This is a genomic window from Pseudomonas antarctica (genome assembly GCF_900624995.1).
GTDB lineage: Bacteria > Pseudomonadota > Gammaproteobacteria > Pseudomonadales > Pseudomonadaceae > Aquipseudomonas > Aquipseudomonas antarctica.
Map to the genome: position 1 here is coordinate 1 of NZ_UYXQ01000011.1, position 57,204 is coordinate 57,204.

Consider the following 57,204-nt stretch of genomic DNA (forward strand, 5'->3'; position numbering starts at 1 on the left):
GTGGTGGCCCAGCTCGGCACCAAGGGCTCGCTCGATCAAGGCCTTTTTGAACGCCATCGACGCATCCTGAATGGCTTCGGCACTCATCGGGCCGCTGACGAACTGGTCGATCAGCTCTTTTGGAATGGCTGGAAGGTCACGCTGGGCCCTGCGGGCCGGTTTCTTTGTGGTTGGCATACATGCACCTCTTCAACATGTTATGCCCGAACACAAAATTTATGACAGTCCCCAAATGGCAGGTCAGCCTCGACGGCGACGCCTTTACCTTCCGCAGTGAGGCCGAGGCCCGTGCCTTTGCCGACACCCTGCAAGCGCGCATTCAAGCGCCCCACCGCATTCCCCTCAACCAGCAACGCTTCGCCGCTGGCTGATCAAACACCTCAACCCTGCGCTTGCACGGCCCGCGCCCGTTGCAAGCGCTGGGTCGACATCGCAATGGTCACTGCCAATACACCGCACAAGCTGATGACCATCGCCATCGGCATCGCTGTGCCGTCGTGCAACACGCCAACCAACGACGCCGCACCGGCCGCCACACCAAACTGAATGCAGCCCAGCAGTGCCGACGCGCTGCCTGCGCGCGCGCCCTGCCCGCTCATGGCGCACGCCGAGGTGTTGGGCAAAATGCAGCCTAAGCTCGCGATGCAAATAAACAGGGGCACCAGCAACGGCCACAAGGCCTCGGTGCGCATGGCCGCAATGCCCAGCAGCGACAACGCCGCCGCTACGTAGACCCACACGGTGCGCGACAGCAAAAACGCCGGGCCACGTTTGGCCAACAACCGTGCATTCAGTTGCGCAACCAGGATAAAACCGGCCGCGTTGGAGCCGAACAGCCAGCCGTAATGCTCGGCCGGCACCCCGTACAGTTTGATAAAGACGAACGGTGAACCGGCGATGTAGGCAAACATCCCCGCAATCGAAATACCGCCAGTCAGGGCGTAGCCGAGGTAAACCCGGTCGGACAACAGCGCGCCGTAGCGGCGCAGTGAGCCGGACAAAGGTTGGCGTGGTTGATGCGCCGGAAAGGTTTCCGGCAAGCCGACCGCTACGGCGATAGCGGCCATCACGCTGAATATCGACAGCGCCAGAAAAATCGACTGCCAGCCCCACACTCCAACCATCAACCCACCCGCCAGTGGCGCAAGGATCGGCGCCAGGCCGGTGACCAGCATCAGTTGCGAATACACCTTGGCCGACCCCACGGCGTCACATTTGTCGCTCACCACTGCACGGGAAATCACCATGCCCGCGCAGCCGCCAAGCGCTTGCACGAAACGTGCACCGATCAGCCAGTCCAGGGACGGCGCATAGGCGCAGGCAAAAGACGCCACGGTAAACAAGGTCACGCCACTGAGCAGCGGCACGCGCCGACCAAAACGGTCCGCCAGCGGGCCGTAGATCAATTGGCCGATGGCCAGGCCGCCGAAATACACCGCGAGGGTCAGCTGGATATGTTTTTCGTCGGTGGCGAAAGCCGTGGCCATGGCTGGGAAGCCCGGCAAGTAAAAGTCGATCGCCAAAGGCGCGAAGGCGCTCAAGGCGCCCAGGATAAGGATTATGCGCAGGTTCATCAGACACCCAAGTGAGTCGGCAGCCCGACAGTCTAGCCGCGCTTGGGTGCCATGAACATTACGTTAGCTCGCTAACTATCAGAAAACTTACGCGAGCTTGGCGCTGTAGCCTTCTTCGGTGATCAGGCTGATGACCTGCTCGGCAGACAGATTGCTTTCAACACCGACTTCTTTGGCCGCCAGGTTAACGTTGACGCTCGCCGCCGGGTCCTGGCTCTGCACCGCCTGGGTCACCGCTCGAACGCAATGGCCGCAGGTCATTCCTTCAACGCTGAATACTTGCATGACATGACTCCTTTGATGAGGTTAAGGCCAGTTTTGACCTTGCCACGATGGCAAGGTCAAGCGCTGAAAGTTTCGGCCGGGCTGGTATTCGGCCGCCGCCTCGGCCAAGCTTCATCCACCTTAGATATGAACCACGGAGCATTCGCCATGCGCTGGTCGTTTTTTGCCCTTGTCGGCCTGTTGAGCTTGTCTGCCGTTGCGCCCCAGGCCAGCGCAGATCAAGACTATGCGGTGCTGATCATTTCCCGCGAACGCCTGGAAGTGCCGACCAATTGCGAGATTGGCCTGTACATTCAGGACCAGTTGGCCGGGCGCCTGTTCCAGGAACAGGCCACCTCGTTCAACTTGCCGGCGGGCAATGTGTCGCTGCGGCTGAAGCTGTTGCCGGGCCAAGCCGCCGGCTGCCTGCCAGGCATGCTGGCGCCGCCGGCGCAGAACATCACGCTGAAGGCCGGCGACGTGCGCAAGTTGCGGATCGCCCAAGGGGCGGATGGCATGTACCTCAAACCCGCCGCACTGGAATACTGAAGGCGCTTGACCTTCCCCAAAGGTCAAGGTTGATCCTAGGGGCAACGTCTCTTGGAGGACTGCCCCATGAATGGATCCACTACGTTTGACCTGCCCATCAGCGGCATGACCTGTGCCAGCTGTGCCGGCCGTGTCGAACGCGCACTGGGCAAGGTGCCGGGGGTGCAACGTGTCAGCGTCAACCTGGCTAACGAACGCGCGCATGTCGAAGTACTGGGCCCGATGGACCCCAGCGTACTGATCGCCGCCGTCGACAGAGCCGGCTACACCGCCACCCTGCCGCACAGTGAAACCGTCACCGATGCCAACCAGGCCCAGCGCCTGCACCACGAGCGTTGGTCGCTGCTGCTGGCAATTGCGCTGGCGCTACCGTTAGTGCTGCCGATGCTGATGGAGCCCTTCGGCGTGCACTGGATGCTACCCGCCTGGGTGCAGTTCGCCCTGGCCACGCCGGTGCAATTCATTTTTGGCGCACGCTTCTATATAGCCGCATGGAAAGCCGTGCGCGTCGGCGCCGGCAACATGGACCTGCTGGTGGCCATCGGCACCAGTGCCGGTTACGGCCTGAGTATCTATGAATGGCTCACCGCGCCTGCAGGCACCATGGCGCACCTGTATTTCGAAGCCTCAGCCGTGGTAATCGCGTTGGTGCTGCTGGGTAAATACCTGGAAAGCCGCGCCAAGCGCCAGACTGCCAGTGCCATCCGCGCCCTCGAAGCCTTGCGCCCGGAGCGAGCGATTCGCGTGCTGGATGGCCGCGAAGAAGACGTCGCCATCAGTGCGTTAAAGCTTGATGACCTGGTGCTGGTCAAACCCGGCGAGCGCTTCCCGGTAGATGGCGAAGTAGTGGACGGCCAAAGCCATGCCGACGAAGCCTTGATCAGTGGCGAAAGCCTGCCAGTGCCGAAACAGCCGGGCGACAACGTCACCGGTGGCGCCATTAACGGTGAAGGCCGCTTGCTGGTGCGCACTCAGGCCTTGGGCGCCGAAAGCGTGTTGGCGCGCATCATCCGTCTGGTGGAAGACGCCCAGGCGGCCAAGGCGCCGATCCAGAAACTGGTGGATAAAGTCAGCCAGGTGTTCGTGCCTGCCGTGCTGGTCTTGGCGTTGATCACGCTGGTGGGCTGGTGGTTGTACGGCGCGTCGCTGGAAACCGCGATCATTAATGCCGTCGCGGTGTTGGTAATCGCCTGCCCGTGTGCCTTGGGCCTGGCCACGCCGACCGCGATCATGGCTGGCACCGGCGTCGCCGCGCGCTACGGCATCCTGATCAAAGACGCTGAAACCTTGGAACGTGCCCATGCCGTCAGCGCCGTGGTGTTCGACAAGACCGGCACCCTCACCTCCGGCGCACCGAAAATTGCGCACTTGGCGGCGGTGGATGGCAATGAGGCGTTGCTGTTGCAACAGGCTGGCGCACTGCAGCGCGGTAGCGAACACCCGTTGGCCAAGGCGGTGCTGGATGCCTGCAGCGAGCAAGGCCTGAACGTGGCGGATGTGACTGCCAGCCAATCCCTCACCGGGCGCGGCATCGCAGGCACGCTCGATGGTCGGCAACTGGCCCTGGGCAACCACCGCATGCTGGAAGAAAGCGGCTTGAGCGCGGGCGACCTGGCCGGTTCCGCCAAGACCTGGGAAGCCGAAGGCCGCACCTTGTCCTGGCTGATCGAACAGGGCCCGCAACCGCGTGTGCTGGGGCTGTTTGCCTTTGGTGACACGCTCAAGCCCGGTGCACTGGAGGCCGTGCAGCAACTCAAGGCCCGGCACATCAGCAGCCACTTGCTCACCGGCGACAACCGCGGCAGCGCCCGCGTGGTGGCCGAGGCGCTGGGCATCGACGATGTACACGCCGAAGTGCTGCCGGCCGACAAAGCCGCCACCGTCGCCGAACTGAAAAAAACCGGCGTGGTGGCGATGGTCGGCGACGGCATCAACGACGCCCCGGCCCTGGCGGCTGCCGATATCGGCATCGCCATGGGTGGCGGCACCGACGTGGCGATGCACGCGGCCGGTATCACCCTGATGCGCGGTGATCCGCGCCTGGTGCCGGCGGCACTGGAGATCAGCCGCAAGACCTACGCCAAAATCCGCCAGAACCTGTTCTGGGCCTTTGTGTATAACCTGGTCGGCATTCCCCTGGCGGCGTTCGGCCTGCTCAACCCGGTACTGGCAGGTGCGGCCATGGCGTTGTCCAGCGTCAGCGTGGTGAGTAATGCGTTACTGTTGAAGACTTGGAAACCCAAGGATTTGGAGGATCAACGCCCATGAACATCGGCCAAGCGGCCCGCCAGAGCGGGTTGAGCGCGAAGATGATTCGTTACTACGAATCCATCGGGCTGCTCAAAGCCGCCCACCGCACCGACAGCGGCTACCGTGTGTACGGCAGCGATGACTTGCATACGTTGGCGTTTATCAAGCGTTCACGGGATCTGGGGTTTTCTCTGGAGGAAGTCGGCAAGTTACTGACCTTGTGGCAAGACCGGCACCGGGCCAGCGCCGACGTAAAAGCCTTGGCACGCCAGCATATTGATGAGCTGAATCAGAAAATCCTTGAGCTCGGGCAACTGCGCGATACCTTGCAGGACCTGGTGGAGCACTGCCAGGGTGATCATCGGCCGGATTGCCCGATTCTCAAGGAGTTGGCGTCGGGCAGCTGTTGCGCCTGACGCTTTAACTGATTCAACCCCGCTGTGGGAGCTGGCTTACCTGCGATAGCATCAACGGGTTATGCCTGATACACCGAGGTGCCCGCATCGCAGGCCAGCCAGCTCCCATATTTTTAGCGCTTCATGGGCCTGAAGATCATTGCATCCAAGGCGGCGGCGGTGGTTCTTCCGACGCTTTGCTCGATGGCACATCATCCGCCGCGCGAATCGCTTGCTTACGCTCTTCATCCAGCCGCGCCGCTTCGATCTCGCGGATCACACCGCCCACGTCCGCCAACTCTTCCGGTTCGTCGAACTCGCCGGTCAATGCGCTGGCCGGGTGCAAGGTGCCGGCTTCGTACAACGCCCACATTTCCTTGGCGTACTTGGTCTTCTTCAACTCCGGGGCAAAGCGCCCAAAGTAGGAAGCCATGTTCCCCACATCCCGCTCCAGCATGTTGAACGCATGGTTGTTACCCGCCGCATCCACCGCCTGAGGCAAGTCGATGATCACCGGGCCCGTAGGCGTGAGCAGCACGTTGAACTCGGACAAGTCACCGTGCACCAGGCCAGTACACAGCATCAGCACGATCTGGGAAATCAGGAAGGCGTGGTATTCGCGCGCCTGGTCCGGGTCCAGCGTGACATCATTGAGACGTGGCGCCGCATCGCCGTACTCGTCGGCCACCAGTTCCATCAACAGCACGCCTTCAAGGAAGTCGTACGGCTTGGGCACGCGAACGCCCGCCCCGGCCAGGCGGAACAGCGCCGCTACTTCGGCGTTCTGCCAGGCATCTTCGGTTTCTTTCTTACCGAACTTGGAGCCCTTGGCCATGGCCCGGGCTTGACGGCTGTTACGGACCTTTCGGCCTTCCTGGTATTCGGACGCCTGACGAAAACTTCGTTTGTTCGCCTCCTTGTAAACCTTGGCGCAACGCAATTCATTGCCGCAGCGCACCACATAAACAGCTGCTTCTTTACCACTCATGAGTGGGCGCAGCACTTCGTCGACCAGACCGTCTTCGATCAGGGGTTCAATGCGTTTAGGAGTCTTCATCAGCTTTTATTGTGGGTCCTTTATTACCAAACACGCGTATGGCACTCGTTATACGGCAATCGGCCCGCCGCGGGGAGAGGCTACCGACCTTTGGCACTTAAGAATGCATTCAATATGCCATTTTTTTTGCCCAGCTCAGCGTTCGATAATCGCCGTCACACCCTGACCGCCGGCAGCACAGATCGAAATCAGCCCGCGGCCCTTACCCGCCGCGTCCAATAGCTTGGCCAGGTTGGCCACAATTCGCCCGCCAGTGGCAGCAAACGGATGCCCGGCGGCCAATGAACTGCCCTTGACGTTAAGCCGGCTAAGGTCGATGGAACCGAGCGGCGCGTCAAGCCCAAGGCGGGTCTTGCAGTATTCGGGGTCCTCCCAGGCCTTGAGCGTGCACAACACTTGGGCCGCGAAGGCTTCGTGAATCTCGTAGTAATCGAAGTCCTGTAGCGTCAGGCCATTCCTGGCCAATAGGCGTGGCACCGCGTACACCGGCGCCATCAACAGGCCCTCGGCGCCGTTGACGAAATCCACCGCCGCCGCCTCGCCATCACGCAAGTAGGCGAGGATCGGCAAACCGCGCTCGTTGGCCCAGGCCTCACTGCCCAGCAGCACCAGGGAGGCGCCGTCGGTCAGCGGCGTGGAGTTGCCGGCCGTGAGCGTGCCCTTTTCGCTACGCTCGAACACCGGCTTGAGGCTGGCGAGTTTTTCCAGGGTCAGGTCCGGGCGCAGGTTGTTGTCGCGGGTCAGGCCGAGAAACGGCGTGAGCAAATCGTTGTGCCAGCCTTCGGCGTAGGACGCGGCCATTTTCTGGTGGCTGTCCAGCGCTAGCTGATCCTGCTCCGCGCGGGGGATCTTCCAGGTCTGCGCCATCAACTCGCAGTGCTGGCCCATGGACAGGCCGGTACGCGGCTCGCCATTACGCGGCAGTTGCGGCTTGAGGTGATGCGGACGAAGTTGTAACAGGACTTTTAATTTGTCCGCCATGGACTTGCTGCGATTGGCTTGCAGCAAGAGCTTGCGCAGGCCTTCATTCACGCCGATGGGCGCGTCGGACGTGGTATCGACGCCACCGGCAATCCCACACTCGATCTGCCCCAGCGCAATTTTATTGGCCACCAGCAGCGCCGCTTCCAGCCCCGTACCGCATGCCTGTTGAATGTCGTAAGCCGGGGTTTGCGGCGAGAGGCGCGAGCCCAGCACGCATTCGCGGGTCAGGTTGAAGTCGCGGGAATGCTTGAGCACCGCACCGGCAGCTACCTCGCCAATGCGCAGGCCGTGCAGGTTGTAGCGTTCGATCAGGCCCTCCAAGGCCGCGGTCAACATCGCCTGGTTACTCGCCGTGGCATACGGGCCGTTGGAGCGGGCGAAGGGGATGCGGTTACCGCCAATGATCGCTACACGGCGCAATTGAGTCATGGAAAGCTCCCTGAAGGTTGTGAGGTGAGTCTCTGAGACTAGCCTAGGCTCAATCGAACGACTTTCACCTCTAGATGGTCCACCGTTTGAACCCCAGCACTCGGAGAGCGTTCCATGTCTGACCGTTATATCGACTTCGCCAACTCAAGCCTCGGCCATCGCCTGGTCGCCGCCCTTGGCCTGCCGTCACCGGTACGCCTGGAACGCTGGCAGGCTGGCCGCCTGCGCCCAGTAGAGGGTGCGCTGCTGCTGGGCGGCGGCGCACTGGCGGCCAAGGTGCTGCCATTTGCCAATAAACTCACCGACGCGATTTACAGCTATGGCGCCGAGCCGCTGGGTGCGCCCGCCTGGATACCCGGGCATGGCCCCAAGCTCAAGGCCGTAGTGTTTGATGCCAGTGATTTGCAACACACCGACCAACTCAAGCAACTGCGAGAATTTTTTCAGCCTCTGCTGAAGAATCTCGACCACAACGCGCATCTGGTGATTCTTGGTCGCGCGCCGGAAAGCCTCAGCGACCCGTTCGCCGCCAGTGCGCAACGTGCCCTGGAAGGTTTCAGCCGCTCCCTGGCCAAGGAGCTGCGCAGTGGCGGTGTATTGCAATTGTTGTATGTCGGTGAGGGCGCTGAAGACCAGTTGGAAGGCGCATTGCGGTTTTTCCTCTCGCCCAAAAGCGCCTACATCTCGGGCCAGGTGATTCGCCTGCAAGCCTGTGCCACGCCGGTTGAGGATTGGACTCGCCCGTTGGCCGGGCGCAAGGCATTGGTCACCGGTGCCGCCCGTGGCATAGGCGCCGCCATCGCCGAAACCCTGGCGCGCGACGGCGCCGATGTGATCGTGCTTGACGTGCCCCAAGCCAAGGCCGATCTCGAAGCCCTGGCTGCACGCCTGGGCGCGCGCAGCGTATTGCTGGATATCTGCGCCGAAGACGCCGCCACGCAGTTAATCGAACACCTGCCGGACGGCATCGACATCGTGGTGCACAACGCAGGCATTACCCGCGACAAGACCTTGGCCAATATGACCCCGGAGTACTGGGACGCGGTGCTAGCGGTCAACCTCAACGCACCGCAAGTGCTGACCAAGGCCCTGCTCGACAGCGGCACCCTGCGCGACAATGGCCGCGTGGTGTTGCTGGCCTCAATCAGCGGCATCGCGGGCAATCGCGGGCAAACCAACTATGCCGCGAGCAAGGCCGGGTTGATCGGCCTGGCCCAAGCCTGGGCGCCGTTGCTGGGCGAGCGCGGGATCAGCATTAATGCCGTGGCGCCTGGTTTTATTGAAACCCAGATGACTGCGCACATTCCTTTCGCCCTGCGCGAAGCCGGGCGGCGTATGAGTTCGCTGGGCCAGGGCGGCTTGCCGCAGGACGTCGCCGAAGCGGTGGCGTGGCTCGGTCAACCGGGTTCAGGCGCGATCAGCGGCCAAGCGTTGCGGGTTTGTGGGCAAAGCCTGCTGGGAGCATAAGCATGCAATGGCAGACCTTAGGCAGTGCCCCGTTTCTGCCGCCGCTGTATTGGCGCGCAGCACTCAAGCGCAAGATCACCGGCAGCACCTTGCCCGAGCAGGGGTTGCGTTGCCAGATGCGCATCAATCCGCAGGATGTGGCGGCCTATCGTAACGTCTGCGGCTTTGCCGACAGCCCCATCCTGCCGGCCACTTACCCGCATATCCTGGCGTTCGGCCTGCAGATGCAATTACTGACCACAAAAAACTTTCCGTTCCCGCTGCTGGGGCTGATTCACCTGCGCAACCGTATCCGTCTCCATCGGCCACTGGGCGCTGTCAGTGAGGTGACGGTTAGTGTGCACGTGCAGAACCTGAGGCCGCACGCCAAAGGTGCGACCTTTGAAGTGGTGACCACTCTTGAGGATTCGCTCGGCCTGCTGTGGGAAGCCGAAAGCCAAATGCTCTGCCGGGGCGTGAAGCTTGAAGGCGAGCCGGCGGGTGACACATTGCCCAGCCCCACACAGGTCAACGAACTGACCCGCTGGAAAGCCCCCGCCGATATCGGCCGCCGCTACGCCCGAGTGTCCGGCGATTACAACCCCATCCATTTGAGCGCACTGACCGCCAAGTTATTCGGCTTCCCCCAAGCCATTGCTCATGGGTTGTGGAACAAAGCGCATACCCTCGCAGCCTTGGGTGAACACTTACCGCCTGCCAACATTGAAATAGTCGTTGAGTTCAAGAAACCCGTGCGCTTACCCAGTGAAGTTACTTTACTGACCCGTGCGCCTGGCGCCAGCGGTGAGTGGCTATTAAAGGGGGCGGGTGACATTGAGCATATGGTCGGCATGTGGCAACCCATCGCCTAAAAACACTGATTAATTGTATATATACACCCTAAGTTATAGCGGACCTTACCAGGTCCGCTTTTTTATTTAAGCCACTGATATAGTTAATATATACATCTTGATACATCCTCTCTCTATGCCCTTCGCATTAGTCGCTAAGCGCTGCCGGACGCCCCGTATATAAATCGTTAATACCAAGTTGAGCATTGCGAGAAAAAGCACCTGGGTCTGTTATAGCCACACGGACAAACGTATCGCTACCCAAGAAGTAACGAGCGTTTGAAACAACCAAGGTTGTACAGGTGCAAGGGAACTCAATCATGAAAACTCAAACTCAAGTAGTGCTATGGAAAGCAAGTACCGCGCTGGCCCTGATCATGGCGATGAGCCTCGGTGGTTGCAGCAGCGGTGGCGGCGGACATCACAGCAGCGTGGCGGCCTCGTCCCCTGACGCGGGAGCCGGAAGCGGTGGCGGTACTGGCGGAGGCACCGGCGGCGGTACGGATGGTGGTACTGGCGGCGGAACCGGTGGCGGCACGGGCGGTGGTACTGGCGGTGGAACCGGTGGCGGCACGGGCGGTGGTACTGGCGGTGGAACCGGTGGCGGCACGGGCGGTGGTACGGATGGTGGTACTGGCGGCGGCACGGGCTCGACGACTCCGCTGGTCACTGGCCAGATTGTCGGCACCCTGGGCACCACCGTGGGTAATGTCGGCGCAGCCGTGGGCGACCTGGGCTCGACCCTGACCGCCGTGCCTATCGTCGGCGTAACCGCTGGTGGCCTGGTGACTGCGACCGGTAAAGCCGTGACCCGCATCGGTACCGGCGTCACTGCGGGCCTTGGCTCGCTGGGCACCGACAGCAATTCACTGGGCATTACCGTCGCAGGCGTAGGTGATGGCGTCTCCGATTTGGGCACCGGCGTATCGAACACCGGCAAATCCCTGGGCACTACATTAGGTGGCATTCCGGTTGTCGGCGGCTTGACCGGCGGCGTAGGCACCGCAGCAGGTGGCCTGGTGGATAAAGTCGGCGAGGCCGTGACCATGCTCGGCGACACGCTCAGCACCGCCAGTACTACCGGCCCGCTGGGCTCAGTGACCAACACGCTCGGCGGCAAAGTGCTGGTGCCTGTGGTGTCGCTGGTGGAAAACACCACCGGCAATCTCGGCAGAGCGAGTGGCTTGGGCAACCCGGTCGGTGGCGTGCTGGATAAAGTCGGCGCCACCGTCACAGGACTTGGCGGCCAAGTCGCCAGCGCCGGTGGTACAGGCAACCCTCTGGGCACACTCGTAGGCGGCGTCTTGACGGGTGTCGGCACCACGTTTGATAAGTCCAGCGGCTATGTGAATCCAGCGTCCAGCGCCCCAGCTTCCGGCCTGCCTGAACTTGTCGGCGGCTTGGTCGCCAACGTGGGTAACGGCCTGAATATCGGCAACACCAACGGCACCATCAGCGCAGCAGGTGTCACCGGTGGCGCACTGGGCAACACCGTCGCCTCCCTCGGCACTATCATCGGCGGTACCGGCGTCGCCAACACCGCCGCCACCTCGCCGGTAGCAGGCTTGGCCACCAACGTCGGCGCAGCCCTGAACCCTGTGACCTCCGGTGTCGCCAGCCTGACGCAAAACATCGGCACCACCACGGGCATCGGCGCTCCCGTCAACGGCCTGGTCACTCAAGTCGGCGGTGCAGTAAGCGGTATCGGCGCCAACCTGACTGCGGCCAACGCCAACCCGATCACTAACACCTTGGGCACCACCGTAACGGCGGTTGGCAACACGGTGGGCTCGGTGGGTGGTTTGGTCACCGGGGGCACCAGCAGCGGTGGCGGCTTGCTCGGCGGCTTGAGCGTAGGCGCCAGTGGCTCGGCCAGCGGCAGTGCAAGCACCGGCACCAGTGGCGGTCTGGGAGGTTTGTTGAACGGCCTGACCGGTAAAAAATAGATTTGCACCTGGCCGATTAGACGGCCTCCCCTACAGCGCCTACGCTTGGTTGAGACGAGAGACCTTATAAGTCTCTCGTCTTTTTTATGGCCAGGTTTTAACCGTAATGCCTTGCCCTCCCGAACCGTGTCCCAGAACCCGGCGGGCCCGAAACGCTGCTGCAGTTTGACCAAGGAGTGTCCTATGCGCGTGTTGACGCCGTTGTTAGTGCTAACCCTCAGCGCCTACGTCCAGGCCGAGACCCTTCCCAGCTTCCTCAACAGCAACGACACCATACGTAACCTGCCGGTGCCCAACCTTCCCGCCGACGCCTATCGATCGGTCACACCCCAGACCCAAGTACCCGAAGCGCCTGCCACCCAGGGCCAGCCCTTGTTGATGGGCACCAAGGTCACCATCCGCAAGCTGCAAATCGAGGGCGGCACAATCTACCCGCTCGACGAGACAGCCAAGGCCTACGCGCCGCTGATTGGCCATGAGACCAACCTTGCGCAACTGATCGAAGCCACCCGCAGCATCACGCGTCGCTACCAGGACGACGGCTACCTGCTGTCCTATGCATTCCTGCCGCAACAGACCTTCGAAAACGGCCTGGTGCGTGTGGTGCTGGTGGAGGGTTACATCAAGGATTATCAACAAAGCGGCGATATCGGCTCGGTGTCGGCATACGTCGACAAGCTGGCGAATAAACTGCTGGCCGAACGCCCTCTGACCCGCAAGACGTTTGAACGCTATACCACGCTCATGGGCCGTATTCCCGGCGTAACGTTGCAGGCGCAAGTGCCACCGCCAGGCACCACCGATGGCGGCACGCACATGGTCATCCAGGCCACCCGCAAGCCATTTACCACCAGCATGAGCCTGGTCGATAAAAACCGTGGTGGCACGCAAGCATTGCTCACCGCCACCAGCAACTCACAAACCGCTATGGGCGAGCAGCTTAACGTCAGCGGCCTGTTCCCGCCGGGCGATGACAAAGAGCACTACTACCGCGTGGGCTACAGCCAATTCATCAATGCCGAAGGCAGCCAACTGGCGCTTGGCGCCGAGCGTTATCGCGCCGACCCCAAAAGCAATATCCAACTGGACGGCGGCTTCGAGCTCAAGCCGCACCAGGCGATCGACCGCTACACCATCGGCCTCAGCCACCCGCTGATTGCTTCACCTAACGAATCGTTGACCCTGGGCACCCGCCTGTACGCGGTGGACCAAACCACCCGCTATCAACTGGTGGGCTACCCCAACCGTTTCGACATCGAAACCAACTTGCGTGCGCTGGCGTTCGAGGGCGACTGGCGCAAGTCCGACACTCGGCAATTGCGCATTCTCAGCGCCGGTGTGTACCAAGGCATCAACGGTTTGGGCGCCACTACCCGCAGTGATCTGGAAGGAACAAAACCTGACCTGGACTTCTTTCGCCTACGCCTGTCGGGCGTGCAAAGCGACAAATTTTTCGATAACTGGCAAGGCGTGCTATCGGGTGCGTTCTACTGGAGCGACAACACGTTGCCCGACAGTGAACGCGCTACGTTCGGCGGGCAGAACTTCGGCCGCGGCTACCCCGATGACCAGGGCTCGGGCGACAAGGGTTGGGGCGTGGCGTATGAGGTCAACTACAGCTTCAACCGTGCCGGCAATTGGGTGAAGGTCCTGCAACCCTATGTGGTGCTCGACCGCGCCAAGACCTGGTTCAACGCGCTGCCGGTCAAAAGCAATGACATGTCATCGGCGGCCGTGGGGCTGCGCTTTGGTGACAACAAGTACTACAACATTGCCCTTGAAGCGGCCAAGCCGATGTCGGACATCGCCCTAGACAGTTTCAACCGGCGGCCGCGGTACACCCTGAGTTTCAGCTATCAACTGTGAGTATTTGTGGCGGCTCGCGGGTTAGGGAGTGCAGTCTCCTGTGGCGAGCGGGCTTGCCACAGGAGGCCCACTGCCCACACGTAAGCCCGCTGACCACAAACAAGCCAGCGTCCAAAACCAGCCGGTTTGGTGCACAAAGCTCGCGCCTAAAATCTATGTTTGGCCAGCGGAAACAGGCTGTTGAGGGTGTCGATCAATCGCACCAGATAGATGGGTTTGCGAAACAGGTCCAGCACCTGCAGACGCAGCATGTCGCTGACGTCATCCATCTCCGCATGCCCCGACATGACGATCACCGGCAAGTGTTGGCGATCGGTGTGTTCGCGCAGACGCTTGATCAGGGAGATGCCGCTTTCCTCGGGCATGCGCAGGTCGGTGATGACCAGCGCTATGTCCGGGTTCAGGGTCAACTCCTGCAACGCGTAAGTGACGGAGGTGGCGGTAAAACAAACGAAGCCCTCGTTCTCCAGCGACTCCGCCAGTTCTACGAGGGCATCTTCTTCGTCGTCCACCAACAGGATTTGTTGGCGAAAAGGTGCAGCTGCAGCATTCATGGGTACTACCTGGCGTTGCTAATCAATAACAAAGGTACTCACAGAATGCCGTCTACACGATCACGTTGGCGTTATGGCTGTCGTGATTTTTGTAAACAACGCGCTGATCTGAGGAGACAGCGTAGTCCCTGCTGCCAGTATCACCAGCGCCACAATTGCCACGAGGATGAGGTACTCAATCGCCGTTGCACCGTCTTTGCGACGCAAGAACAACTGGAGTTGAATGCAACATCTCATCAACAGATCAAGGATCATGATACGACTCCTCTGGCGCCTCTGCGCCTGGTCAATAATAAGGTACTGCACAGTCGTCAGACACCTTGCGCTTTTACGGTGGCGTAACGGCGGTGGTGATCTTGTCGAAGAACGCAGTGATCTGTGGTTTTAGCGTAGTGCCAGCTGCCAGTATCACCAACGCTACAATCGCCACGAGAATGAGATATTCAATCGCCGTCGCGCCGTCTTTGCGCTGAAAAAGCAACTGCAGCTGGACGTGAATTCTAATCAACAGATCGAGGATCATAAGTACTGCTCCTTGGGCGGCCAAGCGCCCTAACTCGGTGCTGCACAGTCATTGCCATGTGCCATCTGAGCATTGTCAACAAACACCACTCTCACAACTGTAAGAACGGATTAATCACAAAGTAGTGGTGCTTTGCAGGTGCCTTAAAGCCGTGATTTCTCACTCTGCTCAGGGATGCACGAAGAAATTTTCCTGTCAGTAATGGCATTTCGTCCTAGCTGAACTACCTTCAAATAGCGAAATAGTTAGTCCACTGTTCATAGCCGCCGGGTTGCGTAATTGACCTGTTCGCAAGACAGGTCGTAGTGCGACAGGAAAAGGAGAGCCGTCATGAACACGCGTCTGAGCATGATTCTGGCTGGTGTGCTGTTGATCGGTGCGGTGTTTGCCGGTTATTGGGGCCTTGTCCTCAGCCGTGAACCGGCTCCGGCGCCGCCACCGCCGCCACAAGCCGCGCCTGTCGAAAAAGCCGTCGCCGTGGTGGAAGACCAGACCCGCCAACCGGTGGTAGTGCTGGCCCACGACGTGCCGCCCTTTGTGGCCCTGAATGCGGCTGACCTTAGCGTCGAAAAACTACGCACCGTGCCGGCCGGCAGCATGACCAGTGTCGACCAGGCCATCGGCCGCACACCGTGGCGTGCCCTGCAGGCTGGCACCTGGCTCAACGAAGAGAGCTTCACTCCCGGCGGCCCCTTGGCGCGCATGATTCGCCCGGACGAACGCGCCCTGGCCGTGGCCGTCGATGAAGTGATCGGCGCGGCCGGCCAGTTGAGCCCCGGCGACTATGTAGACGTGCTGTTGTACCTGCGCCAGGACACCGCCAACCTCGAACAATCCGCCCAAGTGGTCGTCCCCGCCATGCGCTTGCTCAGCGTCGGCGATCAAATGGGCCTGACCAACGACGGCACCCCCGCCTCCCCTCCCGCGATGACCGCCGAAGAAAAAGCCCAACGCCGCGCGCCCTCTCGCACCGTCGTGCTGGCGGTGCCCGAGCAACTGCTGAGCCGGCTGATGCTGGCCTCCCAGGCCGGCACGTTGCGCCTGGCGGTGCGCAGCAGCGAGGAGCGCCTGCTCAGCCACTACTGGGCCGGCGAAAGCGACGCGGCGAACATGCTGCAAAGCGCCAACCGTGACCTCTACCAGTTCACGCAACTGGCCTTCGCCCAAGCCCCGAAAAAGCTCGCCCAGAGCACGCCGCGCCGCGCCGGTGTCGAGGTGATACGCGGCAACCAAGCCACCCAACAAACGCCCGACTGAACAAGGATGCTGTGCATGACCCGACGTTTCGCACCGGTGTTCACGCTGAAAATCGCCTGCGCCCTGCTGCTGTCGAACCTGTCTGTGGGCCTGGCCGTGGCCGCCACCGGCAACTGCGCCAGCCTGGGCCAGTTACCCGCAGCGCTCTCAGTAGGCGAGGGTCTGCAACAAGAACTGCAGTCGCCGGTGGCGATCACGCGCCTGGCAATTGGCGACCCGAAAATCGCCGATGTCCACCTCAATGGCAACCGTGGTTTCCTGCTGACCGGCATCGCCTCCGGCACCACCAGCCTGATGGTGTGGACCGCCTGCTCCAACACGCCACGCCAGAGCATGGTGTTCGTCAAAGGCAAGGCCACGGCAGCCCTGACCAGCCTGTCTCTGGCGCCAGCGGACGACCCTTCGCTGCCCAGCCAGGTGCAGACCGACATCCGCTTTGTGGAGGTCAGCCGCACCAAGCTCAAGGAAGCCAGCACCAAAATCCTCGGCATGGGTAAGAACTTTTTCCTTGGCAGCCCCAACCTGTTGTTCCCCACATCCAGCACCTTCAAGCTGCCGGTGAGTGCGGACCAGTTCAATATCGGCTTCGGCGGCGGACGTGTTTCCGCGATGATCAACGCCTTGGAAAGCAGCGGCTTTGCCTACACCCTGGCGCGTCCAAGCCTGGTAGCGATGAGCGGGCAAAGCGCGACCTTTCTGGCCGGTGGCGAGATCCCGATCCCGGTGCCCAGCAGCGGCAGTAACACTATTTCCATCGAGTACAAAGAGTTCGGCATTCGCCTGACCCTGACCCCCACCGTGATCGACCGCAACCGGATTTCCCTCAAAGTAGCGCCGGAAGTCAGCGAGCTGGATTACACCAACGCGGTGACTATTCAAAATATCCAAGTGCCGGCCCTGACCATCCGCCGCACCGACACCAGCGTGTCCCTGGCCGATGGCGAAAGCTTCGTGATCAGCGGCCTGATCAGCAGCAACAACACCACCAGTATCAGCAAGTTTCCTGGCCTGGGTGACATCCCGATCCTGGGCGCATTCTTTCGCGACTCGTCGGTCAACCGCCAAGACAAAGAGCTGCTGATGATCGTCACCCCGCACCTGGTGCAGCCGCTGGCCGCCAACGCCCAACTGCCGTCCTTGCCCGGCGAGAACCTACGCAACTACGACCCGAATTGGTACCGCCTGTACTTCCTGGAAAACGGCAATTTCGACCGCAACAATGGGTTGTCCCAATGAGCGATAGCCTGAACCAGACTTTCCTGGCAATCACCCGCAACACCACCGACCTTGAGTGGCTGCAGGGCGCGCTGGCACCGCTTGGCCAAGTGGTCAGCGCCGGCAGCGGTACCCTGGACGAGTTGCTGGCGTTGGTCGACGTGACCTTCGCCACCCTGGTATTTGTCGGCCTCGACCGCGAGCACGTGGTGGCCCAAAGCGCGCTGATCGAAGGCGCATTGGAAGCCAAGCCGATGTTGGCCATCGTCGCCCTCGGTGACGGTATGGACAACCAATTGGTGCTCAATGCGATGCGTGCCGGCGCGCGGGATTTTGTCGCCTACGGTTCACGTTCCAGCGAAGTAGCCGGGCTGGTGCGACGCCTGAGCAAACGCTTGCCACCCGTCACCACCCACACTCAACTGGGCGGCCTCACCGTGCTGTACGGCACCCAAAGCAACGCCGACGGTGCACTGCTCACCAGCCACCTGGCGTTGGTCGTACAAAAGAGCGGCCAGCAAACCCTGCTACTCGACCTGGGTCTGCCACGGGGTGACAGCCTGGCGCTGCTGGGGCTCGAAAGCTCGTTCAACTTCGGCGATGCCCTGCGGCATTTGCGGCGGTTGGATGCCACCTTAATCAACAGCGCTTTCACCTCAGCCGAGGACGGCCTGCGCATCCTCGCCTACGCCGCCAACGATGAGCCCTTGGAACAGACCAGCGCCGCCGAGCTGTACATGTTGCTCAGCGCCTTGCGCCAGCACTTCCAACACATCGTGGTGAACCTCGCAGGCCAGCAGGACAGCGAAGCGCTGCGCACCTTTGTCAGCCACTGCGACAGATTGTTGTGGTGCACCGATCAAAGCGTGCTGGACTGCCGTCGCAACCTCGCCGTACTGAACCAGTGGCGCGAAAAGGGTATGAAGCTGGAGCACGCCAAGCTGTTGGTCGATCGCTATATCAAAAGCTGCGCGCCCGACTCCGAGGCCTTGGGCAAGAGCTTCGGGCTGGAGGTGATCGCCGTATTGCCACTGAGCCCGGAGGTACGCCTGAACGCGAAAAACCAGGGGCAAACCTTGTTCGCCCTGGCGCCGCGGGAACCCCTCACTCAGGGCATGAAAACCCTGGGCGAACGTTTGGCAAAACGTTCGCAAGGCATGAAAAAACCCTCACACAACTGGTTTGAACGCCTGCTGGGTACGGGTAAATGAACGGCGAAAATCTCTTCGGCACCCCCACTCGCAGTGTCGGTGGCAACACCGACCACGACGGGCTGAAACTGGTGCTGCATCGCTACATCATCGATGCCATCGAAGAGTCGGGAAAGAATCTGCTGGAGGGCTCACGCCCGCTGTTGGCGCAATTTGTCATCGACAAAGTCGCCGAGTACATCAACCGCATGCACCTGGCGATTTCCCGTTATGAGATGGAGCGCCTGGCCGAAGAAATCGTCGACGAGCTGACCGGTTTCGGCCCATTGGAGGTACTGCTGCGCGACCCGTCGGTGACAGAAATCCTGGTCAACGGCCCGCACCGGGTGTTTATCGAGCGTGATGGTTTGCTGCACCAGAGTGATCTGCGTTTCATTGACTCGCACCACGTGGAGCGCGTCATGCAACGCATCCTCGCGCCCCTGGGGCGGCGCCTGGACGAGTCGTCGCCGATGGTCGATGCGCGCCTGCCCGATGGCAGCCGGGTCAACGCGATCATCCCGCCGATTGCCCTGGATGGGCCGTGCCTGTCGATTCGAAAGTTTCGCAAAGACATGCTCAAGAGCAGCGACCTGGTAGCGATGCAGACCATCGACCAGAATATCTTCGACTTCTTCCAGGAAGCGGTGGGCAAGCGCTGCAACATCCTGATCAGCGGCGGCACCGGCACCGGCAAAACAACCTTGCTCAATATCCTCAGTCAGTTGATCAACCCGCATGAGCGTCTGGTAACCATTGAAGACGTCGCCGAGCTGCAACTGGGCCACCCTCACGTCGTGCGCCTGGAAACCCGCCCGCCGAATGCCGAGGGCCACGGTGAGGTCAAGGCCAGCGACCTGATCCGCAACGCCCTGCGGATGCGCCCCGACCGCATCATTCTCGGTGAGATCCGCGGCGTGGAAGTGCTCGACGTACTGACTGCCATGAACACCGGCCACGACGGTTCCATGAGTACCGTGCACGCCAACAATGCTGCCGATGCCTTGCTGCGCCTGGAAACATTGGTGGGCTTGACCGGCCGTGTGGTGGACGAAAAAACCCTGCGGCAAATGATCTGCGCCGCCCTGGATGTGGTGATTCAACTGACCCGCCTGCCGGATGGCCGTCGTTGCGTCAGCGAAGTGGTCGAGGTGGTGGGCATCCGTGAAGACGTGTACGTGACCAACACCCTGTTCCGCCATGACCGGCGTACCGGCTTCGGTTTTCTGCGCGAGGCGGTCAACCCGGCCGGTGAAAAACTGCGCCGCGAACCCTTACTGCCTTGAAGGAGACGCAAGCATGACTGGGGCCATCCTGCTGCTCATCTGCCTGATCCTGATCGGCCTGTCGATTCGCGCCTTCCAGAACGGTTTGCGCCGCGCCCAAACCGAGCGCGTGCTGGGCCGCCTAGCCGAAGGCCAGCCGCAGCTCGTCGAGGAGAACAACCAGTGGAGCGGCGTAGAACGCATGTTCCTGCGCGCAGGCCTGGGCAAACCCAGTGACCACCTCAGCCTATGGCTGGCAGCCTGGGCCCTCGGCGCGGTGCTGGGATTGCTGGTTGCCAGTTGGATTGGCCTGCTGGTGATGCTGGTGTTGCCGCCCCTGGGGCTGCGCGTGTATATCGCCTGGCGCTATCAACGGCGCATCACGCGCATGATCGAACAACTGCCGCAATTGCTCGACCACACCGTGCGCAGCCTCAAAGCCGGGCGCACGCTGGCGGACGCGGTAATGGGCGGCATCGAGATCACGCAAGACCCGTTGCAAACAGCCATGGGCCGTATTCAGCGCAACGTACAGCTGGGCGTGAGCCTGCCGGAGTCGGTCCACGACTTTGCCGAGTTCTACGAGCGTGACGAGTTTCGCCTGTTCGCACTGGGTTTGAAGGTCAACCACCGCTATGGCGGCAACGCCAGCGAGTTGTTGGAAAACCTGATCAAAATGATCCGCGAGCGCGAGCAAGCCGCCCGCCAACTGCGTGCCTTGACCGGCGAAACCCGCGTGACCGCCTATGTGCTCACCGCCCTGCCGATCTCGATGATCGGCTACTTCCTGGCGGTGAACCCCGCGTACCTGATGACCATGTGGAACGACGGCACCGGGCGCATCCTGTTGTTCGTGGCGCTGGTGATGCAGCTGTTGGGCTGCTTCACCTTGTGGCGCATGTTGCGGAGCGTATGAGATGGCGATCGCACTGCTGATCAGCGCTGTACTGTTCCTCGCAGCCCTGGGGTTGGTGCTGGCCAACCTGATGAAGCACCGGCGCGGTCAGCGCCTGGTTGCCCAACGCTTGCAGGGCCAGATGGCGCGCGAGCACACGTTCGGTACGTTGATGCGGCAACTGGGCAGCAGCCCGCTCGCGCAACGCTCGGTGAGCCTGGACAACGAAACCCAGATTCTGCTCAACCGCGTCGGCTGGCGCAAAGCCAACCAGCGTTCGATGTTCGCCGCCTTCCAAGTCGGTACGCCGTTGTTGCTGTTGATCATTACCTTGGTGGCCCAAGCGCTGCTGTTTCCCAACGTCGCCTCGCCGTGGCTGGCGCCTCTGCTGGCCTTGGGCATCGGCTACCTGTTGCCCAAGCGCATCCTGGCCAGGGCCGCCAAGGCGCGCCAGCAACGCATCTCTCGCGAGGTCTCGACCTTCATTCCGCTGCTACGCATCCTGTTCGAGTCGGGCATGGCGGTTGAACAGGCACTGCGTGTACTAAGCATTGAAGCGCAGCGCCTGCTGCCAGCGCTGACCTATGAACTGCGCCTGATCCTGTCGCGGGTCGACTCGGGCCTGGAACTGAGCGAGGAGCTGGGCCAGACCGCCATGCTCTTGGCCGTGGACGAATTCACCGACACCTGCACCATCCTCCAGCAACTGGTCCAGCAAGGCGGCGGGGCGATGAAATCGTTGCTGTCGCTCAAGCAATTACTCGACGACCGACGCCTCACACGGATCCAGGAATTCGTGTCGAAGATGTCGGCAAAAATGTCAGTGGTGATGATGGTGTTTTTGTTTCCTGCCTTGCTGATCGTGCTCGGGGGGCCCGCCTTTATCGGCATCACCCGGGCCCTGAGTAACTTATGAGGAGCGCCCGATGAAAGCCTTGATAGCCGGTTTGAGCCTGTTGCTGCTGGGCGGTTGCGCCACCAATGGCCAAACCCCGTGGGGCGGGTTTACGGGCAGTTGCTCCAAACCCAGCTCCGACCAGGAGCTGTCGCTGAACCTGGCCGATGAAATGGCCGGCGACGGCAAGCTGCACGCCAGCCTCGCCAACCTGCAAAGCTTGCCGGCCAATTTGCCCCAGGTACGCCTGCGCCAAGCCAAGGCCTATCGCCTGCTCGGGCGCAGCGAAGCCGAGCCGTTGTACCGCAGCCTGATCGGCACCTGCATGGCCGCCGAAGGCGAACACGGCCTTGGGCAAATCGCCTCGGCCAAAGGCGATAACGGGCAAGCCATGGCGCACTTGCAACGCGCTTCACGGCTGGCGCCGACCGACGAGAAAATCCGCAATGACTTGGGCGTGGTGTACCTCAATCAACGGCGCCTGGAGGACGCGCGCTTCGAATTCATGACCGCCATGGAACTCAAGCAGAGCGATCCGCTGGCGGCCGTCAACCTGGTGACGCTGTTGATTTATCAGGACAACTGGAAGCAGGCCGCGCAACTGGTCAGCCAGATGGGCCTGAGCCCTGAGCAGGTCACTGAAGCCCAGGCAAGGGCCGAGAAGCTCAAACTCTCCAGCGTACCGGCTGCCAAGGCCAAGGACCAGATCGCCACGGTCAGTGACGCCACAAGCCACCCGAGGAATTGATGATGAAAGTGCCTTATCTCGCAAGCCTGGCCATGCTGGCGTTGCCCATGAGCGTTATGGCCATAGAACCCGGCCCGTCGTCGCCGCAGCAGGCGGCCACCGAGCAATGGTTGACGCTGCAGTCCACGGGCAGCGCCGCTTCGAAGACCCCACAAAAGGCCTCAGCAGCCGAACGCGACAAAGCTCATCAGCGCTTGTTGGAAAGCTACAAGTACCCGATTCCGGAGTATTTCGAGCAGAAGGTGGGCGGCAAAACTGAAGGCAGTAATTGAGCAACGCAGTTCCAAATGTGGGAGGGGCTTGCCCCCTCCCACATTTTTGACCAGGTTCGACAGAAGTCGATCAGTGAGCCGTGACTCGCTGACGCAAAGCGGAGTTGTTCGGCGACAGCGCCAACGCCAGTTGCGTGCGGTTGTGCATGTGCGTCAGGCGCAGCACTTGGGACACATACAGCTTCACGGTGTTTTCAGTGATGCCCAAATCGCAGGCGATCTGGTAGTTGGTCTGACCCTTGCCCACCAGCCGGGCGACATCCAATTGGCGCGGCGACAACGGGTTGAAGATCGCCGGGATTTCCAGCGGCCCGGCCTCCTCGGCCGATACCTCTTCGCCATCCAGCCCTGGCCGGCTGCTGCGCACTTTGTCGAGGTCCTCATACAGATCGTTGATGGATTCGGAAAGGAACTGCAGCTTCTGGTTCAAGTTACCCAATTGCAGCTCCTTCTTGCGCTCCTGCAATGCGGCTTCCTGGCGCTGCAAGCCTTCGAGCAACTCGTCCAGATCGATCGGCTTTTGGTAGTAGTCCGCGATCCCGGCGCGCAGGGCCTTGATCACGTCCTGCTTGTCGGCGCGGCCGGTCAACATGATCGCCTCAAAGGCCCGCTGTCTACCGGCGACCTTTTGCAGGGCCTGCACCAACTCAATGCCGTCCATGTCCGGCATATGCAGATCGCACAGCACCAGGCCGATCTCGGCGTCTTCGCTGAAACGCTTCAGGGCCTGCTGGCTGGACTCACACGGGACGCAACGGAAACCGCTGCTTTCAAGAAATTCACAAAGCTCTTCCACGATGAGTGGTTGATCGTCGACCACGAGCACTTTTACTGCAGAGATAAGCTTATTCACGCGCTACTCCATGCATTGCAAGCCAAAAGATTGACTGATCCCCTACGACGAATAGTCCTGCACATCTACTGATAAACGTAGACGCACTTTCTAACTATGTACATAGCGTTAATACACTCAAACGACTAGTGGATCCAAAGCCAGGCCAAGGTGAAGCCCACCAGTAAAAACGGAGCAAACGGCATTTTCTCTGACACGCTCGGTGCCAAATAACCCATATGGCGTTTAACTCCTTGATTCATATACAGCCAGAGCTTGGGCGCCATTACCACCCAAAGTAAATTGGCGGCCGCAGCCCTTACAAACGACCACAACAGGTACTCGGCATCCGACGCCAACGCCAACGCTGCGAGCAGCTTCACGTCCCCAGCGCCCAAGCGGCCCAGAGCGTAACCGGGCAGGGTCAACAGTAACGCCAGAACAAACGCTAACAGCCCCTGCCCGGCCGCCGCACCGAGCCAAGTGGTGCCCGTCCACAGCAGATAGATCAACGCCAACAGGGCAGCGCCCAAGGTTAGACGATTGGCGAGCAGTCGCTGCCGAGCGTCTTGCACCGCACACAACACTAACCACACCACCACCAACGCACCTTGGATCACGTAAAAGCCATCCCTTTTTGCCGATTGATTCTATGCTGATATTAAGTAGTAGCCGTCAGGGTAGACGCGGTGATGAAAACAAGCCTCCCGAATAAGCAAAAAGGCGCGGCAGCGATTGAATTTATCGCTGTGTTCGTGATTTTTTTCGCCGTGTTCTACGGCATGGTCAGCTATAGCCTGCCACTGCTGTTATTGCAGTCGTTCAACCAGGCGACCGCCGAAGCCGTGCGCCTGAGTGTGGCGCTGGACCCCAATATGGCTGGCTATCCGGCCGCCGTACAAAATACCGCCAAGGCCGCAGTCACCAACCGTCTGCTGTGGATTCCCCCCGCCTACAACTTCAACGCCAACCAAATCACCACCAGCTTTGTCGGCGGCCTGCTGTCAGTGCAAATCAACTACCCCACGGCCAATCTCCAGGCGGTAATACCGTTTATTGTCCTGCCAGGCATCGGCACCGTACCGCAGCTGCCGGTGACACTGCAGGCCACGTCGAGCTTGCAGTTTTGACCTCGGGGGACAAACTCTTCGGGCGCCTGCTCGGCCGAAGCAGCGCACAGGCCATCGACACCCCTGCCCCGCCATCTGCCGGGCTGCACGTGCTGTTGGACGCACAAGGCCGCGTACTCGACATCCACGGCACGCTGCGCCCACAACTGGCGCAATACGCTGATTCGCCGCCCCTGCAAGACTTGTTGTGCACCCATAGCGCGGTGGCAGTTGAGGGCGTTCCTGCGGATTGGCAGCGCCACAGCCTCGATTTGGATTTCCTGGGCGCGGCCGGGCACGTCCTGCATACCCGCGGCACGATTGAGGCCCACGATAACGGCTGGCGGCTGCATGCGGTGGATATCGGCGACTTGCTCGGCGGCCGGCGCCTGGCCGAGCAGCGTGAACAGAACCAGCAATTGGCCAGCCTTCTGAGTGAGCAACTGCGCGTGTGCAGCCTCAGCCGACTGCCCGAGGTGCTCAACGAACAGTTATGCAGCGTGGCGCAGCGCTGGCGCATTCCGTGTGTGGCCCTTGCGTTGCTCGATCAAGAGGACCAGGGCTGGGTGATCTACAGCCAGTACGCCAACCATGACGCACCGCTGTTCTGGCACACCGGGCAGCGCATCGGCACCTGCCTGGACAGCCTCAACGGCACCACCGCGCTGAGTCTGCAGGCGCCGTACGGGCGGGGTGAACATCCGCGCCTGCACAGCGTGTTCGGCAACGCCGATGGCTTTCTAGTGCCGTACCGCGATGGCCAAGGCGTCGCCGCGTGGCTGCTGTGCGGCGCCTACAGCGGCCAACCGCAAATGCGTGACCGCGACTGGCTGAACCTCGCCGCCGCCCTCGCTGCGCCGCTGCTCAGTCGCCTGCGCGAACAGCGCCACCATCAACAACTGGAGCGCCTGGAAGCCCTGCAAGGCCTGCTGGGCACCGGCTGGTTTGAGCTGCTGCCTAACAGCGGCGAGATTCAGCTCGCGCCCCAATTGATGCGCAATCTCGGCTCGGAAGAAGCCCCCACCCGGCAAGCCCTGGACACCTGGCTGGAGCTCATCCACCCCGCCGACCGCCAGGAACTGCACAGCCGCCTGCGCGACCTGCAAACCCTGGGCAAACCCTTGCTCGCCAGCGTGCGCCTCAACCGTGGCGATGCCGCCCAGCCGCCGACCTGGTATCGCGTGCAGGGCCAAGTGCTGGGCGTGGGTGAGCAACGGCGCTGGGTCGGCTTCATGCTCGACATCAGTGACATCAAGAACCAGCAGTTGCAAGCCGACGCCGCCCACGCGCGCCTGGACAACCTGATTGCCAGCTCACCGGCGGTGATCTACGTGCAACGCTACGTAAACGGTGCGCTGCTGCCGGTGTTTTTCAGTGACAGCCTGCTGCCGCTGCTGGGGCGCACGCTGGCCGAATGCAGCCACGACAGCCTGGTGCAATGGGTGCATCCCGATGACCGCGACCTGTACTTCCAACGTACGCGCCAACTGCTGCGTGAGGGCAGCGTGCGCAGTCGATATCGTGTGCAGGATAAACACGGCGATTACCACTGGCTGCTCGACGAAGCCAAGCTGCTGCGCGACGACCTCGGCGTGCCGGTGGAAGCAATAGGGCTGTGGCTGGACGTCACCGACGCGACGCTGGCCGCGCAACAGGTCAAGGACAGCGAAGAGCGCTACCGCATTCTGGTTGAAGACTCCCCGGCGATGATCTGTCGCTACGGCCCGGACCTGACCCTGATTTTCGGCAACACGCCATTGGCCAACTATCTGGAATGCCGGCCCGCACAGCTGCGCGGGCTGAACCTGGGTGACTGGTTGTCGGCCGAACAGCGCGAGGCGTTTGTGCAGCGTATCGGGCAACTGACGCCGGAGTTCCCGGTGAGCACCGCCGAGATCAGCCTGCAACTGCCCGGGCGCGAACATGCCTGGTGGGTGTGGTCGGACCGCGGCGTGTTCGATGAGCACGGTGCGTTGGTCGAGGTGCAGGCCGTGGGCCGCGACAACACCGAAGTGCGCCGCTCCCAGCAGCAACTCACGCAAAGCGCGAAAATGGCCACCCTGGGCGAAATGGCCACGGGCCTGGCGCATGAGATCAACCAGCCGCTGAACGTAATGCGCATGGCCATCGTCAATGTGCTCAAGCGCCTGGGCAACGGTGATGCACAGATCGACTACCTCACCGAAAAACTCCAGCGCATCGACGCCCAGGTCCAACGCGCGGCACGGGTGGTGGACCATATGCGCGTGTTCGGCCGCCGCTCGGAGGTCGAGCAGCAACCCTTCGACCCGGCGCAGGCCGTCGAGGGCACCCTGTCGTTGCTCAGCGAAGGCCTGCGCGGTAAAGGCGTGGAAGTGCGCCTGACGCAGGCGGATATCCCGGTGCAAGTCAAAGGTTACGTCGACCAGCTTGAGCAAGTGCTGATCAACCTGATGGTCAACGCCCGCGACGCCCTGCTGAACCAACGTGAAAACAACCCTGAGCTGCGCCCGTGGATCGCCGTGCACACCGAGCACGACAGCCGTCACGTGCGCATCTGGGTCGAGGACAATGGCGGCGGCATTGACCCACGTTTGCTGGAGCGCATTTTCGAACCGTTTTTTACCACCAAGCCGATTGGCGTGGGCACTGGGCTGGGCCTGTCGGTGAGCTACGGCATTGTGGAAAACATGGGCGGTCGCCTCAGTGTCAGCAACGGCGAACACGGCGCACGGTTTTGTGTGGAACTGCCCAGGGCCACCGACGCTTAGATCACTAGGTAGGCTTCGCCGGTCTGGCCGCAGGTTAGATTGGCGCCGACGTTCACGTTTGCCAGGCTGATGCCGAGCATGTTCAGCAGGTTGTTGAGGATCGGGTTGAGCAGCGGGGCCAGCAGGTTATCCACTACGGGGGTGACGATGGCGCTGACGCTGCCGAGCAGCGCCACAACGGTTGGCGCCAGCGCGCCCAAAGGGTTGCCGCCCGACGGCTGGTAAGCGGTGATGCTCACGCCGTTGAGCGCAGTGGAAAGTCCGCTCACCAGATTGGTAGCCGGCGCAGCGGCCTGATAGGTCGATGCGAGCCCCACATTAGGTGGCGTAGCAAACGGCGTGGTGCTGGAGAACACCAGATCCTGGATGCTGTTGCTCCCCGCGATGTTGCTTTGCACCTGGATCGCAATACCGCCAGCGCCAAACGGCACGCGGGGGTCACACGAGCCGATGCCAAGGATTTTGTGGCAGGTCTGGATGCCGAGATCAACCAGAGGCATAGGCGCCACGGACATCGGCTGCGTCGATGAAAAAGCATGGGTGATGTTGCCCACGTTAAGCGAAGCTAACGAGGTGGTGGTGTGGGCCGTCACGCTTTTAGTGCCCGCACTGCCCGTCGGGCAGCTGTAGGCCGTGACATAGCTGCTGGCGCCTCCGGCGTCCAACACGATATTGAGTGGCAGGTTGCCCGGCAGCACCAGCAAATCCAACTGCTGGCAACCGGCGCCGAGCAAACACAAGGTCGAGTTGATCGTGGTCACCAGATTCAAGCTCAGCAGGCCGCTGAGCACCGGTGTCAGCGGGCCCACCAGGTTATTCACCGCAGTGGTCAGCCCCGACAAACTGTTCAACACCGGCAAACTCACCGTCACTTGGGTGCGCACCTGGGCGGTACGCACGTAAATCGCATTCGGCCCTAGCGGGTTGGCCACAGCGAGCGCCGGGTCACCGATTGCCGACAACTGCGGCGGCTCGATCACTTTGATCTGAGTAGTGATATTAGCCAGCCCGAGCACACTCACAGGTAAGGTTGCCGACGCCGCGCTTTGGTTGCTGGACAACTGCACCACGCCTTGAATCAGTTGGAACACTTGCAGGTTGGCATTCAGCGCCGCAGCCGTAGTGCCTGTCTGTAATTGCAGGATCTTCCCGAGGGTCAGCGGTGCCTGGCTGATGGCGGCGACCTTGAGGTTACCCAAGGCCGTTAATACGTCCGCCGTCGCACCGTTGGCGGTCAGCACGGTGATCGCAGCCTGGACCAATTGCGAGGCGGTGACGTTAGTGCTGAGCAGTTGGGTGTAGTTACCGGCGCTCACCCCCAGGTTGATGGCCAGTTGGTCGAGGTAACTGAGCAGGCTGATATTGGTATTGAGCAAGCCATTCCAGCCGGCGACCGTCAAGCTGACGTTACCCCCCAAAAAACCGGAAAACAGGCCGTTTAATAAGCTGGCATTGGCGGTATCAACGCTGGCCAAGGTGCTCTTGATGCTCAGTTGGGCCAAGGTCGGCGTGGGCTTGGCCGCCACTGCCGTGGCCGTCAATACGGTGTTGAGGCTCACCGAGTTACCGGAAAACAACGACCAGATGCCACCGGCCACGCTGGTGGTGACGGTTTTGCTGGCGACCACTTGAATGGCTGACGACAGCGCGGGGTTTGCACTGAAGGTGCGCTGGCCCGACGCGGCGGTGGTCACGGCGCCGCACTGGGTGACCAGGGTGTTGCCGTTACCGACCACGAAATGATTGCGTGCCACACTTTGCCCGGCGTAAGTGGCCGCGCTCAAGCCCGCCAGGCAAGTGCCATTGCGACTGACGGCTTCCAGCGCCGCAGTGTCCGCCACGCCTTGCAACTTGCGTTTTTCCAGGTACAGGCGGCCGGTGTCGACCACCAATAAGGTAAAGGCTAAGACTACAGCCAATACGCCGACGGCCATCAAGCCAATGGCGCCACGCTGCTTGCACTGAAATCGGGGAGACATCGAGCACTCCTGTGCCGGCGAATCGCCGAGCGCTTACTCTCCTGGGGTGTTGTTGAGTGTAGACAACAGGCGTGTGATGCGCTGATCGTTCCAACGCTCCGCGTGGGAATGCGGTCACGGACGCTCCGCGTCCGGGTGTTGGCAAACAGCTTGAGTCTTGCGCAATGTGATGCGCAGCGTCACGGGATGCGTTCCCACGCAGAGCGTGGGAACGATCATCTTTAATGGGGTGGGTAGTTGGAGAGGATTTTGCTGACGGTGGTGCGGATGGCGTTGTTGCGGTCTTGTGGGTTTGGGCTGCTGGCCATCATTTGCTCGTCACTGCCACGCCATACCAGCTTGCCGTCTTTGCCGTCCAGCAGGTCGATCTGGAGGGTCGCCACCTTGTAGGAGATGTTGCGCGTTTCGTTGTACATCGGCCCGCCCCAGTAGCCATTCCACGGGCCGCCCCAGGCACCGCCGTAGTTGGTGGTGACTTGTTGCTGGCGGTCCTCGACGATCAGGTAGGCCTGTACGTTCAAGTCGGCCTTGGTGCCGGCCGCTGCAGGCCGCAGGCCGCGCTGGTCAAGTTGTTCGCCCACGGCCTGGCGGATGCGCTGCTCGGTGAGGTCACTCTTGATGCGTGGATCATCCGGGCGGTATTGCAGCGCCGGGTCTTTCCAGGCCCAGTTGCGGTAGGCGCCAAAGTCGCGGCTGGCGTCAAAATCGTGGTTGACCTGGTTGGTCTGGCAACCGCCCAGCAACACGACAACAGCAAGTGCAGCAATGCGACGAAACATGGTCTATCTCCAAAAGACAATTCAGCCTGAGATGAGAATAGCGGCTAACTGGGTGGATAAGCGCTCATGGCTTTTTGCATTGCCTCGCGCAATGCATCGGCCCGTTCGCTCAGGCTGCCTTGGCTTGCGGTTTCAGCGCTGGTGCTCCAGACCGGCTGGCGGGTGCGGGCGTCGAACAAGCTGATCCGCGCCACCGCGACCGTCACTTCATAGGTGCGCACCACCGGCACCGTGTTGTACATGCCGTAGCCGTTGCCATAGCGGTTATAGCCGCCGTAACCGTTGCGATAGTCGTCCTGCACTTGGCGCAGGCGCTTTTCCAGGCGCACATCCGCACTTACCAGCAGGTCGGGCGGGCGGTTGTCATGCAAGGGGCGCAAGCCGCGCTGGTCGAGGGCGCCGCTGACCGCTTCGGCAACCTGCGCCGAATCGGCCCAGGCGGTGCCCGGCGGTAGTTGGCCGTTGAGCCAACCCCAACTGCGATAGGCGCCATAGTCGCGCACCGGTGCAGGGTAAGCGCTGGCATCAAAGGTGGTAGCCGCCTGGGCCGGAGCCGGCGGCATCGGGGCCGAGGTGGCCACGTAGGGATTGGGGCTGGAGCAGGCGCTCAACCCCACCGATAACAAGATCAAACAGAGACGACGCATTTCGACCTCCGCAGACTGGGCCGCTTAAACCGGACGGCAGATCCAGTGCAAATAACGCCCAAGTCCGGCAAAGCTTGGGTGACGACGATGAGCGAGTTCCATCTCCAACAAATCCTGTAAATCAGCGCGGGCCTGGAATTCCACCGGCATATAGTCGTGGAACACCCGCACGCCACTTTGGCTTTCGACCTGCCAAAGCCCCTCGAGTTGCGCTGCCAACTCGCGGGGGTCAAGCGGTTGTTGCGGGGTGAGGCTCTGCTTCTCGCCGGCCATGTCGTTCTTGCGCATTTTGCGGAAATGGCCTTTGAGCAGGTTGCGGTAAATCAGCGCATCGCGGTTGTAGAACGCCAGCGATAGCCAGCCACCGGGCACCGTGAGCTGGTGCAGCACCGGCAGGATCGCATGGGGCTCGGCCAGCCATTCCAGCACGGCGTGGCACAGCACCAGGTCGTAGGGCTCGGTGAGTTGGCCGAGCAGCTCTTGCCAGGGCGCATGGATGAAGGTCGCGGTCTGGCCGGCGTCGGCGAAGCGTTGGCGCGCGCCGTCGAGCATAGGTTCGGCGGGCTCGGCCAAGGTCACCTGATGGCCGCGTTCGGCCAGCCACAGCGACATATGCCCCAGGCCCGCGCCGATATCCAGCACACGCAACGGGCGGTCCGGCAGGGCTTCGATCAGGTCGGCCTGCAGCACTGCCAGGCGGATTGCGCCTTTGGCACCGCCGTAGATTTTCTCGGCGAAGCGCGTGGCCAGTTGGTCGAAATGACGGTCACTCATGGGCGAACCGCCGTTCGCTGTCGGCCAGTTTGGCGCGCACCACCTCGTTCATGTCCAGGCCCAGCTCACTGCACAGCAACAGCAGGTACAACACGATATCGCCGACTTCCTGCCCGGCATGGGCGAGTGTGTCGGCGGGTAGCTGACGCGATTGGTCTTCGGTCAGCCATTGGAAGATTTCCACCAGCTCGGACATTTCCACGCTGGCAGCCATGGCCAGGTTTTTCGGGCTGTGGAACTGCTTCCAGTCGTTGTTATCGCGGATACGGTGCAGGCGTTCGGTGAGGTGTTCGAGGTTCATGCGGGGGCTCCTGAAGGTGTATAGCTTCGGGGGGATGAGCATTGAAGGCAAGTTAAACCCTTTGGTGTGCTTGCTCCCGATGGCGATTTAGTCGACGACGCTGAATTCGACGCGGGCGGTTTGGCCGGCTTCGTCGAGGACACTGAGTTGGTAGCGGCCCAGTTGTTCGAAGCTGGCGTTGATCGAGTCCTGGTTGGCGCTGTCCCCCAGTGGCGCGCCGTTGAGGAACCACCAACGTCGGCCGCTGCCGCCCAGTGCCGAGATTTTCAGGCGCAAGGCCTGTTGGCTGGCGGCGGGCAGGCGCAGTTGGTCGCCTTCGCGTACCCCGACAATAGACAAAGGCGATGAGGCTGCCAACGCCGGCGGTGGGCAATCAGGATCGGCGGGCGGTATTCGCGCTTCGCGGCGCTCCACCCTTGGCAGCCAAGGCTCCAGCGGCGCGGGCCACAGCGCGATGTTTTTCGACATCGCGCCAGGGCAATGCGCGTCAACCCGCAAGCCTTTGGCATTGACCCACACGCTTTCCATCAAGCCCACACTCAAAGGCTGATCCAACGCCTGCAAGGTCGGCGGCGTGGTGTTGTCCAGCGTCCAGGCAAACCGTTGACGGCGGCAGTTGGGGTCGCTACGGCTCATGGGCTGGCCCAACGGCCAACAGATCGCCGCCACGCCGACATTGGCGGGCACCGGTTTGACGGGCGCGCTGATCCCGCGCTGGCTGTCGCGGTTGGTCAGCACGTCGTGCACCTGCAACATCAACGGCGCCGCCGAGGCCAGGCCGAACTGCCCCGGCACCGGTGTGCCATCGGGTCGGCCGATCCACACGCCGATCAAGTAGCGCGGCCCCACGCCAATTGCCCAGGCATCGCGAAAACCGTAGCTGGTGCCGGTTTTCCAGGCCAGCACCGGGCGCTGCACCAGCTCGGCACGCGGGTCGCGGTCGGGCCGCGCCTGCCCGCTGAGGATGCGCCGCACAATCCAGGCGGACCCTGGCGACAGTAAAGGCCGTTCTTTGAGCGTATCGTCCGGCTGTAATCGAATAGCGGCACTCCTGCCGTCGCGGGCAAACGCGCTGTAACCGCTGACTAAGTCTTCCAGGCGGCTGCCCGCGCCGCCCAGGATCAGCGCCAGGTTCGGTTCGGCCAATGCGGGCAGCGCCAAGGGCACGCCGCCGATGCGCATTTCGGCGGCAAACCGCTTCGGCCCGTAGGCTTCCAGTAGCTGCACCGCCGGCAGGTTCAGCGAACTGGAAAGCGCCGTGCTCGCCGGCACCGCGCCGCTGAAGCCCATCGAAAAGTTACCCGGACGGTAATCGCCATAGCGCCGGGGCACGTCCTGCAACAGCGACTCGGAGTGGATCAAACCATCGTCCAGCGCCATGCCATAAAGAAAGGGTTTCAAGGTGGAGCCGGGCGAGCGCAGCGCGCTGATCATGTCCACGTGGCCGAAGCGCTTGGCGTCATTGATATCCACCGAGCCGAGATAAGCGCGCACAGCCATGCTTTCTTCTTCTACCACCAAAATGGCAGCGGAGGTGTGTTCCGGCAGCCGCGCACGCCAGCCCAGCAGCAAGTCTTCAAGACGGCGTTGCAGGGTGGCATCCAGAGTGGTGCGGATCAGCGGCGGGCTGTCGGGGCGGTTCAGACGGCGGGCGAGCAAGGGCGCCAGGCTCGGCTCCAGGCGCGGGGCCAGCAGCAACGGTTCTTCCAGGGCTTCATCCACGGCCGATTGCGGCCACACCTGAAATTCAGCGAGGCGGCGCAGCACTTTGTCGCGGGCCTGCTGGGCGCGTTGCGGGTGGCGATCCGGGCGCAGGCGGCTCGGCGCCTGGGGCAATACCGCGAGCAACGAGGCTTCGGCGTGGGTCAGCTGGGCCGGGGACTTGCCCAAATATGCCCAACTGGCTGCCGCCACGCCTTGCAATGTGCCACCGAACGGCGCGCGATTCAGGTACAGGTTAAGAATCTCGTCCTTGGACAAATGCCATTCCAACTGCGCGGTGCGCCACAGTTGACGCAGCTTGCCGTGAAAGGTCCGCGAATGCGGGTCAAGCAAGCGCGCCACTTGCATCGACAAAGTGCTGCCGCCCGACACCACGCGTGCGCCGGCCAGGTTCTGCCAGGTCGCCCGCATCAGCGCCAACGGGTTCACGCCAGGGTGTTCATAGAACCAACGGTCCTCGTAAGTGAGCAGCGCCTCCAAGTAATACGGCGACACTTCGCTGGTCTGCACCGGATAACGCCACACACCATTGGCATCGGCAAAGCGCCACAACGGCGTGCCATCCTCAGCCAGCACCACCCGAGCCAAATCATCCTTGGGCAGCGGCAACGGCCAAATCCGATCAGCCAGCCACAACAGCGCAATCAGCAACAACACAACACCCACGGCCACGCGCAGTAAATGTGGGAGCTGGCTTGTCGGGTCGCCGCATCGCTGCGATGACGGCCTATCAGTCAACGCACTCACAACTGCCCCACCACGCCCACAACAAATCGCAAATTCAACACCGCAAACCTCTATGCTTCATGGAACTAGCCGCGACCCATCGCGACCAAAGGCTCAGTGCTGGCAATTTCGTCCACTTATTCATCGAGACACACCTATGCAAGCAGACTTTTTCGGATGGCTGGGTAACACAATCGGCTTGATCATCCACTACATCGTCGAGTTCTTCAGCGGGCTGTTCAACATGCTCACCAACGCCGGCGGCAACTTCGTCGAGGGCATGTCCCGGGCGCTGGGCATGGACACTTCGGTCATCAGCATCATCACCTTGATCGTCGGCCTGCTCTTCCTGTATTCGGCCGTTCGCGCCTTCATGCGCGCCTCGATCATCGCAGGCATTATCTGGCTAATGCTCGGCCTGTGGCTCCTCAGCTGGGTAGTCCACTAAACCCACGACCCACCGAGATCCCTGTGGGAGCGGGCTTGCTCGCGAAAGCGGCCTGCCAGATAACACATGTGTTGACTGACCCGCCGCCTTCGCGAGCAAGCCCGCTCCCACCTTTGGCCTCCATTCCAAGCCAAGATTTTCTCAGCGACCTTTAATCACCAAATCCGCCGGCGTCTCCCCCAGCGCCTGCCAGTTCGGCCGGTACATCGACTCCACCTGCGGCGGCGGCACGCGATAAGTGCCCGGCGTCACCGCCCGCGCCAGGTACAGCAGGTGCGTGGTGCCAGAGCCATCCAGATTCATCGCCGCCACGTACCGATCATCGCGAAACTCCTGGTGCTTGAGCGAGGCGTTCTGCATCGACTCGCGCCATTCCTTCACCTGGCTACTGGCGTTTTCCAGGCTGGCCGCGCTTTGCGCCAGGTTCTGGTTTTCCAACTCCAAGCCCGCAGGCAACAGGTCGACCACCAGGGCATCCGGCACACGCTGCTTGGCGCTGACGGCCAAATGCACCAGCACCAAATCACCGCTATTGACGTTACGCAGGTTCAGCGGCTGGCCATTCATGCCCAGGTATTCGCGCCGAATGCTCAGGTTGTCGCCGCCCGCTGCCGGTGGCACCTGTGGATAACCCGAGATCGTCAGTTGCTGGTACACCGGCGCCTCGCTTTGATTGCTCAAGGTCAGGTCGCTGGACAGCAACTTGCCTTCCAGCGCCAGCGTCGGCTGTTGGTTGTTCAACTCATACGCACCGCCACTGCCGGTGAGCGAGACCTGCCAGTTCGACTCAGGCTGTGAGAACCCAAGACGTCCGGCCAGGAACAGTGAATTACGCTCTTGAGTCGAGAGGTATGGGCTGGCCGCCAACTGGTCCGAGAGCGTGAACAAACGCTCCTCGCGCTTACCCTTGGCCAAGTCGTTCTCTTCAAGCAGCGCCAGGATCATCGCCTGATCGCGCAACGGGCTGCCGTAGTCGGCCAGCCACTCTTTGGCATTGCGCTGCGCCGCGAGCCCGGCGAGCAAGGCTTGATCAGCACGTGGCTGGTCGCCCATTTTTTGCAGGGCGATGGACAGCTGCACCAACGGCAACCCGGAACGCGCATCGCTGCGACGCTCGAAGATACTGCGCAATGCGCCCAATGGCGCCTGCTGACTGCGCGCCAACACCATGCCGGCGTAGGCCTGCACGGCAAAGCGGGTGTGGTCGGCATTGTCGCTGTAATCCACCTCGATCAGGTTGCGCTCCTGCACATACCGCAACAGGCGCTCGCTGGCTTTTTTCAGCGCTTCAGGCGGCACGGCAAAGCCTTGGTCGCGGGCGCGCAGCAGGAAGTCGGTGACGTAAGCGGTCAACCAATATTCCTCTTCGCCATCGGCGCCCCACAAACCAAAGCTGCCGTTGTAGCGCTGCATACCCAGCAAGCGTTCGATGCCCAGTTCGATCTTGCGTTTGCGCTCGCTGTCCGACTCGCCCTTGATGCCCAGGCGCTTGAGCAATGCAGGGTCGGCATACAACGACGGGTACAGGCCGCTGGCGGTCTGCTCCAGGCAACCATAAGGGTAAGCCTTGAGCGCACTGATCTGCGCGCCGAGGTTCAGCGGTGGCCGGCTCGACAGGCTCAGCAGCGCTTCACGCCCCGAGGTATCGAACTGATCCAAGGTGCCGACCGGCAAGCTCCACGGCTGATCCTTGAGGACTGCGCGGTAATGCTTGAGCAACGCCGGGTAGGCCGGGCGCACGCCCAAGGTCCATTCGCGGCTGAACGGCGGCAGGTTTTCACCCGGCAGATCCAGGCCATTTACCGTGACCTTGACCTTGCCCTGCCCCAGTCCGCCCCAGGCCTTGACGGGGATTCGCAAGGTGGTGCGCTGGCCTTGTTTCAACTCAACGGATTGCGCACCACTGTTGACCAACTCCAACTGCCCTTCGGCGCTCAGTTGCACGTCGAGTTTCTGTGCTGTGCCCGATAGGTTGGACAGGTCCAGCGCTAACGTCGTCTGATCACCACCGGCCAGGAAGCGCGGCGCCGACAGCTCGGCAATCAGCGGCGCGGCAATTACCGTCTTGCCTTCGGCCATGCCATAACGATCATCACTCCAGGCCTGGGCCATCAGGCGCAATTCGCCATTGAAGTCCGGGATATTGACGCTGACTTCGCCCTCGCCCTGTTCATTGAGTGTCACCGGCGCGCTTTGCAGCGCAACAATAGTCACGCTGGTATCCGGGCGTTTACCGCCCTTGGCCAGCGCAGCATCACCACCGAAAGCCAGGCTGGCCAAACGGCCCTGGCCGGCTTCGATCAACTGACCGTAGATATCGAACTGGTCCACACCGTAGGCCTTTCGGCCAAATAGGCTGGAGTACGGGTCCGGCGTGGGGTATTCGGTGATATTGAGGATGCCCACGTCTACGGCCGCCAACAGCACATGCACCTGTTTCGGCACGCTGCCATCGGCATTCTTGGCGACGATCTTCACCGTCAGCGGTTGTTTGGGGCGCATTTTTTCCGGCGCGGTAAGGGTCAGGCCAAGTTTGCGCTGGGTACGGTCCAACGGCAGGTGCAGCAGGCCCACGGCACGTTTTGGGGTGATATTGGCTTTGCGCTCACCCGGGCGAATCACCAGGGCGCTGACGTACAGGTCATGGCGCGACCATTTCGGGTCGAGCTTCACGGCGAAGCTTTTGCCTTCGGCCGGCACCTCGATTTCCTGCCACCACAGTGGCCCTTCGCTGGATTCCACCAGCAAGTAGCCTTTACCGGCTGCAGGCGGCGTGACGGTGACGTTGGCGGTGTCGCCGTCGCCATAGGCAGGTTTATCCAACGCCAGCTTGACCTGATCCGGGCGCACGGCGCCGCCTTCGGTGTTGTCCTGGGCCTGGTAACCGGCCCAGAACCGCAGGCTGCTGACCAACCCGGTTTGCGGGTCTTCGACCTCGACGCGGTACGGGCCCCACTCCACCTGGAAGCTGACCTTGGCAGTGTCGCCGGCCTTGATGTTCAGGGTCTGTTCGTCGAGGTTGAGGAATTTCTCGTTGAAGTGATAGCTCCAGCCATCACTCTCCGAGTAGTTCCAGTAGTAGTCGCGGCGCTCACGCACCAGGCGCACTTTGAGGTTCTGCGCGGCGAGTTTTTGCCCGTCCTGGTTGGCCACCAGCACTTCGAACTCCGCCGGGCCGTCGCCATTGGTTTCCTTGCCGTCGAACAAGCCACGCAAGCCCGGCAGTTGCTCAGCCGGCCAGATCGGCTGCACCAAGCGCCGAGTGATCGGCCGCCCGCCCGACTCTTGCAGGCTGGCTTGCACGATCAATTGCAGCGGTGATTTGGCGTCGGCCCATTTGCTTTCCAGGGTCAGTGCTTCCTGGCCCTTAGCGTCGAGCACGCTTTCATCCAGTTCGAAATCCTGGCTCAGCTCCTCTTCGGTGACGGAGCCGAACTGATAGCCCGGCAGTGATTTGACCGCTTCACGCAGCGGGCGCACATAGACTTGCCCACTGACCCGGTTGCCCGACGCCGGCGCACCGTAGAGGTAGCGGCCGTTGACATGAATCACCGGGTTATCCGTAGGGCTCAAAGCCGTGTCGCTGCCCTTGAGTTCCAGCGCCAGGCGCTCGGGCAGGAAGTCTTCGACGAGGAATTCATACAGCTGTGGTTTGCCATCGCCCAGGTCGAACACCAACTGCCAGCGCCCGGTCGGGGCTTCACCGGCCAATTGCAATTGATATTGATAGAGGCCGGACGCATCGGCATCCCACACGAACTTACGGCTTACTTGCTCATCCGGGCGACGCACTTCGACGCTCACCGGCTGCGGCTTGACGGCGTTGCCATCCTTGTCGCGCAGCAGGGCGTTGAGCAGCACGGTTTCGCCGGGCCGATACAGGTCACGTGGACCGAACACAAAGAACTGCAGCGGGTGCGCCGGCTGGCCGCCGATATCGAACTCGGCCAAATCCAGCGCCGCACTGTCCAGGCGCAGCATGCTGGTTTGTTCGCCAAGCTTTGCCAGCAACACCTGGGCCTTTTTCGGCAGCGGCAACTCAGCATGGCCGCCCTTCTCAGTCTTGCCCTGGCCCAGCACACGGCCTCCGGCGTCCAGCACTTCGAGGTCAACGCCATCCAGCGCTTTGCCGCCTTCAAGCGCCTGGGTAAACACATCCAGGCGATTGGCATAGCGATGCACCGACAGGCCGATATCACTCAAGGTAAACAGCGTGGCCGGTTGTGAATAGTTGTAGGTGCCCGAGGCACGCATCACCGCCAAGTACACGCCCGGCTGTTGCAATTGCTTGAGGCCGGCGATCGGCAGCAACAGGGTTTCACGCGTGTTGCGCGCCGGGTTCAGGTCGAAACGGCCGCCGTAGACCAGGTCGGCCATCGGCAGCAGCTCGCGGGACTCATAACTTTGCAGGCTGGTATTGCGCCCCCACTGAGCGAGGAATGAGGGCAGCGATTCGGGCTTGATGCGGAAAAATTCGACGTCGATCTTGTCGACGTTCAGTGCGATCACCGGCAGGCCTTCGGCCAGACGCGTCGGCAACAAGGTGCCACGGCTGGCGAAGCCGACGGTGGCCTGCAGGTCGCGGGTTTCCAGGCGCGCGCTGTATTCGGCGGCAAGCTTGTTATCGTTGACCGCCTTCACACCGGCGTCGACGGTCAGCACCAGCTTGCGCTGCGGTTCGAGGTGGCGCAGGCGCAATTCCATCAAGTTATCGGAAAGCTCCCAAGCGCCGTCGACCTTGCCGGACTTGCTGTCCACCAAGTGCAGTTTGTCGGCGAACTTCTGCTCGGGATCCAAGGGAATAGAAAAACTCACCGACAAGGTGCTGGCCCCGTCCAACTGCACTTCGGACACGTCCACCACGCTCAACTCACGGCCGGCATAACGCTGCTTCAACGCCGCTACATCCACCGCCGCCTTGACCGGTTTCGGCGCGCTCGACACCGTTGGAGCAGGCGGTGCAGCCGGTTTGTCGGAGGAATCGCAAGCGCTCAGCAGGGCCAGCGCACAGGCCAGGAACAGTCCTTTGTTAAGCATGGGGCACTCGTAGTAAGAAGGGTCCGAGGGGTGAACTATATATCAGCCCGAGTGGGGCCGATGAGGTGTTGGTCACATTGACCGACGGAGGGTGGTTTGGTTCTGGCCGGCCCTCAGCCCAAGCCAAATCCGACAAACAATGGAGATCAACATGTGGGAGCCGGCTTGCTCGCGAAGGCGGTGGGTCAACATATCCTTCACTGATACAACGCTTTCGCGAGCAAGCCCGCTCCCACATTGGTCCTGCTGTGTTGCTAATGCCCGGTTACAATGCCGCTCCTCCAAAGGAGCCTCCATGAATTCCGTGCTGACCGACTGGCGCCACCGCCCCACCCACAGCCGCGTCTGGGCCCTGGCCGCGCCGATGATCCTGTCCAACATCTCGGTGCCGCTGGTAGCCCTGGTGGACAGTATGGTCATCGGCCACCTGCCCCATGCGCATCAACTGGGTGCCGTGGCCGTCGGTGCCAGCCTGTATACCTTCCTCGCCTGGGCGATGGGCTTTCTGCGCATGGGCTCCACCGGGTTTGCCGCCCAAGCCGCCGGGCGCAATGATGGAGCCGCACTGCGGCAAATCCTGCTGCAAGGTTTGCTGCTGGCGCTGGGCCTGGCGATGTTGCTGGGCACGGTCGGCATCCCCCTGAGCCATCTGGCCCTGGAGTGGATGCAGCCTTCCCCCGAACTGAATCAACTGACCCGCGATTTTTTCCACACGCGCCTGTTCGGCTTGCCCGCCGCCTTGGCCAGCTACGCCTTGGTCGGCTGGTTCCTGGGCACACAAAACGCCCGCGCGCCGCTGGCGATTCTGCTGAGCACCAACCTGGTCAACATCGCCTTGAACCTGTGGTTCGTCCTCGGCCTGGATTGGGGTGTGGTCGGCTCCGCGCGCGCCTCCGTCATCGCCGAATGGGCCGGTGCCCTGCTCGGCCTGGCGCTCACACAAAAAGCCCTGCGCGCCTACCCCGGCCATATCGCTTGGGCCGCACTGAAAATGTGGGAGAGCTGGCGCCCACTGCTGGCGGTGAACCGCGACATCTTTATCCGCAGCCTGGCGCTGCAATCGGTGTTTTTCATGATCACGGTACAAGGCGCGCGACTGGGCGATGCTACCGTGGCGGCCAATGCGCTGCTGCTCAATGGCCTGCTGCTGACGGCCCACGCTCTGGACGGTTTGGCCCACGCCGTTGAGGCGCTGTGCGGGCATGCCATTGGCGCACATGACCGCCAGGCGCTGCGCCGTTCATGGGTGGTCGCCTGCGGCTGGTCGTTGATCGCCAGTGTCGGCTTCGCGCTGTTGTTCACCTTCGCCGGCCACCTGTTTATCGCCATGCAAACCGACATCCCCAGCGTGCGCGAAACCGCCGACATGTACTTGCCCTATCTGGCCGTGCTGCCTTTGATTGCGGTGTGGAGTTACCTGCTGGACGGCCTGTTCATCGGCGCCACTCGCGCGCGGGAAATGCGCAACGGCATGCTGCTGACGGTGCTGTTGGTGCTGCCGTTTGCCTGGGCGTTGCAGAGCCTGGGCAACCACGGCCTGTGGATAACCTTTCTGCTGTTCATGGCCTTGCGCAGCCTTACTTTGTGGGCGATTGCCTGGCGTTTGAACCGGCAGAATCAGTGGCTTGGATAAACGCTGTGACTCGGTCCAGTACCGGCGCCAGCCAGCGTAAGGGCCGGGAGATCGACGCCACCAACGTCGCGTGGTTGGTCTTGGTGAAGTAAAACGCTTCAACCGGCACATCCGCCGCGCGCAACTTCTTCGCCAGCCCGCCGGTATTGCGCGTAGGGTTGACCAGGCTGTCGGACGTCGAGGCAATCAACAGGCTCGGCGGTGCTGCGGCACTGACATGGTTGATCGGCTGGGAATCGGGCGGTGAGTTGGGGAAGAAAAACACCGGCTTCACGTCAGGGTTGTCAATCGGCAGGAAGTCATACGGCCCGGCCAGGCCGACCCAGCCTTTGAGCATCGATGGCGACATATTCACTTCGCCAAGCCAGCGCGCATCCAGCGCCAACATCGACGCGTTGTAAGCACCGGAACTGTGGCCCATCAGGTAGAGCTGCTTGGGGTCGGCGCCGTAGTCGGCGATGTGCTGATAGGTCCAGGCGACGGCCTGGGCGTTGTCTTGTAAGAACAGTGGGTAACGCACTTGCGGGTAGAGCCGGTAATCGGCAATCACCACCACGATGCCGCGTGAAGCCAGGGCTTCGCCGACAAAACCGTAGTCATCCTTGGCGCCGCTGTTCCAGCTGCCGCCGTAGAAAAACACCACGACAGGGGCGTTGGGCGAGGCTTTGCTCGGACGGTAGATATCAAGTGTTTGGCGCGGGTCATCGCCGTAGGCAATGGAGGCGGTTTTGGTGAAGGTGCTGGAGGGCGTCAGCGCGTTGAGCACTTTGATTGGGGAGCACGCCGCAAGCAGCGCGGCGAATGCCAGGGTGAACGCTTGCAGGAATTTACTCGACATCGCTCAGACCTCACACAGAAGGTACAACCAAACGAAGGTCAACATCTGAGAGCCGGGCTTGCCCGCGATGCAGGCACCGCGATCGATCAAACGGTCCGCGGTGATGCTATCGCAGGCAAGCCAGCTTCCACACAAGCCCGGCTCCAACATTAGAGCCGGGTCACTTCAGTTACGACGACAGGTACGAAGACCGCGTCAACCCCAACCGCAACGCATCCAGAAACTGCGTACGCTCCGCCGCACTGATCTTCGCGCTCGCGCACTTGTCACGGTAATGCGTCATCAACTCTTCCGGCGACAAGTGCACATAGCGCAGCATGTCTTCGATGGTGTCGTGGGTCTCGATCCCGGCGCTGTACACCGAACCGTCTTCACGCTGGTAGATGTTCACCGAGTCGGTGTCACCGAACAGGTTGTGCATGTCACCGAGGATTTCCTGGTAAGCGCCGACCAGGAAGATGCCCAGCAAGTAGTCTTCACCGTCGTTCAAGGCGTGTACCGGCAGGCTGGTCTCGATGCTCTGCTCGTCGACGTATTGCTTGATCTTGCCGTCGGAGTCGCAGGTCAGGTCCTGCAATACCGCACGGCGCAGCGGCTCTTCGTCGAGGCGGTGCAGCGGCAGAATCGGCAGGACCTGGCCGATAGCCCAGGTGTCCGGCAAGCTCTGGAATACCGAGAAGTTACAGATGTACTTGTCGGCCAGCTTGTCGTTGAGTTCGTCCAGCACTTGGCGGTGCGAGCGCTGGCGGGCTTTCAACGAGTTGTGCAGGCGGCGGCACACGGCGAAGTAGCACTGTTCGGCCAAGGCTTTTTCCGCCAGGGTCAGTTTGCCGTCGGCGTACTGGGTGGCCACGTCGCTCATGTAGTGGGTGGCGCGCCAGTAGGTCTCGGTGACCATTTCAATGTCAGTCGGGCCCAGCAGGTCCACCAGCCATTGCACGGTTTCCGGCAAGTTTTCCTTGTTCTCGATCAGCGGGATTTCGTCGTTGTGTTTCTCGACGTCGGTGACTTGCACCACCAGCATGGCGTGGTGGGCGGTCAGGGAGCGACCGCTTTCGGAGAAGATGTTCGGGTGCGGCAGGCTCTGCGCGTCGCAGAATTCCTTGAGCATGCCCACGACCACACCGGCGTAGTCATCCATGTCGTAGTTGATCGAGCTGGCGTTACGCGAGTGGGTACCGTCGTAATCCACGCCCAGGCCACCGCCGACGTCGATGTGGTCCACCGGCAGGCCGAGGTTGCGCAGCTCACCGTAGTAACGAATGGCTTCCTTGAACCCGTGCTGATAGTCGGCCAGGTTGGCGATCTGCGAGCCCATGTGGAAGTGCAGCAGGCGGATGCCCTGGTCGAGGCCAGCGTCGCGGAAGCGCTCGACCACCGACAGCAGTTGCGCCGCCGACAAGCCGAACTTGGACTTCTCACCACCGGTGTCCGCCCATTTGCTCGACGCCAGGGACGACAAGCGCACGCGCAAGCCTACCTGAGGCCTGACCTTGAGGTTGGCGGCCTCTTCGATTACCAACGCCACTTCGGATTCTTTCTCGATCACGATGAACACGTTGTGGCCGAGCTTCTGGCCCATCAGCGCGAGGCGGATGAACTCACGGTCTTTGTAACCGTTGCAAACGATGGTGCCGCCCTTCGGCGCCAGGGCCAGTACGGCCAGCAGCTCAGGCTTGGAGCCGGCTTCCAGGCCGATGGACACGTCTTGGGTGGCAATGATGTTCTCGATCACCGCTTCCTGCTGGTTCACCTTGATCGGGTACAGCGCGGTGTACTTGCTCTGGTATTCCAGGCGCTCGATGTTGGCGTCGAAGGCACCGGTCAGCTGGCGCACGCGGTCTTGCAGGATATCGGGGAAGCGCACCAGCAGCGGCAAGGACAGGCCGCTTTTGCGCAGCTCGTCGACTTGCTCGTACAGGTCGACGGGCGTGCTGTTCGGGCCGTTCGGACGGACTTCAACGCGACCGGCTTCATTGATCGCGAAATACCCGGCCCCCCAATGGCGAATCCCGTAAACACTGCGGCTGTCCGCAACTGTCCATTGGCTGCCATCGTCTTTGCGTGTGCGTCGTACGGACATTGAAGTCCCCTATATATGAAGGCGAAGGCGCCGCCCCTCGTTCGAGGCTGGCGCAGTCTAAAGAATGAAAATGACGATTTGCCTGTGAGCAAGGTAGGACCTCACTCGCAGGACAGAGTTTAGACACAGGTTGGGAAGAGGCTTTCAGCCGCCGGACTTCTTGGCCTTGTACCCGAGCTTGATCAGCTCGGCCAACAGCAACTCGACGTGATCGCCCTGGATTTCGATGACCCCGTCTTTCAACGCGCCACCCGTGCCACAGCGCTTTTTCAGCGTAGTAGCCAATTCCTTGAGAGCGTCTTCTGCAAGCGGCACGCCGGTGATGGTGGTCACCGTCTTGCCGCCACGGCCTTTGCTCTCGCGTCGCACGCGGGCAATGCCGTCGCCTTCAGGGATCAGGGTTTGTTTGCAGCTGCACGACTCCACGGGCTGACGACAGTCCGGGCAGTGTCGACCTGCGTCGGTGGAAAATACCAAGCCACCAAGGGCGGCGAAGGATGCGGCTTTTTTGGCCACCGGCAATCCTCTTGGGAGGACAAAGACTGATCGGTGCTCGCAATGAGGATCACCGACCGCGAAGCCCCACTCAGGCAGGGGCAGCGCTACCGAACCACACAGGTGGTTCGGGTGAAAAGTCGCGCAGTGTAACGGCAAAAAGCCGGCTTGCTAAGAGCCAAATAGCGCCAATTTATGCAACTTTAGCGACGTGAGGCCAGATAGCGCCGCAAGCCCTCTTGAGCGTCAGGGCAGTAAGGCTTTTGTTCAGCTTCTTGCAGGACAGCTTCAATCGGTAAAAAGCGCGCCTCCATGACTTCTTCGGGCTGTAGGCGCAACGGGCCATCCCAGACGGCGGAGTAGGATTTGCACCAGAGCCGACTGTCGCCATCCTCAAAGTAGAAATGGTCATGCTCAGTCAATTGCACACCCGCCACCCCAAGCTCTTCTTCCAACTCGCGGGCTGCCGAATCAGCGTAGCTCTCGCCTGCCGCGACCATCCCACCCGCCGCCGTGTCCCAGAAGCCGGGGTACATGGCTTTGCTCAGGGTGCGCCGATGCACACACAGCTCACCGGCTGAATTGAACAGAAAAATAAAGGTGCAACGGCCGATCAGGCCGCGCTGGCGAAGGTCGGACCTGACGAGGGTGCCGAGCAGGTTGTCCTGCTCGTCGACCCAATCGATCAGTTCAGCATCAGAGGCCGCGCGGTGCGTGGCCTCGTTTTGACTAGCGTCCATCATCACCCCTGGTTGAGGAGCTGACGCAAATCTATAACCGCGGCGTTTGCCCGGGAAATATAGTTGGCCATGACCAGCGAGTGGTTGGCGAGGATGCCAAAGCCACTGCCGTTAAGAATCATTGGGCTCCAAACCGGCTCCTGCGAAGCTTCCAGCTCACGAATAATCTGGCGCACGCTGACGGTGGCATTTTTCTTGGCCAGCACGTCGGCAAAGTCGACTTCAATGGCACGCAATAGGTGGGACAGGGCCCACGCCTGGCCACGGGCTTCGTAGAACACGTTGTCGATCTGCATCCACGGGGTTTCCACCACCTCTTCATCGACCTGCGGCATTTCACCCGGGGCCAAGGCTTCGGTTTTCAGCGCCGTGTTCAGTTTCACTCGGCCCACACTGGCCGACAGGCGCTGCGACAACGAGCCCAAACGGGTGGCGACATCGCCCAACCAGTTGTTCAGGTTGTCGGCGCGCGCATAGAACAGCGCGCCGCGTTGGTTCGGGTCCGACAGGCGCGCTTCGTAGCGGCTCAGGGAGTTGATGCCTTCCTGGTACTCCGACTCACTGGACGGCAACACCCAGCTCTTGTTGTCGAAGTTGAAACGTGGCTCGGCCTTGGCCAAATCGGCGTCTTCAGCCGACTGCGACTGAGAGCGGGCGAAGTCTTTACGCAAGGCACGGGTCAAGTCGCGCACCTGCACCAGCACGCCGTATTCCCAGCTCGGCATGTTGTCCATCCACAGGCCTGGCGGGAAACGGTCGTTGGAAATGTAGCCACCGGGCTTGTTCAGCAAGGTACCGGCCACGGTCTTGAGCGTTTCGACAGTGGTGTAGCCCAACACCATCTGCTTGCCTTCCTTCTCGGCGGCAAGCTGGGCATTTTGCTGGACCGGGAACAGCGCCGGTTCTTCGCTCCAGTACCAACCCAGGGCACCGGTGACCAACAGGTACAAACCCAGCACGCTGAGCACGGCTCGGCTCAACACCAGGTTGCGAACGTAGCTACGGTTGGTCGACTTTGGCTCAGGGCCGGGGCCTTTGGCACTGCCTGCGCGGTTTTTCCAGTCCAGCATGGCGATATCCTTTCAATCACTTGAGTTCATGCACGTCATTTGTCCGGGTGCGTTCAAACACTCCGACCACAACCCTACCCCATCGTGCCCATCGGCGCGGGGCTTTTAACCAAAGTGGCGCGTGGGGAAGGTTGGACTATAAAGATCTTCAACAATAAAGCATGCACGCTTTTTACGCAGTGCGACCACAAGGTCTAAAACTGAATGGCACAGACGTGTACTTAATTGACGTATGACACTCATGTCAGAGAAAAGAGGTGCTAGCATAGAGCCATCAGTCGCCCTCAGCATGCACCCTAACTAGTAGTCAGGATATGACCGAGCCAGAAGACCCCAGCCGTGAGCGTCTCAAGCACCATTTTGCCCAGCGGGTAATTCATCAGGCACGTCAAATTCTTGAGATCTGGCAACGCCTGCAACGCAGCGAATGGTCGAACGCCGATTTATCCGAACTCAGCGAGGCCAATCTGCGCCTGCTGCGCTTTGCCGAGCGCTTCGAACAGCCCGAGCATGGTCACCTGGCGCGGCATATCGGTGAATCCCTCAAAGCGGTCGATGAAAACCGTGGCCGCCTGAGCAGCCAGGTGATCACCGAACTCAATCGTCTGATGCAGCGCCTGTCCCGCACCGGCCTGCGCCAGGGCGATCAGTTGGAACAAACCTTCCTGCCACCGATGCGCAAGCCGATCTACGTGATGCTGGCCGATCACGACCGCGCCGAGCGCCTGGCCAAACAGCTGGAATTTTTTGGCATGAGCGCCCAGCCACTCGACAGTGTGGCGGCGTTTCGCGCGTCCTTGGCTGAGCGCCTGCCGTCGGCGATCGTAATGGACGTGGATTTCTGCGGCCCGGGTCTGGGCCTCACGCTCGCCGCCGAAGCCCAGGAAGGCCTGGAACAAAAGCTGCCGCTGCTGTTTTTCAGCCTGCATGAAACCGACACCCCGACGCGCCTGGCCGCCGTGCGCGCCGGCGGCCAGGAATTTCTCACCGGCACCCTCGAGGCGTCGAGCCTGCTGGAAAAAATTGAAGTACTGACCTGTGTCGCGCAATACGAGCCGTATAAAGTGCTGATCATCGACGACTCGCGCGCCCAGGCCCTGCACACCGAGCGCCTGCTCAACAGCGCCGGCATCGTCACGCGAACCTTGATCGAGCCGATCCAGGCCATGGCCGAGCTGGCGGACTTTCAGCCGGACCTGATCATCCTCGACATGTACATGCCCGCCTGTACCGGCACCGAGCTGGCCAAGGTGATTCGCCACAACGACCGTTACGTCAGCGTGCCGATCATTTACCTGTCGGCCGAAGACGACCTGGATAAACAGCTGGACGCCATGAGCGAAGGCGGCGACGACTTCCTCACGAAGCCGATCAAGCCGCGCCACCTGATCACCACCGTGCGCAACCGCGCTGCCCGTGCGCGCAACCTCAAGGCGCGAATGGTGCGCGACAGCCTGACCGGGCTGTACAACCACACTCATATTCTGCAATTGCTCGAAGACTGCAGCTTCCGCGCACGCCGCGAGAACAAGCCGTTGAGTTTTGCCATGCTCGACATCGACCACTTCAAGCGGGTCAATGACAGCCACGGCCACCCGATGGGCGACCGCGTGATCAAGAGCCTGGCGCTGTTTCTCAAACAGCGTTTGCGCAAGACCGACTACATCGGCCGCTACGGTGGTGAAGAGTTCGCCATCGTGATGCCCGACACCGACCTGGAATCAGCCTGCAAGGTGCTGGACGAAATCCGCGGGCGTTTTGCCGAAATTCATTACCCGGCCCAGCCGCAGGATTTGTGGTGCACCTTCAGCGCCGGGCTGGTGGAGCTGTGCGACGACTCCGACAGCTTGATGATGGCCGCCCAGGCGGATGAGGCGCTGTACCGCGCCAAGCACGCCGGGCGCAACCGCGTGCAAGCTGCGCGCACGTCAAAGCAAAGTGCCACCTTTTCACCGGAATTCACTGATTCCGTCATAACTCTGTAATGGAAACGCAATAACTTCAGGCACTTATCTTTTGCTGTCGGTTGAAACCACGCATGCGCCTGAAGCTGCTGACCAATCTGAATACCCTCCTTCTGGTGGCCGTGTGCCTGGCCCTTGGGGCCACGCTGTGGTGGTCGCAACGCGCGCTGGAACGGCCTTACTTGCTGATGGAACGCTACCTGGGGCTGTCACAGACCTTTCAGAACCAAGCCGCGCGTAATATCGACGACTACTTGGCCAGCGGCGATGCCTTGCGCCTGAGTAGCGCCGGCCAGAGCCTGGAAAACCTGCTGCAACACCTGAACGAATTACCCGCTGACCTCGCGCAAAACCTGCGCCCCAGCCTGGTGGACCTGGACACCTTCAGCAAGACTGACCTGCTGGCCGCCGGCAAACTCGCCGGTGATCCGCAAGCCCTGCTGCTGCAAGCCGAACGCGAATTGGGCGCGAACCTGGAGCAATTGAGCCAGTACGCCATGCGCGTCAACTCGCCAGAGGCCGCGCGTTATCTGCCGCCGTTGCTGGCCGCGTCCCAGCACTTGGGCACGCTGTCCCTGGCCCGCGACAAGCTGGTGAGCAGCGGGCGCGCGGAGCTGGCGGATGAGGTGGAGCGCGAAGTCGCCAGCATCCGCACCCAGGCCGACCTCTTGGCGCAGTTGCCGTTGCTCGGCGTAAAAGCCAGTGCCGAGTCCAACACTGATGATTTTTCCGCCATGATGGGCCTGGAAAACACCGAGAAAACCGAAGCCCAAGACATTGGCGTCGACCTCAAGCGCGAACTCAACAGCCTGTTGACCCGCTACCCTGCTGAACTCAAACGCACCCGCGACCAGATTCAACTGCGCACCGCGCTGGCCGACAGCACCCATGTGAAAATCGCCGCCGTGCAGCAAACCATCGCCGGCCTAGAGCCGGTGGTGCGCGCACAACACGCCAAGATCCAGAGCGAAGTGCGCCTGATGCAAGGCGTGATGATCGGCCTGATTCTGCTGATCGCGCTGCTGATCGACACGCTACAACGGAAGCTGGCGCGCGTACTCACCAACCTCGCACCCGCCTTGTCGACTTGGGCCGAAGGCAACTTCAGCCAGCCGATTGCCTTGGGCAAGACCAACCGCGAGCTGCACGATATCGAAGCCTCGCTCAACCGCCTGCGCGCTTATCTGGTCGATTTGGTCAGCACCATTCGCGGCAATGCCGAAGAAGTGGCCGGCAGCAGCCGCACCCTCGCCGAGCTGAGCAGCGGCCTGCACGACGGTGCCGAGCGCCAGGCCGGGGACACCGCACAGATCCGTGATTCGTTGGGTGAACTGGAGGCGACCATCCAGCAAGTGGCTGGTGATGCCAGCCAGGCCGCGGGGGCCAGCCGCAGTGCGGGCCAGGCCGTGGAACAGGGCCAACGTGTGATCGGCCTGAGCCTGACCGGGCTGCATGCCCTGGTGGGCGAAGTGCAGCAAAACGCGCAGATGATCGAAAAACTCGCCGAAGAATCCGCCACCATCGGCGGCGTGCTGACGGTGATTCGCGCGATTGCCGACCAGACCAACCTGCTGGCACTCAACGCCGCCATCGAAGCCGCGCGTGCCGGTGAAGCCGGGCGCGGGTTTGCCGTGGTCGCCGATGAAGTGCGCTCGCTGGCGCAACGCACCGCCGGGGCCACGGCCGAAATCCAGACGCTGATCGCTGGCCTGCAAACCGCTGCCCACCAATCGGTGCAAGGCATGCGCACACAGGTGGAACACGCCGAAGCCACGGCCCAGCAAGCCCAGGCGGCGGACGGCGCCTTGGATGAGATCGTCGGGGCAATCCAGACCATTTCCGACACAGCGGTGCGCATCGCCGATGTGACCGCACAGCAAAGTGGTGCCGTGAGTGAGATCCGCGATAACAGCGAGCGGATTCATCAGATGGGTGAGGACAACTTGCTGCGGATCGGCCAAGGGCGCCGCCAAGGCGAACACCTGCTGGTGCTGGGTGGGCAGCTCAATACTGCTGTGCAGGCCTTTCGCGTCTGACTCAGTCTCCCGTCAAAGCGCAGATCAACATGTGGGACGAGCTTGCTCCCGATAACGGGGGGTCATTCAATTCATCTATCAACTGACCAACTGCCATCGCGAGCAAGCCCCCTCCCACATTTGATTTCCAGCGGCCTCAGGAGCGTATTACCCATGACCGGAATCCGGGCGGCAGTCACAAATTTTGCGCAATCCTCGCTAATCGTGCCGCCTACTGCATAGAACTGGACAGTCACAAAGGCTTTGCGGCATAGTCGCCGAGTTCTGCCGTACCCACATCAATAACAAGGAACAGCCGATGGCGACCTTACTGGTTCTTCACGGACCCAACCTGAACCTGCTCGGCACCCGCGAACCGGGCGTCTACGGGGCAGTCACCCTCGATCAGATCAACCTCGATCTGGAACGACGGGCACGTGAAGCCGGCCACCATTTGCTCTACCTGCAAAGCAATGCCGAGTACGAATTGATTGATCGCATCCATGCCGCGCGCGGTGAAGGCGTGGACTTTATCCTGATCAATCCCGCCGCTTTTACGCACACGAGTGTTGCATTACGTGACGCGTTGCTGGCGGTGAGCATCCCATTCATCGAAGTGCATTTGTCCAACGTGCACAAACGCGAAGCTTTCCGCCATCACTCTTACTTCTCCGACGTAGCAGTAGGCGTGATCTGCGGCCTTGGCGCCAGCGGTTACCGACTGGCCCTGGAGGCCGCCCTGGAACACATTGAACAACCGGCCAAGCGCCCCTGACCGACCCTTGGGAGTTGACGATTCATGGATATCCGTAAAGTTAAGAAACTGATCGAACTGCTGGAAGAATCCGGTATCGACGAGCTGGAAATCAAGGAAGGCGAAGAGTCCGTACGGATCAGCCGTCACAGCAAGACCCCAGCCCAACAGTTCTACGCACCGCAAATGCAAGCGCCGGCTCCTGCCGCTGCTGCTCCGGCCGCCGCACCTGCTGCTGCCGCAGCGCCTGCAGCACCGGCTGAGCCTGTACTGAACGGCTTCGTGGTCAAGTCGCCAATGGTCGGTACGTTCTACCGCACCCCGGCACCCACCTCGCCAGCCTTCGTTGAAGTCGGCAAGACTGTGAAAGTGGGCGACACCATCTGCATCGTTGAAGCGATGAAGATGATGAACCACATCACGGCTGAAAAAGCCGGCGTCATCGAATCCATCCTGGTAGAAAACGGTCAGCCGGTTGAGTACGACCAGCCGCTGTTCACCATCGTTTGAACCGCGGAGCGCCTTCGATGTTGAAACCTGCGAAGAAACTGCAAAAAGTCCTGATCGCCAACCGCGGCGAGATCGCGCTGCGTATCCTGCGCGCCTGTAAGGAAGAGGGCATCAAGACCGTCGCTGTTTACTCGACGGCCGATACCGAATTGATGCACGTGAAACTGGCGGACGAGGGCATCTGTATCGGCCCGCCACTGGCGACCAATTCGTACTTGAAAGTCTCGAACATCATCGCGGCCGCTGAAGTCACCGGCGCTGATGGCATCCACCCAGGCTACGGTTTCCTCGCGGAAAACGCCGATTTCGCCGAACAGGTGGAAAAATCCGGGTTTGCCTTCATCGGCCCGAAAGCCGACACCATTCGCCTGATGGGCGACAAGGTTTCGGCCAAGGACGCCATGATCGCCGCCGGCGTACCCACCGTTCCAGGTTCCGACGGCCCATTGCCTGAAGACGAGGAAACCGCGCTGCGCATTGGTCGCGAAGTCGGCTACCCGGTGATCATCAAGGCCGCCGGTGGCGGTGGTGGTCGCGGCATGCGCGTGGTGCACAAGGAAGAAGACCTGATCGAAGCCGCCAAGCAGACGCGCTCTGAAGCGGCTGCCTGGTTCGGCAACCCGATGGTCTACCTGGAGAAGTACCTGACCAACCCACGTCACGTGGAAGTGCAGGTTCTGTCCGACGGCCAAGGCCACGCCATCCACCTGGGCGACCGCGATTGCTCGCTGCAACGTCGTCACCAGAAGGTACTGGAAGAGGCGCCGGCACCGGGCCTGGACGAAACCGCTCGCCAGGAAGTACTGGCTCGCTGCGTCAAGGCATGCATCGACATCAACTACCGTGGCGCTGGTACGTTCGAGTTCCTCTACGAGAACGGCCGTTTCTACTTCATCGAGATGAACACGCGCGTGCAGGTAGAGCACCCGGTTTCGGAGATGGTCACCGGTATCGACATCGTCAAGGAGATGCTGAGCATCGCCGCAGGCAATGTGCTGTCCTTCACCCAGGACGACGTGAAGATCCACGGCCATTCCCTGGAATGCCGGATCAACGCCGAAGACCCGAAAACCTTTATCCCAAGCCCAGGCCTGGTCAAGCATTTCCATGCGCCAGGCGGCAACGGCGTTCGCGTCGATTCGCACCTGTACAGCGGCTACAAGGTTCCGTCCAACTACGACTCGCTGATCGGCAAGCTGATCACCTGGGGCGCCACTCGCGACGAGGCCATGGCCCGTATGCGCAACGCCCTGGACGAAATCGTGGTAGACGGCATCAAGACCAATATCCCGCTGCATCGGGATCTGGTTTGTGATGAAGGCTTCTGCGAAGGGGGTGTGAACATTCACTACCTGGAACACAAGCTGGCCAACCAGTAAGCGCTCCACCCAACAAAGCCGCCTTCGGGCGGCTTTGTTGTTTCTAGACCATGGTGAAATATCTGTGGCGAACGGGCTTGTCACAACAAGCCTTGCTCGCCACAACATCATGCTCTCGCGTAAACTTGCGCGCTTTCGCGGCCCACTGGCTGCACACTCATTTTTTCAAAGGTGCCCGCCATGCCTTGGCTGCAAGTCCGTCTCGCCATCAGCCCAGAACAAGCCGAAACCTACGAAGACGCTTTCCTCGAAGTGGGCGCCGTCTCGGTCACCTTCATGGACGCCGAAGACCAGCCCATCTTCGAACCCGAACTCAATACCACCCCGCTGTGGTCGCACACTCACTTGTTGGCGCTGTTCGAAGACGGCACCGATGCCGCCGCCGTCCTGGCCCATATGCAACTGCTCACGGGCAGCCCATTACCCGAGCACCACAGTGAAGTGATCGAAGACCAGGACTGGGAACGCAGCTGGATGGACAACTTCCAGCCGATGCGTTTCGGCCAGCGCCTTTGGATCGTACCGAGCTGGCACGCCGCACCTGAACCGGATGCCGTCAACCTGCTGCTCGACCCGGGCCTGGCGTTCGGCACCGGCACCCACCCCACCACCGCTCTCTGCCTGGAATGGCTCGACGGCCAGGACCTGACCGACTGCAACGTGCTGGACTTTGGCTGCGGCTCGGGGATTCTGGCGATTGCTGCCCTGCTGCTGGGCGCCAAGGAAGCCGTCGGCACCGACATCGACGTACAAGCCCTGGAAGCCTCCCGCGATAACGCTGGGCGCAACAACATCCCTGAAGGCAAATTCCCACTGTACCTACCGGAGCAATTGCCCCAGGTGCAGGCCGATGTGCTGGTCGCCAATATCCTCGCAGGACCGCTGGTAGCCCTGGCGCCGCAACTGTCGAGCCTGGTCAAGCCGGGTGGGCGCCTGGCGCTGTCGGGTATCCTCGCCGAGCAGGGCGAAGACGTCGCGGCGGCCTATGCCAAGGATTTCGACCTGGATCCAATCGCGAACCGTGATGGTTGGGTACGCATCAGTGGTCGTCGGCGCTAGAATGAGCGCTTGCCTGAATCGGATGGCCGCATGACCGACAGTTTCGTCACCCAGTGCCCACATTGCCAAGCGCGTTTTCGCGTCAGCCACGCTCAATTGAACGTGGCCCGTGGCGTGGTACGTTGCGGCTCGTGCCTGCAAGTGTTCAACGCGGTGCGCCAGTTAATGGAGCAGCGCGCCAACGCGGCAGCGGCGCTTGAAAAGCCGGTTGCCGTTGAAAAGGCAGTTGAGCCAGCTCCCCAGGCCCTACGTGCCATCAGCCAGAAACAGTGGACTGCCGAAGAGCTGGACCTGGACAACTTGGACCTGGACGAAGAGCTGGCCAAGCTGGAACGCCGCGAGATTCAGCCCCCTCAGCCGCTGAGCGCGGAGCGCCGCCAGGCGAGCGCGGACCGTCGGCAACCTGAAGATTCGCTCAGCGCCAGTCGCGGCACCGTCAAGGCCGAGGAAGAAAAATGGGCCGCCAGCCTGTTCAGCGAGCCGCCGCAGGAGCGCTCCCCAGCGCCCGAAGACGAACCCGAGCCGGCCACTGCGACCAAGCAACGCATCGAACCGTCCATGGCGTTTCACACTGACGGTATCGACGATGAGCCGCCACTGCGCTCTGCCACGGACGATGACGATCTCGACCCGCCATTCACGCCGCTGACCGCTGCCCCCGACGAACAGGAACCTGAAGAACGCGCCCAACCGCAGCGTAAGCGCCCGCGCCCTGAGGCCAGCCTTCACGATGATGTGCTCCAGGACCTGGAAGACGACCCCCTGCATCTTTACGCGCAGAAACGTCCGTCAAGCTGGGGCCGCCGCCTGGTCTGGACAATCCTGGTATTGCTGGCCGCCGCAGGCCTCGCCGGTCAGTACATTGCCTATCAATTCGACGACCTGGCCCGCCAGGACACCTATCGCCCGTGGTTCCAGCAACTGTGCCCAACCCTGGGTTGCACCGTGCCATCACGGGTGGATATCGCCCATATCAAAAGCAGCAACCTGGTGGTGCGCAGCAACCCGGAGTTCGCCGGCGCGCTGGTGGTGGATGCAATCATCTATAACCGCGCGACCTTCTCGCAGCCCTTCCCGCTACTGGAACTGCGGTTTGCCGATTTGAACGGTGGCCTGATCGCCAGTCGTCGCTTCAAACCTGCCGAATACCTGAGTGGCGAGCTGGCCGGGGTCAGCGAAATGCCCTCGCAGACGCCGATCCATATCTCCCTGGACATCCTCGACCCCGGCAATAAAGCCGTGAATTACAGCCTGAGCTTCCACTCGCCCGAGTGAAGCCGCACACGCGCCGAGGTTTGACGGCAGATTATTGACTGGGCGCTGCGCAACCAAACTGGCGGCGATAAAGAAATAACTGTTCAGATTTTATCCAATTCAGCCTTTATCCAGTCATCGAGAGCGGGTATCATGCCAACCCTTTTTCGAACTCTAATGATCCGGCCCCACAACAGGGAAGTCCTATGTCGGCGGTACGCATCGGCCCATACACATTGCAAAATGGCTTGATCCTCGCCCCGATGGCGGGCGTCACCGACCAGCCCTTTCGTCAGCTGTGCAAGCGTCTGGGCGCGGGTCTAGTAGTCTCTGAAATGGTCACCAGCGACATGAGCTTGTGGAACACCCGCAAATCGCGGATGCGCATGATCCACGAAGGTGATCCCGAGCCCCGCTCGGTCCAGATCGCCGGGGGTGATGCAAAGATGCTGGCGGATGCGGCACGGGCCAACGTGGAGTTGGGCGCACAGATCATCGACATCAACATGGGCTGCCCGGCCAAGAAGGTCTGCAACAAGGCCGCCGGTTCCGCCCTGTTGAAAGATGAGCAATTGGTAGCCGAGATCCTGCAGGCCGTTGTCGCCGCAGTGGATGTGCCGGTCACCCTGAAGATCCGTACCGGCTGGGACCGGGACAACAAGAACGGCCTGACGGTGGCGAAGATCGCCGAACAGGCAGGTATTACAGCGCTGGCGGTGCATGGTCGCACCCGCGCCGACCTTTACACAGGTGAAGCCGAGTACGACACCATTGCCGCGATCAAGCAGGCGGTGTCGATGCCGGTGTTTGCCAATGGCGATATCGACTCAGCCGAGAAAGCCCGGCGCGTGCTGCACGCAACCGGTGCCGATGGCTTGTTGATTGGCCGGGCCGCCCAGGGGCGGCCATGGATTTTTCGTGAGATCGAGCATTTCCTGCGTACTGGCGAAATCATGCCGGCACCGGAGCTGATCGAGGTGGAACGTATTCTGCTAGAGCATCTGGCCGCCCTGCACACCTTCTATGGGGACGTGATGGGTGCGCGCATTGCTCGCAAGCATGTGGGTTGGTATCTCGCAACCCTGCCCGGCGCCAAAGAGTTTCGCGCCGGGTTCAACCGTTTGGATGAAACGCAAGCACAGGTCACCGCCGTTCGTGAGTTCTTTGCCGAACGAGACAAGAGCCTGAGAGCAGGGGACGCAGAAGGGGTGGCCGCATGACGATGATGACCGAGACTTTAGTGAGTGGAACAGCACCCGTGAGCGACAACGTCAATTTGAAACAGCACCTCAACACGCCGAGCGAAGAAGGTCAGACCCTTCGCGGGAGTGTCGAGAAGGCGCTGCACAATTATTTCGCCCACCTTGAGGGCGCTTCCGTCACGGACGTGTACAACCTGGTGCTCTCCGAAGTCGAGGCCCCGTTGCTCGAAAGCGTGATGAACTACGTCAAGGGCAACCAGACCAAGGCCAGTGAGCTGCTCGGCCTAAACCGTGGCACGCTGCGCAAGAAACTCAAGCAATACGATTTGCTGTAAGCATTCAATCAAACCAGAAAGGCGCCCGCGTAAAAGCGGTCGCCTTTTTTGCTGACTCCTTTGCTTTTGATGGAAATTGAAATGACCGACCAGACTACCCGCCTGCCGATCCGCCGCGCCTTGATCAGTGTTTCCGACAAGACCGGGATCCTCGAATTTGCCCGGGAGCTGGAAGCCCTGGGCGTGGAAATCCTCTCCACAGGCGGGACCTTCAAACTGCTGCAGGACAACGGCGTGGCCGCAGTAGAAGTTGCGGACTACACCGGTTTCGCAGAAATGATGGACGGTCGAGTCAAGACCCTGCACCCCAAAATCCACGGCGGCATCCTCGGTCGTCGCGGTAT

General features: G+C 61.4%; 51 protein-coding genes and 1 pseudogene (1 of these 52 only partly in view). 30 read left to right on the forward strand and 22 right to left on the reverse strand.

The features are described 5' to 3' along the window. A pseudogene (locus E0F99_RS10025) lies at window positions 1–177 on the reverse strand (IS256 family transposase); the annotation flags it as partial. A gap of 41 nt (window positions 178–218) precedes the next feature. On the opposite strand from E0F99_RS10025, the gene E0F99_RS10030 reads away from it, so the two are divergent. Next, window positions 219–371 (forward strand): hypothetical protein, encoded by a 153-nt coding sequence (locus E0F99_RS10030; RefSeq protein ID WP_162276171.1) that lies wholly within the window; start codon window positions 219–221, stop codon window positions 369–371. A 9-nt stretch (window positions 372–380) separates the two neighbouring features. On the opposite strand, the gene E0F99_RS10035 is transcribed toward E0F99_RS10030, so the two are convergent. Further along, complete coding sequence (locus tag E0F99_RS10035; protein WP_083355429.1) at window positions 381–1,574, reverse strand: multidrug effflux MFS transporter; 1,194 nt, start codon at window positions 1,572–1,574, stop codon at window positions 381–383. A gap of 87 nt (window positions 1,575–1,661) precedes the next feature. Continuing rightward, a complete protein-coding gene (locus tag E0F99_RS10040) occupies window positions 1,662–1,859 on the reverse strand; it encodes a heavy-metal-associated domain-containing protein (protein ID WP_083355430.1) in 198 nt (65 codons plus the stop codon). A 147-nt stretch (window positions 1,860–2,006) separates the two neighbouring features. On the opposite strand from E0F99_RS10040, the gene E0F99_RS10045 reads away from it, so the two are divergent. From E0F99_RS10045 to cueR, 3 genes are all read left to right on the forward strand, one after another. After that, window positions 2,007–2,387, forward strand: a complete 381-nt coding sequence (locus E0F99_RS10045) for a hypothetical protein (protein ID WP_083355431.1) — start codon at window positions 2,007–2,009, stop codon at window positions 2,385–2,387. 66 nt (window positions 2,388–2,453) lie between these two features. After that, window positions 2,454–4,655: a heavy metal translocating P-type ATPase gene (locus E0F99_RS10050; protein WP_083355432.1), complete on the forward strand. Its 2,202-nt coding sequence runs from the start codon at window positions 2,454–2,456 to the stop codon at window positions 4,653–4,655. Then, window positions 4,652–5,053, forward strand: coding sequence for a Cu(I)-responsive transcriptional regulator (cueR, locus tag E0F99_RS10055; protein WP_083355433.1), 402 nt, complete (start codon window positions 4,652–4,654; stop codon window positions 5,051–5,053). The genes E0F99_RS10050 and cueR overlap by 4 nt, the downstream gene beginning before the upstream one ends. Window positions 5,054–5,189: 136 nt before the next feature. Here the strand turns inward: cueR and E0F99_RS10060 are convergent, their stop codons facing one another. Together E0F99_RS10060 and E0F99_RS10065 are read right to left on the reverse strand one after the other, a co-directional pair. After that, a complete protein-coding gene (locus tag E0F99_RS10060; protein WP_083355434.1) occupies window positions 5,190–6,089 on the reverse strand; it encodes a PA4780 family RIO1-like protein kinase in 900 nt (299 codons plus the stop codon). 135 nt (window positions 6,090–6,224) lie between these two features. Continuing rightward, complete coding sequence (locus E0F99_RS10065; protein WP_083355435.1) at window positions 6,225–7,502, reverse strand: acetyl-CoA C-acetyltransferase; 1,278 nt, start codon at window positions 7,500–7,502, stop codon at window positions 6,225–6,227. A gap of 114 nt (window positions 7,503–7,616) precedes the next feature. On the opposite strand from E0F99_RS10065, the gene E0F99_RS10070 reads away from it, so the two are divergent. The 4 genes from E0F99_RS10070 (at window position 7,617) to E0F99_RS10085 (ending at window position 13,611) form a co-directional block, all read left to right on the forward strand. Further along, window positions 7,617–8,969, forward strand: a complete 1,353-nt coding sequence (locus E0F99_RS10070) for a 3-oxoacyl-ACP reductase (RefSeq protein WP_083355436.1) — start codon at window positions 7,617–7,619, stop codon at window positions 8,967–8,969. Between the two features lie 2 nt (window positions 8,970–8,971). Next, window positions 8,972–9,820 carry a MaoC family dehydratase gene (locus E0F99_RS10075; RefSeq protein WP_083355437.1) on the forward strand — a complete coding sequence of 283 codons (849 nt, stop codon included), beginning with the start codon at window positions 8,972–8,974 and terminating at the stop codon, window positions 9,818–9,820. Between the two features lie 299 nt (window positions 9,821–10,119). Continuing rightward, window positions 10,120–11,745: a collagen-like triple helix repeat-containing protein gene (locus E0F99_RS10080; protein WP_232000110.1), complete on the forward strand. Its 1,626-nt coding sequence runs from the start codon at window positions 10,120–10,122 to the stop codon at window positions 11,743–11,745. A 183-nt stretch (window positions 11,746–11,928) separates the two neighbouring features. Further along, a complete protein-coding gene (locus E0F99_RS10085) occupies window positions 11,929–13,611 on the forward strand; it encodes a ShlB/FhaC/HecB family hemolysin secretion/activation protein (RefSeq protein ID WP_083355438.1) in 1,683 nt (560 codons plus the stop codon). Window positions 13,612–13,757: 146 nt separating this feature from the next. Here the strand turns inward: E0F99_RS10085 and E0F99_RS10090 are convergent, their stop codons facing one another. The 3 genes from E0F99_RS10090 to E0F99_RS10100 form a co-directional block, all read right to left on the reverse strand. After that, window positions 13,758–14,165 carry a response regulator gene (locus tag E0F99_RS10090; protein WP_083355439.1) on the reverse strand — a complete coding sequence of 136 codons (408 nt, stop codon included), beginning with the start codon at window positions 14,163–14,165 and terminating at the stop codon, window positions 13,758–13,760. Between the two features lie 60 nt (window positions 14,166–14,225). Continuing rightward, the gene (locus E0F99_RS10095) at window positions 14,226–14,420 is read right to left on the reverse strand and encodes a Flp family type IVb pilin (RefSeq protein WP_083360312.1); all 195 of its coding nucleotides are present in this window, start codon (window positions 14,418–14,420) and stop codon (window positions 14,226–14,228) included. A 73-nt stretch (window positions 14,421–14,493) separates the two neighbouring features. After that, window positions 14,494–14,688, reverse strand: a complete 195-nt coding sequence (locus tag E0F99_RS10100) for a Flp family type IVb pilin (RefSeq protein WP_083355440.1) — start codon at window positions 14,686–14,688, stop codon at window positions 14,494–14,496. 330 nt (window positions 14,689–15,018) lie between these two features. Here E0F99_RS10100 and cpaB point away from each other — a divergent pair, with 330 nt between their 5' ends. Genes cpaB through E0F99_RS10140 form a run of 8 tightly spaced genes read left to right on the forward strand, consistent with a single transcriptional unit; the run spans window position 15,019 to window position 22,425 of the window. Then, entirely contained in the window at window positions 15,019–15,945 is a 927-nt protein-coding gene (gene cpaB / locus E0F99_RS10105) for a Flp pilus assembly protein CpaB (RefSeq protein ID WP_083355441.1), read from the forward strand. A gap of 15 nt (window positions 15,946–15,960) precedes the next feature. Continuing rightward, window positions 15,961–17,181: a type II and III secretion system protein family protein gene (locus E0F99_RS10110; RefSeq protein WP_083355442.1), complete on the forward strand. Its 1,221-nt coding sequence runs from the start codon at window positions 15,961–15,963 to the stop codon at window positions 17,179–17,181. Continuing rightward, entirely contained in the window at window positions 17,178–18,371 is a 1,194-nt protein-coding gene (locus tag E0F99_RS10115) for a CpaE/TadZ family protein (protein WP_083355443.1), read from the forward strand. The genes E0F99_RS10110 and E0F99_RS10115 overlap by 4 nt, the downstream gene beginning before the upstream one ends. Next, entirely contained in the window at window positions 18,368–19,636 is a 1,269-nt protein-coding gene (locus E0F99_RS10120; RefSeq protein WP_130908757.1) for a TadA family conjugal transfer-associated ATPase, read from the forward strand. Before E0F99_RS10115 ends, E0F99_RS10120 begins: the two co-directional genes overlap by 4 nt. A 13-nt stretch (window positions 19,637–19,649) precedes the next feature. Continuing rightward, complete coding sequence (locus E0F99_RS10125; RefSeq protein WP_083355445.1) at window positions 19,650–20,531, forward strand: type II secretion system F family protein; 882 nt, start codon at window positions 19,650–19,652, stop codon at window positions 20,529–20,531. Between the two features lies 1 nt (window position 20,532). After that, complete coding sequence (locus tag E0F99_RS10130; RefSeq protein WP_083355446.1) at window positions 20,533–21,426, forward strand: type II secretion system F family protein; 894 nt, start codon at window positions 20,533–20,535, stop codon at window positions 21,424–21,426. A 10-nt stretch (window positions 21,427–21,436) separates the two neighbouring features. After that, window positions 21,437–22,153: a tetratricopeptide repeat protein gene (locus E0F99_RS10135; protein WP_083355447.1), complete on the forward strand. Its 717-nt coding sequence runs from the start codon at window positions 21,437–21,439 to the stop codon at window positions 22,151–22,153. A 2-nt stretch (window positions 22,154–22,155) separates the two neighbouring features. Then, window positions 22,156–22,425 (forward strand): DUF3613 domain-containing protein, encoded by a 270-nt coding sequence (locus tag E0F99_RS10140; protein WP_083355448.1) that lies wholly within the window; start codon window positions 22,156–22,158, stop codon window positions 22,423–22,425. A gap of 70 nt (window positions 22,426–22,495) precedes the next feature. Here E0F99_RS10140 and E0F99_RS10145 read toward each other — a convergent pair whose 3' ends face one another. Continuing rightward, window positions 22,496–23,278 carry a response regulator transcription factor gene (locus E0F99_RS10145; RefSeq protein ID WP_083355449.1) on the reverse strand — a complete coding sequence of 261 codons (783 nt, stop codon included), beginning with the start codon at window positions 23,276–23,278 and terminating at the stop codon, window positions 22,496–22,498. 125 nt (window positions 23,279–23,403) lie between these two features. Then, a complete protein-coding gene (locus tag E0F99_RS10150) occupies window positions 23,404–23,874 on the reverse strand; it encodes a prepilin peptidase (protein WP_173667132.1) in 471 nt (156 codons plus the stop codon). A gap of 75 nt (window positions 23,875–23,949) precedes the next feature. Between E0F99_RS10150 and E0F99_RS10155 the strand changes: the two genes are divergently transcribed. Together E0F99_RS10155 and E0F99_RS10160 are read left to right on the forward strand one after the other, a co-directional pair. Then, the gene (locus tag E0F99_RS10155) at window positions 23,950–24,387 is read left to right on the forward strand and encodes a TadE/TadG family type IV pilus assembly protein (RefSeq protein ID WP_083355451.1); all 438 of its coding nucleotides are present in this window, start codon (window positions 23,950–23,952) and stop codon (window positions 24,385–24,387) included. Beyond that, window positions 24,384–27,116, forward strand: a complete 2,733-nt coding sequence (locus tag E0F99_RS10160) for a PAS domain-containing sensor histidine kinase (RefSeq protein WP_083355452.1) — start codon at window positions 24,384–24,386, stop codon at window positions 27,114–27,116. Before E0F99_RS10155 ends, E0F99_RS10160 begins: the two co-directional genes overlap by 4 nt. Here the strand turns inward: E0F99_RS10160 and E0F99_RS10165 are convergent. The 6 genes from E0F99_RS10165 to pbpC form a co-directional block, all read right to left on the reverse strand. After that, window positions 27,113–29,095 carry a pilus assembly protein TadG-related protein gene (locus E0F99_RS10165; protein ID WP_083355453.1) on the reverse strand — a complete coding sequence of 661 codons (1,983 nt, stop codon included), beginning with the start codon at window positions 29,093–29,095 and terminating at the stop codon, window positions 27,113–27,115. The two genes, E0F99_RS10160 and E0F99_RS10165, sit on opposite strands and share 4 nt — an antisense overlap. A gap of 221 nt (window positions 29,096–29,316) precedes the next feature. Beyond that, window positions 29,317–29,874 carry a DUF4136 domain-containing protein gene (locus E0F99_RS10170; protein WP_083355454.1) on the reverse strand — a complete coding sequence of 186 codons (558 nt, stop codon included), beginning with the start codon at window positions 29,872–29,874 and terminating at the stop codon, window positions 29,317–29,319. A gap of 44 nt (window positions 29,875–29,918) precedes the next feature. Beyond that, entirely contained in the window at window positions 29,919–30,521 is a 603-nt protein-coding gene (locus E0F99_RS10175) for a DUF4136 domain-containing protein (RefSeq protein WP_083355455.1), read from the reverse strand. A 24-nt stretch (window positions 30,522–30,545) separates the two neighbouring features. Next, window positions 30,546–31,295 (reverse strand): methyltransferase, encoded by a 750-nt coding sequence (locus E0F99_RS10180; RefSeq protein ID WP_083355456.1) that lies wholly within the window; start codon window positions 31,293–31,295, stop codon window positions 30,546–30,548. Beyond that, window positions 31,288–31,596 carry a MazG-like family protein gene (locus E0F99_RS10185; RefSeq protein WP_083355457.1) on the reverse strand — a complete coding sequence of 103 codons (309 nt, stop codon included), beginning with the start codon at window positions 31,594–31,596 and terminating at the stop codon, window positions 31,288–31,290. The genes E0F99_RS10180 and E0F99_RS10185 overlap by 8 nt, the downstream gene beginning before the upstream one ends. Window positions 31,597–31,683: 87 nt before the next feature. After that, window positions 31,684–33,996, reverse strand: coding sequence for a peptidoglycan glycosyltransferase PbpC (gene pbpC, locus E0F99_RS10190; protein WP_083360313.1), 2,313 nt, complete (start codon window positions 33,994–33,996; stop codon window positions 31,684–31,686). 205 nt (window positions 33,997–34,201) lie between these two features. On the opposite strand from pbpC, the gene E0F99_RS10195 reads away from it, so the two are divergent. Continuing rightward, window positions 34,202–34,492, forward strand: coding sequence for a hypothetical protein (locus E0F99_RS10195; protein ID WP_083355458.1), 291 nt, complete (start codon window positions 34,202–34,204; stop codon window positions 34,490–34,492). A gap of 141 nt (window positions 34,493–34,633) precedes the next feature. Here the strand turns inward: E0F99_RS10195 and E0F99_RS10200 are convergent, their stop codons facing one another. Beyond that, window positions 34,634–39,529, reverse strand: coding sequence for an alpha-2-macroglobulin family protein (locus E0F99_RS10200; RefSeq protein WP_083355459.1), 4,896 nt, complete (start codon window positions 39,527–39,529; stop codon window positions 34,634–34,636). Between the two features lie 295 nt (window positions 39,530–39,824). Between E0F99_RS10200 and E0F99_RS10205 the strand changes: the two genes are divergently transcribed. Continuing rightward, window positions 39,825–41,162, forward strand: a complete 1,338-nt coding sequence (locus E0F99_RS10205; RefSeq protein WP_083355460.1) for an MATE family efflux transporter — start codon at window positions 39,825–39,827, stop codon at window positions 41,160–41,162. Here the strand turns inward: E0F99_RS10205 and E0F99_RS10210 are convergent. The 5 genes from E0F99_RS10210 to E0F99_RS10230 form a co-directional block, all read right to left on the reverse strand. Further along, the gene (locus tag E0F99_RS10210; protein ID WP_083355461.1) at window positions 41,107–42,000 is read right to left on the reverse strand and encodes an alpha/beta hydrolase; all 894 of its coding nucleotides are present in this window, start codon (window positions 41,998–42,000) and stop codon (window positions 41,107–41,109) included. The genes E0F99_RS10205 and E0F99_RS10210 overlap by 56 nt on opposite strands. A gap of 169 nt (window positions 42,001–42,169) precedes the next feature. Further along, a complete protein-coding gene (gene speA / locus E0F99_RS10215) occupies window positions 42,170–44,083 on the reverse strand; it encodes an arginine decarboxylase (RefSeq protein WP_083355462.1) in 1,914 nt (637 codons plus the stop codon). A gap of 144 nt (window positions 44,084–44,227) precedes the next feature. Further along, window positions 44,228–44,599 carry a translation initiation factor Sui1 gene (locus E0F99_RS10220; protein WP_083355463.1) on the reverse strand — a complete coding sequence of 124 codons (372 nt, stop codon included), beginning with the start codon at window positions 44,597–44,599 and terminating at the stop codon, window positions 44,228–44,230. A gap of 182 nt (window positions 44,600–44,781) precedes the next feature. After that, window positions 44,782–45,318, reverse strand: coding sequence for an NUDIX hydrolase (locus E0F99_RS10225; RefSeq protein ID WP_083355464.1), 537 nt, complete (start codon window positions 45,316–45,318; stop codon window positions 44,782–44,784). 2 nt (window positions 45,319–45,320) lie between these two features. Beyond that, a complete protein-coding gene (locus E0F99_RS10230) occupies window positions 45,321–46,388 on the reverse strand; it encodes a DUF2333 family protein (protein ID WP_083355465.1) in 1,068 nt (355 codons plus the stop codon). A 314-nt stretch (window positions 46,389–46,702) separates the two neighbouring features. On the opposite strand from E0F99_RS10230, the gene E0F99_RS10235 reads away from it, so the two are divergent. From E0F99_RS10235 to purH, 10 genes are all read left to right on the forward strand, one after another. Next, the gene (locus E0F99_RS10235; protein WP_083355466.1) at window positions 46,703–48,373 is read left to right on the forward strand and encodes a response regulator; all 1,671 of its coding nucleotides are present in this window, start codon (window positions 46,703–46,705) and stop codon (window positions 48,371–48,373) included. A 53-nt stretch (window positions 48,374–48,426) separates the two neighbouring features. After that, window positions 48,427–50,388 carry a methyl-accepting chemotaxis protein gene (locus E0F99_RS10240; RefSeq protein ID WP_083355467.1) on the forward strand — a complete coding sequence of 654 codons (1,962 nt, stop codon included), beginning with the start codon at window positions 48,427–48,429 and terminating at the stop codon, window positions 50,386–50,388. Window positions 50,389–50,686: 298 nt separating this feature from the next. After that, window positions 50,687–51,142, forward strand: a complete 456-nt coding sequence (aroQ, locus tag E0F99_RS10245; RefSeq protein ID WP_016972516.1) for a type II 3-dehydroquinate dehydratase — start codon at window positions 50,687–50,689, stop codon at window positions 51,140–51,142. 24 nt (window positions 51,143–51,166) lie between these two features. Continuing rightward, complete coding sequence (accB, locus tag E0F99_RS10250) at window positions 51,167–51,631, forward strand: acetyl-CoA carboxylase biotin carboxyl carrier protein (protein WP_057009686.1); 465 nt, start codon at window positions 51,167–51,169, stop codon at window positions 51,629–51,631. A gap of 17 nt (window positions 51,632–51,648) precedes the next feature. Continuing rightward, a complete protein-coding gene (gene accC, locus E0F99_RS10255; protein ID WP_083355468.1) occupies window positions 51,649–53,010 on the forward strand; it encodes an acetyl-CoA carboxylase biotin carboxylase subunit in 1,362 nt (453 codons plus the stop codon). A gap of 180 nt (window positions 53,011–53,190) precedes the next feature. Continuing rightward, on the forward strand, window positions 53,191–54,069 hold the full coding sequence (gene prmA / locus E0F99_RS10260; protein WP_083355469.1) for a 50S ribosomal protein L11 methyltransferase: 879 nt from the start codon (window positions 53,191–53,193) through the stop codon (window positions 54,067–54,069). A gap of 30 nt (window positions 54,070–54,099) precedes the next feature. Continuing rightward, entirely contained in the window at window positions 54,100–55,344 is a 1,245-nt protein-coding gene (locus E0F99_RS10265) for a DUF3426 domain-containing protein (protein ID WP_083355470.1), read from the forward strand. Between the two features lie 185 nt (window positions 55,345–55,529). Next, the gene (gene dusB, locus E0F99_RS10275) at window positions 55,530–56,543 is read left to right on the forward strand and encodes a tRNA dihydrouridine synthase DusB (RefSeq protein WP_083355471.1); all 1,014 of its coding nucleotides are present in this window, start codon (window positions 55,530–55,532) and stop codon (window positions 56,541–56,543) included. Next, window positions 56,540–56,860, forward strand: coding sequence for a DNA-binding transcriptional regulator Fis (gene fis, locus E0F99_RS10280; protein ID WP_003221275.1), 321 nt, complete (start codon window positions 56,540–56,542; stop codon window positions 56,858–56,860). The genes dusB and fis overlap by 4 nt, the downstream gene beginning before the upstream one ends. Before the next feature lie 81 nt (window positions 56,861–56,941). Continuing rightward, window positions 56,942–57,204: the start of a bifunctional phosphoribosylaminoimidazolecarboxamide formyltransferase/IMP cyclohydrolase gene (purH, locus tag E0F99_RS10285; protein ID WP_083355472.1), read on the forward strand. 1,345 nt of this gene lie beyond the right edge of the window; 263 of the gene's 1,608 nt are visible here — the first part of the coding sequence; its start codon is at window positions 56,942–56,944; its stop codon lies beyond the right edge, outside the window.

Excerpts from the sequence above, each read along its gene's own strand:
- dusB (WP_083355471.1), top strand. The coding sequence starts at position 55,530 with ATGTCGGCGGTACGCATCGGCCCATACACATTGCAAAATGGCTTGATC.
- E0F99_RS10130 (WP_083355446.1), top strand. The coding sequence starts at position 20,533 with ATGGCGATCGCACTGCTGATCAGCGCTGTACTGTTCCTCGCAGCCCTG.
- E0F99_RS10165 (WP_083355453.1), bottom strand. The coding sequence starts at position 29,095 with ATGTCTCCCCGATTTCAGTGCAAGCAGCGTGGCGCCATTGGCTTGATG.
- E0F99_RS10030 (WP_162276171.1), top strand. The coding sequence starts at position 219 with ATGACAGTCCCCAAATGGCAGGTCAGCCTCGACGGCGACGCCTTTACC.
- aroQ (WP_016972516.1), top strand. The coding sequence starts at position 50,687 with ATGGCGACCTTACTGGTTCTTCACGGACCCAACCTGAACCTGCTCGGC.
- E0F99_RS10120 (WP_130908757.1), top strand. The coding sequence starts at position 18,368 with ATGAACGGCGAAAATCTCTTCGGCACCCCCACTCGCAGTGTCGGTGGC.
- E0F99_RS10035 (WP_083355429.1), bottom strand. The coding sequence starts at position 1,574 with ATGAACCTGCGCATAATCCTTATCCTGGGCGCCTTGAGCGCCTTCGCG.
- E0F99_RS10060 (WP_083355434.1), bottom strand. The coding sequence starts at position 6,089 with ATGAAGACTCCTAAACGCATTGAACCCCTGATCGAAGACGGTCTGGTC.
- E0F99_RS10080 (WP_232000110.1), top strand. The coding sequence starts at position 10,120 with ATGAAAACTCAAACTCAAGTAGTGCTATGGAAAGCAAGTACCGCGCTG.
- E0F99_RS10135 (WP_083355447.1), top strand. The coding sequence starts at position 21,437 with ATGAAAGCCTTGATAGCCGGTTTGAGCCTGTTGCTGCTGGGCGGTTGC.
- E0F99_RS10205 (WP_083355460.1), top strand. The coding sequence starts at position 39,825 with ATGAATTCCGTGCTGACCGACTGGCGCCACCGCCCCACCCACAGCCGC.
- E0F99_RS10240 (WP_083355467.1), top strand. The coding sequence starts at position 48,427 with ATGCGCCTGAAGCTGCTGACCAATCTGAATACCCTCCTTCTGGTGGCC.
- E0F99_RS10170 (WP_083355454.1), bottom strand. The coding sequence starts at position 29,874 with ATGTTTCGTCGCATTGCTGCACTTGCTGTTGTCGTGTTGCTGGGCGGT.
- E0F99_RS10065 (WP_083355435.1), bottom strand. The coding sequence starts at position 7,502 with ATGACTCAATTGCGCCGTGTAGCGATCATTGGCGGTAACCGCATCCCC.
- E0F99_RS10070 (WP_083355436.1), top strand. The coding sequence starts at position 7,617 with ATGTCTGACCGTTATATCGACTTCGCCAACTCAAGCCTCGGCCATCGC.
- E0F99_RS10210 (WP_083355461.1), bottom strand. The coding sequence starts at position 42,000 with ATGTCGAGTAAATTCCTGCAAGCGTTCACCCTGGCATTCGCCGCGCTG.
- speA (WP_083355462.1), bottom strand. The coding sequence starts at position 44,083 with ATGTCCGTACGACGCACACGCAAAGACGATGGCAGCCAATGGACAGTT.
- E0F99_RS10180 (WP_083355456.1), bottom strand. The coding sequence starts at position 31,295 with ATGAGTGACCGTCATTTCGACCAACTGGCCACGCGCTTCGCCGAGAAA.
- E0F99_RS10200 (WP_083355459.1), bottom strand. The coding sequence starts at position 39,529 with ATGCTTAACAAAGGACTGTTCCTGGCCTGTGCGCTGGCCCTGCTGAGC.
- E0F99_RS10075 (WP_083355437.1), top strand. The coding sequence starts at position 8,972 with ATGCAATGGCAGACCTTAGGCAGTGCCCCGTTTCTGCCGCCGCTGTAT.
- E0F99_RS10140 (WP_083355448.1), top strand. The coding sequence starts at position 22,156 with ATGAAAGTGCCTTATCTCGCAAGCCTGGCCATGCTGGCGTTGCCCATG.
- E0F99_RS10115 (WP_083355443.1), top strand. The coding sequence starts at position 17,178 with ATGAGCGATAGCCTGAACCAGACTTTCCTGGCAATCACCCGCAACACC.
- cpaB (WP_083355441.1), top strand. The coding sequence starts at position 15,019 with ATGAACACGCGTCTGAGCATGATTCTGGCTGGTGTGCTGTTGATCGGT.
- E0F99_RS10155 (WP_083355451.1), top strand. The coding sequence starts at position 23,950 with ATGAAAACAAGCCTCCCGAATAAGCAAAAAGGCGCGGCAGCGATTGAA.
- cueR (WP_083355433.1), top strand. The coding sequence starts at position 4,652 with ATGAACATCGGCCAAGCGGCCCGCCAGAGCGGGTTGAGCGCGAAGATG.
- E0F99_RS10185 (WP_083355457.1), bottom strand. The coding sequence starts at position 31,596 with ATGAACCTCGAACACCTCACCGAACGCCTGCACCGTATCCGCGATAAC.
- E0F99_RS10175 (WP_083355455.1), bottom strand. The coding sequence starts at position 30,521 with ATGCGTCGTCTCTGTTTGATCTTGTTATCGGTGGGGTTGAGCGCCTGC.
- E0F99_RS10125 (WP_083355445.1), top strand. The coding sequence starts at position 19,650 with ATGACTGGGGCCATCCTGCTGCTCATCTGCCTGATCCTGATCGGCCTG.
- E0F99_RS10040 (WP_083355430.1), bottom strand. The coding sequence starts at position 1,859 with ATGCAAGTATTCAGCGTTGAAGGAATGACCTGCGGCCATTGCGTTCGA.
- E0F99_RS10045 (WP_083355431.1), top strand. The coding sequence starts at position 2,007 with ATGCGCTGGTCGTTTTTTGCCCTTGTCGGCCTGTTGAGCTTGTCTGCC.
- accB (WP_057009686.1), top strand. The coding sequence starts at position 51,167 with ATGGATATCCGTAAAGTTAAGAAACTGATCGAACTGCTGGAAGAATCC.
- fis (WP_003221275.1), top strand. The coding sequence starts at position 56,540 with ATGACGATGATGACCGAGACTTTAGTGAGTGGAACAGCACCCGTGAGC.
- accC (WP_083355468.1), top strand. The coding sequence starts at position 51,649 with ATGTTGAAACCTGCGAAGAAACTGCAAAAAGTCCTGATCGCCAACCGC.
- E0F99_RS10085 (WP_083355438.1), top strand. The coding sequence starts at position 11,929 with ATGCGCGTGTTGACGCCGTTGTTAGTGCTAACCCTCAGCGCCTACGTC.
- E0F99_RS10110 (WP_083355442.1), top strand. The coding sequence starts at position 15,961 with ATGACCCGACGTTTCGCACCGGTGTTCACGCTGAAAATCGCCTGCGCC.
- E0F99_RS10225 (WP_083355464.1), bottom strand. The coding sequence starts at position 45,318 with ATGGACGCTAGTCAAAACGAGGCCACGCACCGCGCGGCCTCTGATGCT.
- E0F99_RS10095 (WP_083360312.1), bottom strand. The coding sequence starts at position 14,420 with ATGATCCTTGATCTGTTGATGAGATGTTGCATTCAACTCCAGTTGTTC.
- E0F99_RS10230 (WP_083355465.1), bottom strand. The coding sequence starts at position 46,388 with ATGCTGGACTGGAAAAACCGCGCAGGCAGTGCCAAAGGCCCCGGCCCT.
- E0F99_RS10235 (WP_083355466.1), top strand. The coding sequence starts at position 46,703 with ATGACCGAGCCAGAAGACCCCAGCCGTGAGCGTCTCAAGCACCATTTT.
- E0F99_RS10050 (WP_083355432.1), top strand. The coding sequence starts at position 2,454 with ATGAATGGATCCACTACGTTTGACCTGCCCATCAGCGGCATGACCTGT.
- E0F99_RS10100 (WP_083355440.1), bottom strand. The coding sequence starts at position 14,688 with ATGATCCTCGATCTGTTGATTAGAATTCACGTCCAGCTGCAGTTGCTT.
- E0F99_RS10195 (WP_083355458.1), top strand. The coding sequence starts at position 34,202 with ATGCAAGCAGACTTTTTCGGATGGCTGGGTAACACAATCGGCTTGATC.
- E0F99_RS10090 (WP_083355439.1), bottom strand. The coding sequence starts at position 14,165 with ATGAATGCTGCAGCTGCACCTTTTCGCCAACAAATCCTGTTGGTGGAC.
- E0F99_RS10265 (WP_083355470.1), top strand. The coding sequence starts at position 54,100 with ATGACCGACAGTTTCGTCACCCAGTGCCCACATTGCCAAGCGCGTTTT.
- prmA (WP_083355469.1), top strand. The coding sequence starts at position 53,191 with ATGCCTTGGCTGCAAGTCCGTCTCGCCATCAGCCCAGAACAAGCCGAA.